Genomic DNA, 55,465 nt, shown 5'->3' on the forward strand with positions numbered 1-55,465 from the left:
TCCTTCCCGAGCCGTACCGACTCGATGTCCGTGGAGATGATGGTGGGATCCACCCGGTAGTCCACCTCGTCGTCGGAATTGGGGGCATGGTGGTCCAGTCTCACCACGCCCAGCCCGTGGCGGGCCATCAGTTCCATCGCGTCGGCGTCAAAGAGTTTCTGCTCCGCGAGGTAGTCGGCACTGGGCACCTCGATGTGCTGTTCCACGGACACCATGGCGCGCTTGGTTTCATCAAAAAACATGTGCGCGGCGTAGTCCTCGGCCACCATGCGCCGGATATCGTCCCCGTACGCTGCGGGCACGGCGAGTTCCCGGTCCACGTGGATGGGGCCGGGCCCGGCTGCGGTGTAGCTGAACCACACGGCCCCCTTTTCGCAGATGGCATGGATGATGGTTCCGGCCGGAATTCCGGCGGCGATCATGGGTTCCATCACCTGTTCCCGGATGAAGGCGTCCGAGCGCCCCGTGTTGAAAACGACAGGAATCCCCGCAGCTGCGAGCGCCACGAGGTCATCGATGATCTCCCGCTTCACGTCCCGCGTCACGGGGCTTGCCACCGGCCCGTCCACGTCCAGCAGGAGTGCCAGCGGCGGCATGGCAGGCGCGTGGATTCCGGGCGCGGAAACGGTAGGGGACTCGGATGTTGTCATGCCCCTATTCTGTCAGCTGAACCTGCCACGCCTCCCACAGGGGCCTGTACCGGCAACCGGCGGTAGGTGCAGGCGGTTCATGGTCACTGTTTGGCCACAACATGCGGAGGGAACCGCCGGGTACTTTCGCTGGGCGTGCAGGATGCCTAGTGTGGCAAGGTGATATTCAAAGCTGTGGGCGAGGGCCGCCCTTACCCCGACCATGGTTACACCACGCCCAAGGAATGGGCTTCGCTTCCGCCGCGCCCGGTCCGCCTGGACGAACTGGTGACCACCAAGCGCACTCTCGACCTGGAAGCGCTGCTTGCTGAGGATTCCACTTTTTTTGGTGACCTTTTCCCGCACGTGGTGCAGTACCAGGGAACCCTCTACCTGGAGGACGGGCTGCACCGCGCCGTCCGTACCGCCCTGCACCAGCGCACCGCAATCCACGCCCGTGTCCTGGTGATAGATGGCTAGGAAAAAGCAGCAGGACGTCAGCGTCCTCCATGGCCACCACGTTGTCAGCGGCCCGGAACTCCGTGCCACTTTTGCGGCAGCCCAGGCAGACGGGACAGCCCGCGTGCGCCGGCGCGCGCTGCACGGTGTTGTCCTGGTCCTCCTGGCGGGCCTTATCGCGGCGGCCATCATCACGGCGTTGGCGATCATCAATGGCCAGCTGAGAATCCCCGCCGCCGCGCCTGCCGAGGAAGCCGTGTCCACCTGCCCGGCCGCAACGTTCGACTACACCCCGAACGAGCAGATCAACCTGAACGTCTACAACTCCACCAGCAGGCCGGGGCTGGCGCGTTCAGTGGCGGACGAGTTCCTGGCCCGGAAGTTCGTGGTGGGCGCCGTGTCCAACGTTGACGCCGGCTACCGCGGAGCTGCCGCCGTGATCTCGGGAGCCGCCGGGCAATCGGCCGCGTTCAGTGTCCAGCGGAACCTTCCGGGTTCGGACTACTTCCAGGACGGCCGGACGGACGGGAGCGTGGACGTGATCCTTGCCCAGGACTACAAGGCGCTCACGCCGCCTGACCTCGTTGACCAGACGCCGGGAACCCTCAGCTGTCCGCGGGAAAGCCGCCGCGTTGCCGACGACGACAAGTGGCCGGTCCTCCCGTCGGCGGCTCCCGCTTCCTGAATCTCCGCAGGCCAGTCAGCCGGCCACAGCCGGAAGGTGGCTTACCCGGACGGGACGGCCGTCGTCGTCGAATCTGGCGCCGGCACCCAGCTGGATGAAGCGCACTGTCCTGGCCACCCGCGCCTCCAGCTCGGCGGGCTCATCGCTGCCCCTGGCCGCGCTGGAGGACAGCGTGCCCAGAATGAGCTGTGCCTGCTGGTTGATGTCCGCCGCCGGGAGGTAGCCCTGCTCCATTCCGTCCCGCAGGATGCCCTGCAGCAGGATGCTCAGCTCGCCGACGTGGTCCGCGAGTTTGGCAAAGGACGACGGCGACAGGACGGCTCCCATGGCGGGTCCCGGCGGCAGGTGGCGGCGGCTGAGGTCAACCACCTGGGCTCGGACGTACAGCGCGAGCCGGTCCACCGGATTGTCCAGCTGGCCCAATGAATCCCGCAGTTCGGAGAGGAACTTCTCGGTCTCATCCAGGGCGTAGGAGATCAGCAGCTCCTCGATGTCCGCGTAGTAGTTGTACACGGCGGTCCGGCCAACGCCCGCGTGCCGTGCCACATCTGTCATGGTCAGGCCGGGCAGGCCATGGGAGAAGAGGAGTTCGCCGAAAGCCGTAAGAATGCGGCGCTGGGTGTCCGCTCGCTGCTCGGCGTTGCTGGCCGCTGAAATCCTGGGCATACAGACACTTTACCGTGATGTGTCAGCAAACACCCTGCCCATTGTCTGGGCGGTTGCTTAGGCCGGGCAGCCGTCCGGTCCGCAGGCCGCGCCGTCCGCAGAATTGACCAGCACCAGCTGGTTGGCCTCCTGCCATGCCTGGTCCAGGGCGGCCGAGAACGTCTCCACAGGCTGGGCCCCGGAGAGTCCGAACTTCCGGTCGATCACAAAGAACGGGACTCCGCTGATGCCCAGGGACCGTCCCTCTTCAAAATCGAAGCGGACGTCATCTGCGTATTTATCGGTGGTGAACAGCTCATCCACCTCGGCCTGACCGATGCCAAGGTCCAGCCCCAGCGACGTCAGGTACTCCCGGCTGCCGATGTCCTTGCCATGCTCGAAGTGGTCACTGAGAAGCCGCTCCTTGGCAGCGTCCTGCTTTCCGTGCGCGGCAGCGAGGTGGATCAGGCGGTGTGCGGTAAAGCTGTTGGCCACCACCACAGAGTCGAAGCGGTAGTTCAGCCCCTCGCCCCTGGCTTCCTGGGCTACGTGGTCTAACATCTGTGAAACCTGCTGCGGCGGCATGCCCTTGCGGGTGCTTAGGTAGTCCAGCTCGGTTCCGTCATAGTGTTCAGGAAGGGTGGGGTCGAGCTGGTAGCTTCGCCAGGCCACCTCCACCGCATCCCGGTGCGGAAACGCGGCCAGGGCGGCCTCAAAGCGGCGCTTGCCTATGTAGCACCACGGGCACGCGACGTCGGACCAGATCTCAATCTTCATACCTCCGACAACCCGGCGCCGGGCGGCGGCATTCCGGTGGCGGCTGTTAGGTACCTCACGGTAGGTCTTGTGTTGCGGCCCCCGATAGGGCGATAGTCGGATCAAAGGTTAAGCAAACGCCCTCGGAGATCTTGTTCCGAATCGCCATGCGGATTAACGAACGGGTCCGCTGGAAATGCCAGGACAACTGGGGATCCCGGCCTGTCGTCCTCATGGAGGCCAGGAATGCGTATAGGACTTGTTGCTGGACCCTGGATTCCCATTCCACCTGTGACCTACGGGGGGATTGAACGGGTGGTGGACAGTTTGGCCCGGGGTTTGGTGGCAGCAGGCCATGAGGTGCTGCTCGCAGCACCTTCTGAGAGCACGTGCCCTGTGCCGATCGTGCCGGGAATGCGGGCGGCAGCCCCCCATGAGATGGGTTCCACGACATCGGAACTCAGCCACGTGGTACGGGCCTACGAAGGCCTGGGGGACGTTGACATCATCCACGACCACACGATGGCCGGGCCCCTGTACATGCATTCACCCCGGGAAACGCCGTTGGTTACCACCATCCATGGGCCGCTGAACGCGAACGCCGTGGATATCTACCGGGCCATCGCCCGGCGGGCAGCCATTATTGCGATTTCGCGGGACCAGGCTTCGCATGCTCCCGACGTGCCCGTCACCAGGGTGATCCATCACGGTATGGATGTCTCACCGGTGCCGGCGGGCAGCGGCACCGGCGGGTACCTGTGCTTCGTGGGCCGGTCCTGCCCGGACAAGGGGCTGCTGGAGGCCATCATGATTGCCCGGGAGGCTGGCCTGCCGCTGCGGATCGCAGTGAAGATGCGCGAACCCGACGAAGTCCGGTACTTCCACGAGGTCATCGAGCCCTTGCTTGGGCCCAACGAGGATTTCGTGGGGGAAGTGGACGACGCCACAAAGTACCGCTTGATGGGCGGAGCGCTGGCCTTCCTGAACCCCATCCAGTGGTCCGAGCCGTTCGGGCTGGTGATGATCGAGGCGCTGGCCACCGGAACTCCGGTCATCGGGACAAGGATTGGGTCCGCGCCGGAAATAATCGAGCACGGACGCACGGGCTTCCTCGGGGAGACGGAGGACCTGGCCGGTTTCGTCGGGGCCGCCGCCGGGCTGAGCAGGGAAGCCTGCCGCAAGGCTGTCGTGGACCGCTTCAGCGTCGAGCGCATGGTGGACCAGCACATCCGCCTTTTTATGGAACTGATCGAAAGCAGACGGGCCGGAGGGGTTCCGCATACTGCGCACGTGCACCAGAATCTTTAAGGGCTGGCGGTCCCTCCCGTCCCCGGCAGGATCCCTGAAGGAAGGAGCCCTTTCATGACCGCGTGGAACGAAGATACCGAGGCAGGCGCTGCCGAGTCCGGTTCGGTGACGGTACTGGAGGGATCCTCGTTCTGCATTTCATCGGGGACCGGTGACATCAGTTCCGACGGCGGCACGAACGGCGCGTTCTTCCAGGACACCCGCATCATTTCCCACTGGGTGCTGCGGGTTAATGGCGCGCTGCGCGAGCCGCTCTCGGCCCAGCGGCCCAAACCCTTCGAAGCCACGTTTGTTGGCAGGGCGAAGTGGCCGGACGGACGGTTCGACAGCCCCCTGGTGGTCCGGCAGGTCCGCCACATAGGGCCGGGCCTGCAGGACGACATCACGCTGGAGAACTACTCGGCGGAACCGGTGGAATGCGAGATTGAACTCCTTGTCGCAGCCGACCAGGCCGACCTGTTCGACGTCAAGGGCGGGCGGATTCCCGCTACCCACGAGACCACCCGGTCTGTACGGGACGGCCAGCTCATCATCGAAAACGTCCGTGACGGGCAGCAGCGCGGGACGGCGGTCCGCGCCCGCGGGGCTGAGGTCGGCCTGGATGGGCTGCGCTTCTGGGCAACCATCCCGGCCCGCGGCAAATGGGCCACGAGCGTCATCGTGGTACCCCTGACCAACGGCCAGGCACCCGCCGAAGCTTTCACCGAAACCGGGATTCCGCATCACCGGGAAGGCGTCCGCCGGCACCGCCACTGGGAACAGAACGTTCCGCTGATCACCGTTGCGGACGCCAACCTGCAGGCCACCTTGAACCGGAGCCAAAGCGACCTGGGATCGCTGAGGATCTTTGATCCCCATCATCCCGAACGGGCGGCCGTGGCGGCGGGTGCGCCCTGGTTCATGGCCCTGTTTGGACGGGACTCCATACTGTCCTCCTACATGAGCCTCATGGTTGACCCGAAACTGGCCGCCGGCACCCTGCAGACCCTGGCAGGCCTCCAGGGGACAAAAGTGGACCCTGACTCGGAGGAAGAGCCCGGCCGCATCCCGCACGAGGTGCGGCTGGGCGTGACCGCGGGCCTGGCGGTGGGCGGAACAGCCTACTACGGGACCGCGGACGCAACCCCGCTGTTCGCCGCCCTCGTGGGGGAGCTCAGCCGGTGGGGCCTGTCCAAGGACGTTGTCCAGCCGCTGCTGCCGCACGTGGACCGCGCACTGGAGTGGATCGACCAGTACGGGGACCGCGACGGCGACGGTTTCGTGGAGTACCTTCGGCCCAATACCCATGGCCTGGTCAATCAGGGATGGAAGGATTCCTGGGACGGCATCAACTTCGCGGACGGAACAATGGCCGAGGCGCCGATTGCCCTGTGCGAGGTGCAGGCCTACGTCTACTCGGCCTTCGTGGGCAGGTCCCTGCTGGCCCACTGGGACGGCGACCGGGAGCTGGAGAGCCACTGGGCCAAGCGCGCCGAGGACCTGAAAGCGGTGTTCAACGAGAAGTTCTGGCTCCCGGAGAAGGGCTACTTCGCCGTGGCGCTGGACAAGGACAAGCGGCCGGTGGACGCCTGTACCTCGAACATGGGGCACTGCCTGTGGATGGGCATCGTGGACGAGGACAAGGCACCGTCCGTCGTGGAGCACCTCATGTCACCGCAGATGTTCACCGGCTGGGGAATCCGCACCCTGGGCTCCGACATGGGTGCCTACAATCCCGTCAGTTACCACAACGGTTCCGTGTGGCCCCATGATTCTGCCCTGGTTGCCACCGGGCTGATGCGCTACGGGTTTGTGGAGGAGGCCCGGCTGCTGGCCACCGGCATCCTGGAAGCCGCCGAACACTTCGACGGCCGGCTGCCGGAGCTCTTCTGCGGCTTTGACCGGGGCGAGTTTGAGGGGCCGGTGCCCTACCCCACGGCATGCTCGCCCCAGGCCTGGGCTGCGGCGGCGCCCATACAGCTGATCCGCGCCCTGCTCCGGTTCGACCCCGTGTACACCCGCGGAGTAGTCCACCTGGCGCCCATCCTGCCCGAGGATATGGGCGACTTCCAGGCCGCGAACGTACTGCTGGACACCTCCCGGATCACCATCCGGGCCCACGGCACCGGCGGCAGCATCGACGGACTGCCGCCGGGCCTCAAAATGCTCGCCGAACCCCGGCCGCACCTGGCCTACCCGCCCCAGGCTTATCCGGCCTGAGGCATCCCGCAGGGGAGGACCGGGCAGGGAGGACCAGGCAGGGAGGACCAGGCAGGGAGGACCAGTCAGGGAAGGGCCCGCTCCAGCACGAAATCGTGCTCTACCGTGCTGCCCAGGCTGAAGGACTTGGTTCCCACCTTGCGGAAGCCGGATTTCTCGTAGAACCGGATGGCCCGGGCATTCTGGCTGTTGACTCCCAGCCAGATACCGCGGCCGCCGGCCTCCGCCGCCGCGCGGAGGCTCGCCTGCATCAGCTCCGCAGCGGCCCCCAGACCATGGTGTTCCGGGTGCACGTAGCACTTGCTCAGCTCTACCGACGGCAGGATTCCGAGCGCGGAAACGACGTCGGGGTCATCAGCCGGCCGGTTCACCAGCAGGCTGTAGCCACGCAGCCCGCCGCCACCGTCGATCACAAGGATGGTGGTGTCCGGGTCGGCAAGGTATTCGCGGAAGTGCCGTTCGCTGAGCTTGTTCGCAAGGTGCGCCGCGATGTCAACGGGTGAGGCCGACGGCGGGCACGCCAAGGGAAAGGTGACGGCCGCCAGCTCAGCCAGCGCACCGGCGTCGTCCGCTGCTGCCTTGCGGATGGAAGAGGTCATGCAGGGATTTTACGTCCCCACCTTCCGAGTTTTTGTCCAGATATGCAGGCTTTAAGGCGTTCCAACCCTGCATATCTGGACAAAAACTCCTGGAGGTTACTGCTGGAAGGCGGCGTCGAAGGAAGTGTTCGACGGCGGGAAGTCGAACTTCTTGAGGGCGGCGAGGGCTTCCGGGGCGCCGTGCAGGCGGTCCATGCCGGCGTCTTCCCACTCCACCGAGATGGGGCCGTCGTAGCCGATCGCGGACAGCGCCCGGAAGGACGCCTCCCACGGGACGTCGCCACGGCCGGCGGACACGAAGTCCCAGCCGCGGCGCGGATCACCCCAGGGCAGGTGCGAGCCCATGACGGTGTTCCGGCCGGTCTGGCGGATCTTGGTGTCTTTGCAGTCCACGTGGTAGATCCGGTCCTTGAAGTCCCAGATGAAGGAGACGGGATCAATGCCCTGCCACATCATGTGGGACGGGTCCCAGTTCAGGCCGAACGCTTCGCGATGGCCGATCGCTTCGAGGGTGCGGACGGTGGTCCAGTAGTCGTACGCAATCTCACTTGGGTGGACCTCGTGGGCGAAGCGGACGCCGCATTCGTCGAAGACGTCCAGGATGGGGTTCCAGCGGTCGGCGAAGTCCTGGTAGCCGGCGTCGATGACCTTTTCCGGTACGGGCGGGAACATGGCCACGTACTGCCAGATGGAGGAGCCGGTGAAGCCGACCACTGTGTCCACGCCGAGTGCCTTGGCGAGCCGGGCGGTGTGTTTCATTTCCTCCGCGGCGCGGGTCCGGACGCCTTCGGGATCGCCGTCGCCCCAGACCTTTGGCCCGACGATGGCCTGGTGCCGGAAGTCGATGGGGTCATCGCAGACGGCCTGGCCCTTGAGGTGGTTGGAGATGGCCCAGACCTTGAGGTTGTACTTCTCCAGCAGGGCAAGCTTGGACTCGACGTAGCCGGGCTCGTCCCAGCGCCAGGCGTCCAGGTGGTCGCCGGAGACGGCGATCTCCAGGCCGTCGTAGCCCCAGCCGGAGGCGAGCCTGGCAACTTCCTCGAGCGGCAGGTCGGCCCACTGGCCGGTGAACAGGGTAAACGGGCGGGGCATGTCAGGCTCCTTGGGATTCGGCGGCCGGGTTGGCGGGGGCAAGCTGGATGAGGCTGCTCCTGGAAGCGGCGGACCGTTCCACGGCGTCCAGGATGCGCTGGACCTCCAGCCCGTCTTCGAACGACGGCGACGGCGCGGTTCCTGAACTGACCGCCAGCAGGAAGTCGCGGACCTCGTGCGTGAACGTGTGCTCCCAGCCGATGATGTGGCCCTGCGGCCACCACGCATCAAGGTAGGGGTGTTCGGGCTCGCTGACCAGGATCCGCCGGAACCCTTGCTCCCGGGCGGGGGCCGTGGCGTCCAGGAACTGGAGTTCGTTGAGGTTTTCGAGGTCGAAGCGGAGGGCTCCCTTGTCGCCGAAAACCTCGAGCTGCAGGGAGTTCTTCCGTCCGGTGGCCACCCGGGAGGCCTCCACGGAGGCGATGGCCCCGGAGGCGAGGGACAGCGTTGCCCAGGCGGCGTCGTCGACCGTTACATCCTCCAGCCCGCTTGCGGGACCACTTTCCGCCGGGCGCCGGTTGACGAAGGTGTGGGTCCGGCCCGAGACCTCCGTGACCTTGTCCCCGAGCAGGAACAGGACCTGGTCGATGGCGTGCGAGGCGATGTCGCCGAGGGCCCCGGAACCGGCGGTTTCCTTCTTCAGCCGCCAGGTCATGGGCGCCTGGTCATCCGCGAGCCAGTCCTGCAGGTAGGCGGCGCGGACGTGCCTGACCGTCCCGATCCTGCCCTCGGAAATGAGCTCCCTGGCCAGGGCGAGGGCCGGGACCCGGCGGTAGTTGAACCCCACCATCGACTGCACGCCCCGGGGCCTCGCGGCGCTGGCGGCAGCGGTCATGGCTTCAGCCTCGGCCAATGTGTTGGCCAACGGCTTTTCCAGCAGCACATGCTTGCCGGCAGCCAGGGCGGCGATGGCGATTTCCGCGTGCATCCAGCCGGGTGCGCAGACGTCGATGATGTGGATGTCGTCCCGGTCCAGGACGCTCCGCCAGTCCGTGGCGGTCTCTGCCCACCCGTACTTCGCGGCTGCCTCCGCAACTGCTGCGGAGTCCCGGCCCACCAGGACCTTCTGCTCGAACGCGGGGACATCGAAGTAGCTGGCCACGTTCCGCCACGCGTTGGAGTGCGCCTTGCCCATGAAGGCGTAGCCGATCATGGCCACGCCCAGCGATTTGGCGGTGCCTGCGTCCGGGCTCATGAAGTGCCCCCAAGCGTCAGGGTTTCCGGTGCCCAGTCTTCGGGGAGGGGTGCCGACGCCGGCGCGGAGCTTGCCACGTCCACGAACGTTCCTGAATCCATGGACTCCGAGATGGAGACCATCGCATCCAGCACGTGGTAGGCCAAGTCACCGGTGGCACGGTGCGGGACACCGGCGCGGAGCGAGCGCGCCATGTCCAGGACGCCCATGCCGCGGCCGTTCGCGGGCCCCGTGGCAGGGATGGTGGTCCAGTCCTCGTCGCCTGCCCGCCAGAGCTTGACGTCGCCGTCGAAGTTGTTGGGGTCCGGCAGGGAAAGGGTGGCCTCGGTCCCGGTGATCTCCACGAAGCCCATCCGGGTACGGGGGGACTCAAAGGAGAAGACGCTGTGGGAGGAGGCGCCGGATTCGAACTGGGCCATCGCCGAGACATGGGTGGGGACTTCCACCGTGAATTCCTCCCCGGCCTTGGGGCCGGAACCGATGACGCGGACGTCCTTGGCCTTGGACCCGACGGCGGCCACCTTGCGGATGGAGCCGAACGACTGGACCAGGGTTGTGAGGTAGTAGGGGCCCATGTCGAACAGCGGACCCGCCCCGTACTGGAACAGGAACGCGGGGTTGGGGTGCCAGGACTCCGGTCCGGGCGTCTGGAAGGTGGTCATGGCCGCCAGCGGGGTGCCGATGTCGCCGCGCTGGATCAGGCGCAGGGCGGTCTGCAGGCCGGCGCCGAGGAAGGTATCGGGGGCGCAGCCCAGACGGATGCCTGCGGAGTCGGCGACTTTGAGGAGCCCCAGGCCTGATTCGCGGTCAAGGGAGAACGGCTTTTCGGTCCAGACGTGCTTGCCGGCGTTGACCGCTGCGGTGGCCACCTCGACGTGGGCTGCCGGGATGGTCAGGTTGACGATGATTTCGACGTCGGGGTGGTGCAGTGCCTTGTCCACCCCGCCCCACTCGGCGATTCCGTATTCCTTGGCGCGGGCCTCGGCGGCGTCCTCGAAGAGGTCCGCGATCACGTGGACCTTGAGGTCGGGGAAGGTGGTGAGGTTGTCCAGGTACTGCTTGCTGATGTTGCCCGCGCCGATGACGCCGACGCCAACCGGGCCTTTAGCCATGGAAGGGGTGCTCATGCCTGGGCTCCTTCGGTGTTTGCGGCGGCATTGAGGAAAGCGAGGCTCTCGGCGATGCCCTCGAAGATGTCTCCGGCGTAGTCGTCAAACTCCACCACGCCCACCTCCAAGGAGGTGGCGGCGGCGATGACGTCCAAGACCGGGACGCGGCCCTTGCCCGCAGGCAACTGTGCCTTGGTGTCGGTGGTGAGGGGCCCGTCCTTAATGTGGATCAGCTTCACCCGGTCACCGAGCCTGGTGAGGATGTCCACGGGATCCTGCCCGCCGACAGACACCCAGTAGGTGTCCACTTCGAGGACCAGCTCCGGATCGAGCAGGCCGGCGAAATACTCCAGGGCAGTCCGGCCCTCGATGGTGGACTCCAGCTCCCATTGGTGGTTGTGGTAGCCGACGCGGATGCCGTATTCGGCGCCCTTCCTGGCGGCCTCATTCAACGCCGCGGCCGTCGCCTGGATGTCCTCCGCTGTTTGCCAGCGGTCGGCGGCGATGAACGGATCGATCACGGTGGTGATGCCCAGGTCCCTGGCCGCCGCAAAGATCTCGTCCTGGTCCTGGCTGAGCAGGGGTGCGTGGCCCGAGGGGGCGGTTAGCCCGTTCTCCTTGAGGGCTGCACCAAGTTCCTTTGCCGTGGCCACGAAATTGTAGGGCTCCACCTGGGTGAAGCCGATCTCGGCCACCCTGCGGATGGTGCCTTCCAGGTCCTCCTGGATAGCGTCACGCAGGGTGTAGAGCTGAATTGAATAGGACAAGTTGTCTCCCGGTTGCTTGGCCACGATGGCAAGTGCTGTGATGCAGGTCTACCTGCAAAGCTAGGAGTACTTTTGCCGAACGTCAAGCAAAAGTTGCTGCCGTGACATAAATAAGTAGATCTGCTATCCATGTCCTATGAACAAGACCACCGCCCGGCAGGCCCCCGCGGACTCCCTGGCGTTGCCGGGACGCGCCGGCGACATCTTCCAGCTGCTGCGGGACGGCAAGGCCCGCACCCGTGCCGAGCTGGCCGGAACCACGGGCCTGGCCAGGTCAACCGTGGCGGCGCGAATTGACGCTTTGATCGCCTCGGGACTGGTCGGTCCGGCGGGCGAGGCAACCTCCAGCGGCGGCAGGCCGCCGTCGCGCTTTGCCTTCAACCCGGCCGCACGGGTGGTGCTGGCGGTGGACATCGGAGCCACGCACGTGGCGCTGGCAGTCACGGACCTGGGCGGATCCGTGCTTGCTGAACGGCGGATGGACCAGCAGGTGGCGGACGGGCCGGAGAAGGTGCTGGGATTGGTGGTCCGCGAGGCAGCGAAACTGCTGGCGTCGGCATCCCGGGGAGTGCCCGACCTTGCAGGTGTGGGGATCGGGCTTCCGGGACCCGTGGAGCATGACACGGGGCGCCCGGTAACACCGCCCATCATGCCCGGCTGGGACGGGTTCGATGTGGTCCGGTTTGTCCAGCGCTCGCTGCCGGTCCCCGTGCTGGTGGACAACGACGTCAACATCATGGCGCTGGGTGAACGAACCGCCCATTGGCCGGACCACGACAACTTCATCTTCGTGAAAGTGGCCACCGGCATCGGCGCGGGCATCATCAGCAGCGGCGAGCTGCAACGTGGCGCCAACGGCACAGCCGGCGACCTGGGCCATGTCCGCGTCCCCCGCGGGGACGACGTCCTGTGCCGCTGCGGAAACCACGGCTGCCTCGAAGCCCTCGCCTCGGGACCCGCCATTGCCGCAGCCCTGCGAAATGAGGGGCTGGAGGCGGCGAAGGGGGCGGACGTGGTCAGCCTGGTGGCCCACGGCAGCCAGCAGGCAATCCAGGCCTTGCGCCAGGCGGGCCGGGACGTGGGCGATGTGCTGGCCACCGTGGTGAACCTCCTGAACCCGTCGGTCATCGTGATCGGAGGAAGCATCGGAGACTCGGGTGAGCACCTCGTGGCCGGCGTCCGGGAGGTTGTCTACCGGCGCTCGCTGCCCCTGGCCACCTCGCAGCTCCGGATTGGGCTGTCCCATGCGGGGGACAAGGCCGCCATCCTCGGCGCCAGCCAGCTGGTGACCCGGCATGTCCTTTCCCCGGCGGTTATCGAGGCAACCCTTGCCGGCAACGCCATGGCGGGCTGAGAGGCGGCTACGGCGTGATGGTCCGGATGGGGGCGCCGGCCAGCCAGGCGGTGACGTCCTCGAATGCCCCGCCGTAGAACTGGCGGTAGCTTTCCCGCGTGACGTAGCCAAGGTGCGGGGAGAGTACCGTATTGGGCGCGGTAAGGAGCGGGTGGCCCGCCTGCAGCGGTTCCTGGTCGAACACGTCCAGCGCCGCCCCGCGGATCCAGCCCTCGCTGAGGGCCTTCAGCAGGGCGTCCTGGTTGACCAGCGGGCCCCGGGCGGTGTTGACCAGGACGCCTTCGGGTCCCAGCAGCCGCAGCTCCTGCTCACCCACGATGTTTTCCGAGCGTGCCGAGAGCCGCAGGTGGAGTGTGGCGACGTCGGACTGGCGGAAAAGTTCGTCCTTGGACACCAGCCGCGCGCCAGCCTCCTTGGCTGCTTCAGCCGTGAGGTTCTGGCTCCACGCGAGCACGTCCATCCCGAAGGCCCGCCCGTAGGCCGCGATCCGCCGCCCAATCTTGCCAAGCCCCACCACTCCCAGGGTTTTTCCTGCCAGTTCGAAGCCCACCGAGGTCTGCCAGGTGCCGGCGCGCAGGAATTTCTCCTCGGCCGTCAGGTTCCTGGCAATGGCCAGCAGGAGCGCCCACGTCAGCTCGGGGGCCGCCGTGGGTGAACCCGGGGTGCCGCACACGGTGATGCCCTGTTCGACGGCGGCAGCAACATCGATGGAGGCGTTCGCCATGCCGGTGGTCACCAGGAGCTGGAGGCCGGGAAGTTTTTCCAGGACCTCGCGCGGAAAGGCCGTCCGCTCGCGCATGGCAACCACCATGGTGGCATCCGCCAGCGCGGCCACCAGGGCTTCGGGCGAGGCAAAAGGTTCACGGTAGGTAACAACACGCACCCCCTCCGCTTCGAGGGCTGCCCAGTCGGCAAAACCATGGGCTACATCCTGGTAGTCGTCAAGGATGGCGAGGCGGTGCTGCATGGCGTTTTCCTTCGTCCCGGATCTCTCTGGCGTGAAGTTCATCGTAAGGCAGCGGGTACCGCGGGGCCGCCTGAAACGGCGGAACCGCCGCGCGTGATAGCAATGGGAGTGATGAAACCACCCCCAGACCGGTCCTTCGCCCCGTGAGCGGCCGGATCCTCGCCCGGATTCCCGCCAGCTGGATCCTGCTGGCCTGCATCGGACTGCTTGCCCTTAATCTTCGGGGTCCGTTTGTAGCCGTGGCCCCGGTGGTGGACCTGATGCAGGCCGAGCTCAACTTCACGCCGGTGCTGCTGGGGCTGCTGACCAGCATCCCGGTTCTCTGCTTCTCCCTTGCCGCGCCCCTGGCATCCCTGGCAGCCAGGAAGTTCGGCGCCGAGTTCGCAGTGACGCTGACCATCCTTGGAGTGCTGGCCGGCGTCCTGGTACGTTCCGCGGGAGGGCCCGTCCTGGTGGTGGCCGGCACTATTGTGATCGGCCTGGGCATCACGGTGGGAAACATCGCGGTGCCCCTGATTATCCGCCGGGATTTTGCGCCGGCCCGGCAGGGAACCGCGATGGGCATCTACACGGCTGCCCTCAATATCGGTTCGTTCCTGACGTCGGTGGTAACGGCGCCGCTGGCCAGCGTGGCGGGGTGGAGGTTCGCGCTGGGATCCGTGGCGGTCCTGGCAGTGGCGGCGGTGGTGGTCTGGATCCTGGCGGTGGGCCCGCGGAGCGCGTTCCTGGTCTCGCCCGAAAGCACGGCGGACAGCAGCCTGGCGCCGGTCCGCGGTTCGCGCTGGATTACGGCGGGGCTGACGGCCGGGTTCGCCGGGCAGGCGTTTTCCTATTACGGGGTAACGGCGTGGCTGCCCAGCTACCTCAACGACGAGCTGGGAATGTCCGCGTCCGAGGCCGGCGCGGCTTCCTCCATCTTCCAGATCCTCGCCATCGTGGGCGGCCTCGGGGTGCCGTTTGCCGCCAAATACATGAGCATGGCGTCCCTGGCGGTCACCGTGGGCGTGCTGTGGATTACCGTGCCCGCCGGGTTGCTGCTGGCTCCCGGGGCCTGGTGGCTGTGGTCCATTGCCGGCGGCATCGCCCAGGGCGGCGGCATTACCGTCATCTTCATCGCCATCATCCGGCTGGCAAGGGACCAGGCATCGGCAGGACGCATGTCCGCCGTGGTGCAGGGCGCGGGCTACGCAATCGGAGCTGCCGCCCCACCGCTGGTGGGCTTCATCCACGACGTCTCGGGCTCCTGGACCCCCGCACTGCTGGTGATCCTGGCGTCCGTGCTGACGTTCTTTGCCAGCACTGCCCTTTCCGTGCGGCAGGTGCCCAAGGGGCGCTGAGCCAGGCGCCGCCGTCGTACGCCCCTTCCCCCGGACACAACGAAATGGCACTTGGCGGCAGTAGTTTTCTAAAACACTGCCAGCAAATGCCATCTCGCGGGGATGGTGCTCCGCCGCCGGGCCGGCCCTCCGGATTTCGGAGGTGCCTGTTGCGAAGGGCGTGCCGGCCCGGCGAACGGAATTCTGGTTATGCGGCGGCGAGTTCCTCGACCGTGGCCTTCTCGCGGGCTTCGGTCAGGTACCGCGCATAGGCGGGGAGGGTGAGGAAGGAGGGGAAGTCCCGGGCCATCGTGACCTCCTCGAAGATATCGCGGGCGTCTTCGAAGCGGTCGCCGTCGAAGCGTTCCAGCCGCGCGAATTCCTCGTCCAGGAGTTCCTCGATCCAGTGGTGGGTGACGATTTCGCCGCGGTCCGTGATGGCGCTGGCAAACATCCACTGCCACAGTTGCGAGCGGGAGATCTCGGCGGTGGCTGCGTCCTCCATGAGGTTGTGGATGGCCACCGCGCCATTGCCGCGCAGCCAGGATTCGATGTAGCGGATTCCGACTTCGATGTTGTTCCGGATGCCCTGTTCGGTGATGGTGCCTTCGGTGGCGGCCACGTTGATCAGGGCGCGGTCATCCGGGATCACGTCGTCCCGGGTGCGGTCCAGCTGGTTGGGCTTGCTGCCCAGGATGGAGTCGAACACCTCGCGGCACACCGGCACCAGGTCGGGGTGTGCCACCCAGGAACCGTCGAAGCCGTCGTTGGCCTCGCGGGTCTTGTCCGCGCGGACCTTCTCCTGGGCGTTGGTGTTCGCCGCCTCGTCCTTGCGGTTGGGGACAGCTGCCGCCATGCCGCCGATCGCCATGGCGCCCCGCTTGTGGCAGGCGCGGACCAGCTGCTCGGTGTAGGCGCGCATGAATGGCTGGGTCATGGTTACCTGGCTGCGGTCCGGCAGGACGAAACGCGGGCCGCGGGTGCGGAAGTTCTTGATCAGCGAGAAGATGTAGTCCCAGCGGCCGGCGTTCAGGCCCGCGGCGTGGTCCCGCAGTTCGTAGAGGATTTCCTCCATTTCGAAGGCTGCGGTGATGGTTTCGATCAGCACGGTGGCGCGGATGGTGCCCTGCGGGATGCCGAGCAGGTCCTGGGCCAGGATGAAGATGTCGTTCCACAGGCGGGCTTCGAGGTGGTTCTCGATCTTGGGCAGGTAGAAGTACGGGCCCGTGCCCTGGGCCAGGAGGCGGCGGGCGTTGTGGAAGAAGAACAGGCCGAAGTCCACGATGCCGCCGGCGATGGGTTCGCCATCGATCAGCATGTGCTTCTCCGGCAGGTGCCAGCCGCGGGGGCGGACCACGATGGTGGGCAGGTCACCCGCCGGACGGAGCTTGTATTCCTTGCCCTCTGGGGAGGTGAAGTCGATGCGCCGTTCCAGGGCGTCGGTCAGGTTCAGCTGCCCCTTGATGACGTTGCGCCAGGTGGGGGTGGAGGAGTCCTCCATGTCCGCGAGCCACACCTTGGCACCGGAGTTCAGGGCGTTGATGGTCATCTTCTTGTCCACCGGCCCGGTGATTTCCACCCGCCGGTCTTCCAGGCCGGGGGCCGGGGGAGCGACGCGCCAGGAGGGATCGTTGCGGATGTGTTCCGTTTCGCGGAGGAACCGGGGATCCTGTCCGGCAGCGATCTCAGCCCGCCGCGTCCGGCGTGCCTGCAGCAGCTCCTGCCGCCGCGCCGCCGTCGTCCGGTGCAGCTTTGCTATGAAAGCCAGGGCATCCGGGGTGAGTACCTCATCCTGCCGGCAAATCGGCTGCGCAGTCATGGTGATGCCATTGATGGTGAAGCTGTCAGTGAAGCTGTTCATTTCTGTCTCCTTAAAGACGAAAAGGGAAGTTCGACGGCGGCACTTGCCTGAGTGGGTGGGGCCGGGAAGGGACATCCTCCGCGTGCTATTCCCCATCCCCGTCGTAGGACCTCGCATAGCTCGGTCGACGGCGGGGACAGGGCCCCTTTTACGCACGCTTCCGGATGTCCCTTCCCGGCCCGGTGGCGGTCACACTGAGGTGAGTGCCGCCGTCGTGCCCTTCGGTGAGTCAAGCGAACAATTCACCTTGGGCGGGAAGGTTTTAGTGGAACTGGCCCTCTTCGGTCGATCCGACCAGTGCGAGGGTGGATGCGTTCGGGTTGAGCGCAGTGGCGATGTCGTCGAAGTAGCCGGTGCCGACTTCGCGCTGGTGCTTGGTTGCGGTGTAGCCGCGGGACTCGGAGGCGAATTCCTTTTCCTGGAGCTCGACGTAGGCGCTCATGCCTTCCCGGGCGTAGCCGTGGGCGAGATCGAACATCGAGTAGTTCAGGGCGTGGAAGCCGGCAAGGGTGATGAACTGGAACGTGAAGCCCATGGCGCCAAGTTCACGCTGGAACTTTGCGATGGTGGCGTCGTCCAAGTGCTTGCGCCAGTTGAACGACGGCGAGCAGTTGTAGGAGAGCATCTGGTCCGGGAACTCGGCCTTGACGGCTTCGGCGAACTTGCGGGCCAGCTCGAGGTCCGGGGTGCCCGTTTCCATCCAGATGAGGTCCGAGTAGGGGGCGTAGGCCTTGGCGCGGGCAATGCAGGGTTCGATGCCGTTGCGGACCTTGTAGAAGCCTTCGGCGGTGCGCTCGCCGGTGATGAATTCCTGGTCCCGCTCGTCGACGTCGGAGGTGATCAGCGTGGCTGCCTCGGCGTCGGTGCGGGCGATGACCACGGACGGGGTACCGGCGACGTCGGCCGCGAGGCGTGCCGCGTTCAGTGTGCGGACGTGCTGCTGGGTGGGGATGAGCACCTTGCCGCCAAGGTGGCCGCACTTCTTCTCGGATGCGAGCTGGTCCTCCCAGTGAACGCCTGAGGCGCCGGCCTGGATCATGGACTTCATGAGCTCGTAGGCGTTCAGCGGACCGCCGAAGCCTGCCTCGGCGTCGGCAACAATCGGGACCATCCAGTCCTCAACGGTCTGGACGCCTTCGGAGAACTCGATCTGGTCGGCGCGGAGCAGGGCGTTGTTGATGCGGCGGACCACCGTGGGAACGGAGTTGGCCGGGTAGAGGGACTGGTCCGGGTAGGTGTGGCCGGAGTTGTTGGCATCCGCGGCGACCTGCCAGCCGGAAAGGTAGATGGCGCGGAGTCCGGCTTTGACCTGCTGCACGGCCTGGTTGCCGGTCAGGGCGCCAAGGGCATTGGTGTAGCCGCCAGTCTTGTGCTCTTCGGTCAGCTGCTTCCACAGCTTCTCGGAGCCGCGGCGGGCCAGGGTGTGCTCTTCGGAGACGCGGCCGCGGAGGCGGACGACGTCGGAAGCCTTGTAGTCCCGGGTCACACCTTCCCAGCGGGGGTTGGCGGCCCACTCGAGCTCCAGGGCGGCGGCCTGCTCTGCGGGCGTCTGCTGGGTGGGCTCAAATGCTGCAGTCATCGTTGATCTCCTTGATTGAGCTCCGGAATCGGTAGGCGGGAACTGCGCCTTTGCAGTTCCCGCCGGCTTCCCGGTGCGGTGTTTCTTTCCGTGATCACTACTTTTCAGCACTTTCAACCACCTTTCTAGAGAAAATCTCTGGAAAGAATTGCACTTCTTCACGTATTCTTCAGAAATGACGCCTGGAAGCTGGAACAGAGAAGTCTCGCCGCAAGCACCCTCCGCCGCGTCCGCTGGCCTGGACGTCATCAGCTTGGGCCGGCGGGTCAGGCATCTGCGCAAGCAGGCTGGACTGACCCTCGATGACCTCAGCGCCGCCGTCGGTACGGCGCCCAGCCAGCTGAGCCTGATCGAGAACGGAAAGCGGGAACCCAAGCTGGGGCTGCTCCAGCACCTGGCCTCCGCGCTCAACGTCAGCATCGACCAGCTTCTTGGTGCGGAGCCGCCCAGCCGCCGCGCCGCCCTTGAAATTGAGTTGGAACGCTACCAGCGCAGCCCGCTGTACGAGACGTTGAACCTGCCGAAAATCCGCATCAGTTCGCGGCTTCCGCTGGATGTGCTGGAGGCCCAGGTGGGCCTGCTGCATGAGCTGGAACGCAAGATGAACGAGCAGGTGGCCACCCCTGAGGAAGCCCGCCGGGCGAATGGCGAGCTGCGGGCCATGATGCGCGAGCGCGGCAACTATTTTCCGGAATACGAGGCCGAGGCGCAGAAGGTCCTCAAGGCCGTGGGCTACACCACCGGTCCGCTCAGCCAGCACGTCATCGCGGACATTGCCGAGAACCTTGGATTTACGCTCCACCATGTGGGTGACCTGCCGCATTCAACGCGGTCAGTGACGGACTTGAAGAACCGCAGAATTTATCTGACGCAGAGCCAGCGCCAGGACCATGACCCCCGATCGGTGCTGCTGCAGGCGCTGGGCCACTACGTCCTGGGGCATGAAACCCCGAAGAATTACGGCGACTTCCTGGCCCAGCGCGTTGCAACGAACTATTTCGCGGCCGCGCTCCTGCTCCCCGAGCAGGCCACCATGGAATTCCTGCACAAGGCCAAGGCGGCCAAGGAGATCGCGGTGGAAGACATCCGCGATGCTTTTGCCGTGTCCTACGAAACGGCCGCCCACCGGTTTACAAACCTCGCCACCCAGCACCTGGGCATCACCACGCACTTCCAGAAGACCCACCAGAGCGGGATCATCTACAAGGCCTACGAGAACGACGGCGTGGCGTTCCCCCAGGACCACACCGGCGCCATCGAGGGCCAGCCGTCATGCAAGGCGTGGACGTCCCGGGCAGTGTTCGACGTCCCGGACAAATTCAGTGCCTACAGCCAGTACACCGACACGCCCTCGGGGACTTACTGGTGCACCGCCCGCACCGAACGCTCCGCCACCGGGGAGTTTTCGCTGAGCATAGGGGTCCCGTACCAGCACGTGAAATGGTTCCGGGGGCGGGAGACGACGGCAAGGGCCAAGTCCACCTGCCCGGATCCAAACTGCTGCAAACGACCGCCGGCCGAACTTGCGTCGCACTGGGCCGGCAATGCGTGGCCTTCCGCGCGTGCCCATTCGCACCTGCTGGCCGCAATGCCGCCCGGGGCCTTCCCCGGTGTGGACGAGACCGAGGTGTACAGCTTCCTTCAGGCGCACTCGGGAAGCTAGCCAGCGGGGGCAGCCGTGACGACGTTAGCCGTCTCCGCGCCGCCGGGTGCCGAGCGCATGTCCAGGCAGATGATGTCCGTCAGGATGCCGTTTACTGCCCGGTACGATTCCGGATTGCCGGACCACCGGCCGGAATCGTGGAGAAAGCGCAGGAACGTCGTCAGCGAATAGGTGGCCACGATGCCTTCATAGACGGTATGGATGATGAGGGACGCCAATCTTGCTGCGACCTCGGCCGGGTCGAGGGCAGTGATGGAACGCTTTTCACCAAACTCAGGGTAGAAGCGGAAGAAGAGCTTCAGGCTCGCCAGCACCTCTTCCACGTCTGTGCTGAAGGGGCGCTGGACGTACCAGCAGATGAAGGCCGGGGCCAGGGTTTCCAACTCCCGGACGTTGCCCGATGAAGGGGTGGCCACTTGCGGTGCGGAGGCTTTGAAAGGGTCTCCTGGTTGGTTCCGTACATGGTTCGTTCGTCCCGCCCGTCGGCGCTGGTTCCTGCCCACAGTGATCCTCGCTTCCTTCCGGCTCTCCTGGTCCTCCAAACAGTAGGGAGGAAACTCTCAGCCCTGCGACAGCCTGAAGCGCGTATGTGGATAAGAAGCCGAAACCTGACCTAATGCCTGCCCGCTTGTGTTGGGCTTTCCCGCAACGCGCGCTCACTTTCCAGACGAAAGTGATGGGGCGTTGGCGGATACGCGGCGGGAAGTGATGGGGCTTGGGTCAGCCCTGCAGCGCCCGGTACGCGTCCGCTGCCGCCGGGTGCAGGGGGACTCCGACGGTATTGATGAGGCTTTCTGCGCCGAGGAACTGCACGCCCAAGCTGGACTGGGGGATCAGCTCGGCGGCGGAGTGCACCAGCAGCTGCACCCGTCCGCTCCACGGTGGCGTTGTCCAGGTCCCTGCGGCACAGGAGCAGGTTGGGCGCACCCACCGTCCACACGGCCGGCACCCCCGGGTAGCTTCCCTCGGGGATAAGGACGCGGTCGTAGATGCCGCCGTACCGCCGCCGCAGTTCCGGCAGCAGGCCGGACAGGTCCAGGAAGGCCAGCGCGACGTCCTGTTGGGCTGCGGCGATGGCTGCGGTGGGGAATCAGCCGGACCAGAACGGGGCATCCACCTTTTCCGTTTTGAGGGCGGCAATCCCATCGTTCAGGCCAGGGTTTTCGACGACGGCCGTTCCACCCGGAGGCGCAGCGCCACATGCTGAGGTAGCCCGCGCTAAGTGATAGAGCGTCCAGGCGGTGCGGCGTCCCGCGCGCGGGAGACCAAATCGAGCGCAAAGCGTGATCCTGCCGGCATGGTCCTCCGCCGTCGTCGCTGTTTCACTGGGAGGAGGCGGATTCCCGCCCGCGGCATGCCGGGGAGGCAATAGAGATGTTTCGTTTTCAGCGGATGATCGCGTGGGGTGCCTTGATGGGACTGGCAGGGTGTGCGGCGCCAGGCCCGTCCCCGGCCCCGGAGCTCCTCACGGCCGACGGCGTCGAGCGGGTCTATGTGGACCGGGAGGAGTACGCCGCTGAACTGCGCTCCTTCCGGGCTTCCGCGCTTTTCCTCGGCGAAGCATTGCTGGCCGACGGCGGCGACGGCGCAAACGGGAACGTGGTGTCCTCGCCCGGGAGCCTCCTAATTGCCCTCGCCATGCTCCGTGCAGGTGCCACCGGTAAAACCGCTGCCGAGATGGACAGCATCCTGCAATTTCCTCCCGAGACGCGCGATGAGGCCATGAACGCGGTCCTCCGCTCGCTCGAAAGGTTCGACGGTGACCCCGGTGCGGTGGATGAGGAGAACCCGCCGCAGAAGCCGGTCATGCACTCGGCCAACGGCCTGTTTGTAGATACAGACGTGCCTACCGGACAGCCCTTCCTGAATACCCTGGCCCGGCATTATGGGACCGGCGTTTATCCCGTGGATTTCAGTGATGAGGGTGCAACGAAGCCCGCCATTGATGCCTGGGTGAACAGGAGCACCGGCGGCAGGATCAAGGAAGCCCCGGCGGAGTACGACCCCAACAACACTTTCAGCCTGCTCAACTCGTTGTACTTCGCCTCTGCCTGGAGCGCACCGTTCGATCCGAACGCCACCTCTGACCTGCCCTTCACAACAGCGGTGGGCGAGGAAATCAACGTGCCCGCCATGCACAACGAACTGAGGATGAAATATGCGGAAGGCGCCGGCTGGCAGGGTGTGGATCTTCCCTATGCCGACGGTTTCGTCATGCGGCTGGTCCTGCCCGAAGAGGAGTCCGCTCCCGCTGGCAGTCCCGTCTCTGCGGCCTTCGACGTGACGAAACTTACCGAATTCGCGGACACGTTTGATACCGCCCGGCCCGCGTCAGTCCAAATCCAGCTGCCGCGCTGGGACCACAAGTCCAGTTTTGACCTCCGCAAGGTCTTCGAGGCGCTGGGACTAGAGAACATGCTCGGCACCACGGATGACTTCAACAACATCCAGCCGCAGATGATGATCACACAGGCCGCCCAGGCGGCCAACATCACTGTGGCCGAAAAGGGCACCATCGCCGCCGCGGTGACCCAGATCAACGGCGAGGCCACCAGCGCTCCGCCGGAGCCCGAGCGGACCATCGCGTTCGACAGGCCGTTCCACTACCAGATCGTCCACGTTGAAACTGGGCTGCCGCTGTTCATGGGAACTGTAACCGACCCCAGGTGAATGAACGTCCCGCGCTAGGCCGGTTTTGTCCCCGGCCGTCAGACGCTCCATCAGCTAATGCACGAAATGACGGAACCCTCTTGCATTCTGTGCAGGAGGGTTCCGGAAAAACGCACATTAGCTGAGAGAGCGTCCGGGGCTGGTGGCGGGTTAGCGGGCGCCGCCCTGCCACAGCGCATCAAACGGAGCGCCGGACGCGACGCGGTTGCGGATCCCCGCGATGACAAAGTCCTTGGCTGTGCGTGCTGCGTCGAGCGGCGATGCCCCCTTGGCGAGTTCGGCAGTCACTGCGGCAGCCAGCGAGCAACCGGCGCCGGAGACAGCCACCTCGCCCACCTTGGGCGCGCTCAGGACTTCCAGGGTTTCGCCGTCGTAGAACACGTCGACGGCGTCCGGGCCCTCAAGCCGCACCCCGCCCTTGGCGAGCACGGCCGCGCCGCTGATTTCGTGGATGCGGACGGCGGCGGCCTTAAGCGACTCGACATCGGTGATTTCCAGACCGGAGAGCGACTCGGCTTCGAAGTGGTTGGGCGTGACAAAGGTGGCCAGCGGCAGGATCTGGGCCTTGAGGGCCTGGTCCGTATCCAGCGCATGCCCGGGCTCCTGGCCCTTGCAAATCAGCACCGGATCCAGGACCACATTGCTAAAAATGTTGGCTTCCAGCGCATCAGCTACCGTGCTGATCGTGGCGGGGCTGCCCAGCATCCCGATCTTGACGGTGTCCAATACCGGCCGGCCGGGTACGGACTTCCCGTCCGGGGCCGGACCGTAGGCCGCCGTGGTCGCCTCCAGCTGGTCCGCGATGACCTGCTGGTCTACCGGGACAAAGCGGTGGTTCCACTGGTCGTTCGGGTTGAACGAGACGATGCAGGTCAGGTTGGCGATGCCAAACACGCCGAGCTCCTGGAACGTTTTCAAGTCGGCCTGGGCGCCGGCGCCGCCAGTGGCCTCGGACCCTGCAATGGTCAGGACAACTGCCGGAGCAGCAGCGGACTGTGGTGCGTCAACGGAAACGGAAGTCATGGCACCATCCTGCCATCCGGCGTCGTCCGCCCGCTTTGTGGGGCTGTACAGCATCCGGATGTGCTGCTGGTCAGGGTTCCAAGACCGCCGCAGCTGGCGGCGGCCCAGCGTCGTGGCCGTGCTCCGCTTCATCGGGCACCTTGACGATTAGGACCACGGCCGAGCGGCCCAGTGCGGCGCAAAATCCGGCCCATAGCACTAAGCCCCACATCGAATACCACCGGGTGCCAATGAGGAAGAGAAGCGTCACCATGCCGGTGACGATGCCGGCCCCACCTATAGCGAGGATGTGAATCCATTGGTTGCGGACAGTCCGCAGAAGCATCCCCGCCAGAAGGGCCAGCGGCATGCCGAGTAGCAGGGCCGCTCCAATTGAGAATACGTACCCCGGGGGACCGAACGGCAGGCCAAAGACAAAGACAGTAAGGGCGGCGCCGAGGAGGAAGGCGGCGGGGCCGAAAGTCACCCTGTGCGGCCGGCTCACCTGGCTTTGGCGATCTGCTGCAGCGCGCGGCCCAGTTCTGGCTGGCTGTAGACGAAGCCCGCGTCCAGCAGCTTCTCCGGCTGGACCCAGCGGCTCTTCAGGACCAGTTCCGTCTCTGTCCGGATCAGTACGGCACCGAGCCGCAGCAGCCAGGCAGGAGTGGGGATGCCGAACCGGGCCCCGTAGGCCCGGCGGACCATGCACATCAGTTCGCGGTTTGTCACTACATCCGGCGAAGCCACGTTCACGGGCCCGGTAATGTCCTTCCGGGCATGCAGGAAACGGACACACCGGTACAGATCCTCCACATGGATCCAGCTGAATTTCTGCGTGCCTGGTCCCATCCGGCCGCCCAAGCCCAGCCGGGCCAGGTTGGCGAACGGCCGCAGCGCGCCGCCGCCGCGGCCCAGGACGATGGCGATCCGCAGCGGAATCTTGCGTGTCCCCGGCGTCACGGCGGCGTCGAGTTCCGCTTCCCAGGCGCGGGCAACGTCCACGGAGAATCCCGTTCCGGGTTCGCCGTCACGTTCCGACTGCGGGCGGTCGACGGCGTTGCGGTAGATGGTGCCGGTGCTCGCGTTGAGCCAGGTGGACGGCGGCTGCCGGCAGAGTGCGATGGCACGGCCAAGTGCCGCCGTGGTGGAAACGCGGGACTCCAGTATGGCGGCCTTGTTCCGGTCGTTGTAGCGGCAGGAGACTGAGCGTCCGGCGAGGTTGACGAGAAGTTCCGCGCCGTCCAGCACGCGGGCAAGGCGGACGTCGTCGTCAGCCCACGCGGCCGACGGTGCGCCCTTGGAACCTCTGCGGCCAATAGTGCGCACGGTCCAGCCGTCCTTCTCGAACCGCGCCCGAAAATACCTGCCGATGAAACCTGAGGCTCCCGCCAGTACCACCGTTCTGGTGCCGCTCATTTTTCCCCCAAATGTGTTTGTTGCGGTTTAGCCGCGGATGCTGCGGCTCAGGCTCAGGAAATCGTCGAGGATCCTGCCCACGCCCGGTATCCGTGCCAGTGAGAGTCCCCGAGTGATCAGCGGAACGGCACCATCCACCAGCCGCCTGGTCCGCTGCTGCCCTTCGGAGGTGTCGTAGACCCAGAAGAGGGTGACGGCCATATAGCAAAGCCACAGCAGCTCCGGAAGATCGGACCTGAGCTTTTTAGGTGCCTGAGGCTTCGCTGCCTCAACTGCCGTGCGGAAGATGGCCAGCGACGCCTCGCGGGCCGCCGTTGAACCGGCTGCGAAAGGATTTACCGGGGACGTCGGGCGGATGGCCGTAGCTATGAAGTCGCCACCAAACCGGTGGTAGGGGGCCATGGCGTCCAGGCCTGTATGGAGGGTGGCCTTGAGCCGGCCGGTGAGGTCGCCAGCATCCTTGAGCGCTTCGGCAGCCCTGGCGGCATGCTCCGCCTGTACCTGCAGATACAGCTCCTGCACCAGGTCATCCTTTGATGCGAAGTAGTAGTAGGCATTGCCCACCGAGATGCCGGCCTCGGCTGCGATGGCCCGCATGGTGGTTTTGGCGAAGCCGATCTCCCGGAACATCCGCAGGGCGACGTCGGCCACCAGCTGGCGCGTCTGCTCGCTCTTTACGGTCATGGGCTTCCCTCAATTTGAACGTGTTCAAGAAAAGTACCACATATTTGAACACGTTCAGATTGAGGCTCATCGCACTGCCTCGCAGCGGCCGCTCCAGCAGTGGGAGAATTAGGGGACAGTGCTAATACAGCCGGTGTTCCCGCCCCTCGGGTACCGAGCGAACCACTACGAACGGACCTCCGCAATGACCCCAGCTTCAGGCCACCACGCCCTGCCCCAGACCCCTCCAGTTCCGGACCGCCCCCGGTTCGCCTCAATCGGCTCCCCGTACTTCGGCATCATGCTGGCGGTCATGGCCGTTGTGCTGATCCTGTCCAACATCGGGGCGTCCAAGGGGGTGGCGATCGGGCCGATCATCACGGACGGCGGCTTCTTCCTCTTCCCGCTGGCGTACATCCTGGGAGACGTCATCAGCGAGGTCTACGGCTTCAAGGTGGCACGCAAAGCCATCCTCACCACCTTTGCGCTGTCCGTCTTCGCATCGCTCTGCTACTGGGCGATCATCGCCCTTCCCGGCTTCGATGACGAGTTCGGAACGTCCAAGCAGGCCGCCCTGGAGGGCGCGCTCGGCCCGGTTCCGCAGATTGTGCTGGCATCGCTGCTGGCCTTCCTGGCCGGGCAGACCATCAACTCCTGGATCATGGTGCGGATGAAGGCCCGCTCCGGCGAGAAGTCCCTGTGGGCCCGCATCATGGGTTCCTCGGTGGCCGGCGAGTTTGTGGACACACTGATCTTCTGCAGCATCGCCGCCTCGGTCATCGGGATAACGGATGCCGCGACCTTTGTGAACTACGTGGTGGTGGGCTTCGTGTACAAGACCCTGGTGGAGTTCATCCTGGTCCCGGTGACGTCGCTGGTGATCCGGTGGGTGAAGAAGCGGGAACCCAGCTACGGGGTCCCGGCGGCAGCGGTGACGAACGCCGCCTAACCGCTGCCCTTGAGGGTCCCGTCCAGCAGGGCCCGCAGTTCCCGGAAGTGCCGTTCCGTCGCCTCCTCGTGGAAGGCCGACGTGTCAGCCATGGAGTAGCCATGGGACGCGCCGCTGTAGACCTCGTTGCTATGCGCGAGGCCCGCCGCGTCGAGAGCCGCCCCCAGCCGGGCGACGGCGTCGGGCCGCATGCTTTGGTCATGGTCGGCGTGGCCGAACACGAACCGCGCCTTCGCCCGGCCCAGCCCCAGGTGCGGGCTGTCCGGCTCGTCTGTTGCCAGCCCTCCGCCGTGGAATCCGCCACAGGCTGCCACCACTTCCGGGTGTGCCGTGGCGGTGCGCACCGCGAGCCTGGCGCCCATGCAATAGCCAAAGGCTCCGACCGGACCCGGCGCAACGCCGTCGAGCGTTCCCAAGGCCGCCACCCAGGCATCGATGTCCGGCAGCGCCTTGTCCGTGGTGAGGCGCCCCACCCGGGGAAAGGCCACCTTGCCGGCCGCCTGCCTGCCCTCCGGCGTGGCCATGTCCCCGCGCGGCGCCAGTTCCGCCGCTGTCCCTTCGCGGTAGAAGACGTTGGGTGCCAGGACCACATAGCCCCAGTCGGCAACGCGCTGGGCCATGTCCCCGATGCGCGGCCGCAGGCCGAAGGCGTCCATGTACAGGATGACGCCGGGGAACGGACCGGTGCCCGTGGACGGGCGCGCCACCAGGGCGTCGGCGGTGCCTTCAGCGGCAGGGATCTGGATCAGCATCGGCTCAGGATACCGGAGCCGAGTACGACGGCGGTCCTCCGGCGGCGTGCCGCCGCTTGCCAGCGCGTGCGGCCGCTTGCCGCGCCAGGCAGGCTACGAGTAGTACTGCCCCAGCGTCTCCGCCTTGAAGTCGAAGAAGGTCCCGTCCTCGATGGCCAGGCGGGCGTCGTCCACCATCTTCACCACGAACCGTTCGTTGTGGATGGAGATCAGCGTGGCGGAAAGCATCTCCTTTGCCTTGAAAAGGTGGTGGATGTAGGCCCGCGAGTAGTTGGTGCAGGCGTAGCAGTCGCAGCCGTCCTGGAGCGGGCCGAAATCGCGCTTGTACTTGGCCCCGGAGAGGTTGAAGCGTCCCTGCGGCGTGTAGAAGGCAGAGTTTCGGGCCACCCGCGTGGGGGAGACGCAGTCAAAAGTGTCCGCACCGTTCTCGATGGCCGTGAAGATGTCGTCCGGCTCGGAGATGCCCAGCAGGTGGCGCGGCTTGTCCTCGGGCAGTTCCTCGTTGCACCAGCGGACAATTGTGCCGAGGTTCTCCTTTTCAAGTGCCCCGCCGATGCCGAACCCGTCGAACGGCATGGCGCCCAGGTCCCGGCAGGCCTTCCGGCGCAGGTCCTCGTACTGCGCGCCCTGGATCACGCCGAACAGGGCCTGGTACGGCTTGCCCGTCCGGGACGACGTCAGCCGGAAGTGCTCCTCGAGGCAGCGGAGCGCCCACAGGCGGGTGCGCTCCAGCGACTCCTCCTGGTACCTGCGGGAGTTCTGCAGGGTGGTCAGCTCATCGAAGGCGAACATGATGTCCGCACCGATCTGGTGCTGCACCTGCATGGAAATTTCGGGGGAGAACCGGTGCCGGTCGCCGTTGAGGTGGCTCTTGAACCACACGCCGTCGTCGTCTATGTGGGCGAGGCGTTCCTTTCCGGGGGCGACGGCGTCATCCGGGCCGGGCGCGCCCGCGGCAGTAACGGTGTTCATGTCAATGACCTTCTTGAAACCCGAGCCCAGGCTCATCACCTGGAATCCGCCGGAGTCCGTGAAGGTGGGCCCGGACCAGTTCATGAAGGCACCAAGGCCGCCTGCCTCGTCCAGGATGTCCGCGCCCGGCTGCAGGTACAGGTGGTAGGCGTTGGCCAGCACAGCCTGCGCGCCGAGGTCCGCTACGGCCTCGGGCAGCACCGCCTTGACGGTGGCTTTGGTTCCGACGGCGATGAACGCCGGGGTCTGGATTTCACCGTGCGGCGTGGAGATGGTGCCGGTCCGTCCCAGGAACTGGCCGCCGTTGGAGGCAACCTGGGCAGCGGATGGCGGGCAGCTCTCACCGAGGCGGGTGCCCACCCGGAAGGAGAATTCCGCCTGCCGGCCCGGCAGGGCGCTGGCCGGAGTGCTGGAGGCCGCGTCAGTCAGGGCAGTTTCAGCCGGGGCGGCGGCGGCAGGGGAGGGGGCTGGGGCGGGGTTGGCTGGCACCGTACAAGTGTGCCAGCATTCTGCCCCGTCCCGGCAACCGCACCGGCTACCGCCTGGCAGGCGACGCTACCGCCCGGCAACCGGGCCGTCAGCCCCGTCAGCTGACCGGTTCGGACGCGGGGTAGTTCTCAGCCCGCCAGGCATCCCAGGAGGAGCGCGCCGATTCGAGCCTTGCGGCGCCCAGGTCGTAGGTGGAAACGATGACCAGGGACCCTTCACCTTCCTCGCGCACGTCCTTGATCGCCGGATGGTCGGCCACCACAAGGAGTCCCTCTCCATGCTCGGCATAGTCGTGGACAGTGAGCCCCACCTGGTGGCTGGTCTTGTACCAGACCGTCCCGCTGATCTCCTCGCCGGTTCCCAGCTTCACCTTGTAGTTTTCCCCCGGCGCCGGGAGATCGGAAAGTCCAAGCTTTTCGATCGCGGAGCCCTGCCCCTCCGTGAGGTGCAGGAACAGGGTGTGGCGCTTGCCGTGCGGATGGCGTTCCAAGGCAAAGCGGAGCTGCTGCAGGAACGTGAGCCAGCCCTGGGTGATGTCCTCGTCCCAGGCAGCCCACTCGGAATCGTGGTCCAGCGCTCCCCGGGTCACGCTGACCTGCGTTCCGTTGGGCACGGGCTTCAACTCAAAGACGTCCCCGCCATGGACGGTAAGGCTGGTGTGGTCGGGCGACTCCTGGACATCGCCGGAGAAGTAGATCTCCTTGATCTCGGAGTCCAGGTCCTCTGCCTGCCAGCCATGCCATTGGGCTACCTTGGACGGTTCACGCAGCATGGTCCAGACCTGCGGCGCGTCGGCGTTGATCACTACGCTGAGATTGTTCGTCATAGCCCCGAATGTACAACTCCGGCCCGGCGCCGGGTAGGGGCCAAATTACCTAACCAGGCGCCGGCGCCCCGTGAGGCCCGGCGTCAGGCGCGGACGGCCTCAAGCTCATTGCTGATGCGCCGCTCCAGCTCGACCATGCCAATGGTTTCGGAGCCGCCGTGGGCACGCAAAAACAGCAGGGACTCCAGCCGCAGCAGCCGCCATTCGCGCTCGGCGTCATGGTTGGAGTTGTCGATGGAGCGGAAGATTTCCTTGTCATACAGGTTGGGCTCATTGAGCGAGCGCTGCCGTACCTTGGCAGCCATCCTGGCCTTGAACGGGTCCGTTTCCTGGTTTTCCGGGGTCCGGATCAGCTTCTCATACACCTCGGCACGCTCCGGCTGGCCGTTCTGGCGGCAGATGTAGCTGGAGAGCGCCAGGGATGCCTCCACGGATGCCCATCGGCCGGGGTTTCCGTCGAAGGGGAGGACGTTGAGGAGGTCCGCCACCGCCAGCGAGCCCTCGGCATCCTTGAGGGTGATGAACAGTTCGTGGGCAAGATCGCTCAGGTCCTTCAGGCAGCTGCCGGACTTGAAGTTGACGCCCTTCGCCAGCCGGTCGGACAGCAGCAGGACGCCCATTGCGTCAGGGTGGGCTTCCGCCGCAGCCTCCACCACGGATTCCGGGGTTCCCTGCGGGGCGGGAATCAGTGCCAGGTCCTCTTCGCTGGGTCCGTTGAAGGCAGGCGGAACCGGCGGGAGGGGAGGCACGACGACGGCGGGAGCGGGGGCAGCGCCAGCAGGCTCTTCGCGGAGCTGCCTGGGCTGCTCCTGCCCTGAGCCCTGCCCAGCCTCCTGCGCTGCGTCCCTCACTGAGTCCTGCCCAGGGCGTGGTGCCCGCGGAAGCTGGGTGACGGCGTCGGGGTTTGCGTCCACCACGGTCACCGTGGTGCCCACGGCGATGCGCAGGGTTCCGCCGCCGGTAAGGCTGGCGAGCACCAGCGCGGGCGCTCCGAAGTCGTCCCGCTCAAGCTCAACCTGATGGACTTCCGCCGTCCGCCCGCCGTCGGGCAGGACGATGTGGGTGCCGGTGGTCAGAGATCCAGCCTGCTGTTCAAGATGGTGCCTGGCGGCTGGTGTTTCGGTCATGGGAGTCCTTAGGTTCTCTTGCGGTCCGCCCTACAGTCTACAAAGGCGGGCGCCTAAAATCGGGGACCCCCAGGTTCCGCGGTATGTGTCAGAAGCCAACGCCGGCGAAGGCCAGCGCCTGGCGGATGAGGCTGCCGCGGCCGCCCACGAACTCCATCTGGACGCCGGGGCTGAGGACTTCCTCGGGGGTCATCCAGGTCAGCTCCAGGGCATCCTGGCGGGGCTCGCATTCGCCCGTTACCGGGATGACGTAGGCCAGGGCCACGGCGTGTTGCCGCTCGTCCGTGAAGCCGGTCTGGGACGGCGCCGGGAAGTATTCCGCAACGGTGAAGGGGACCGGGCTGATGGGCAGCTGCGGGAACGCCAGCGGTCCCAGGTCCTTTTCCATATGCCGCAGCAGGGCAGCGCGGATGGTTTCACGGTAGATGACGCGGCCCGAGACCAGCGAGCGGACCATGGTTCCGTCCTCGTCAGCCTGGAGGAGGGTTCCTACTTCGTTGACGAAGCCCAGCGGGTCCAGCCTGACCGGCACAGCCTCCACGTACACCATGGGCAGCCGCCCGCGTGCCTCAAAGAGGTCTTCTTCGGAGAGCCAGCCGGGATTCGGGTCAGGGGTGCGCACGTTCATGGTTAAGTTCTACCCCATGGGACGCTGCGTGACGGGTGGGACTCAGCTGCCGGCGGAATGCGTCGGTTCTTGCGGTCTCTCTGTCATGGGTGGCGCTGCGAGATCCAGAGCGTCGCCGGCACGTGTGCAGCTGCCCCGGCCCCGGCATCGGGGTTGGCAACATGGAGGGTGCGCGCGAAGGCTTCCTCCGTGATGCCGGCCTGGATACCTGCCGAGGCGAGCCGTTCCCGCAAAGGCTCCAGCCCGCCGTCGTACTCAAAACCCAGGCCGGAACGCGGCGTTCCCGAGGCCGGGCGGACCATCAGGACACCGCCGTTCTTGGCGGTGAAGTCAGCGGTGTCGTCCTGGTCCGGAACCGGGCGCGGCCGGGCGCCCACCTGATGCAGGGTGCGGGAGGCGGACGCAGGATCCTCCGTGAACCAGACCCCGACGACGGCCAGGGCAGGATCGGCGTCGGCGCGCGGGGCGGCGTGGGCGGCTTTGTCCGCAAGGAAGCTGAAACCGTCGGGGGCCGTGATCCGGCAGGATTCGCCGTGGTCTGCGGTGACCAGTCCGGCCGGCGCAGCCCCGTCCGCTTCAGCGGCCAGGTTGGTCCGCCGGGCGAACTCCGCCAGGTCTCCCACCTCCACCGCCAGGGCTGTGCTGCCGTCCTGGGCACCATCGGGAACCGCGTGGAGGGCCAGTCGTCCCGAGCCTGCGTCGAAAACCTGCCACCCGGCGTCGTCCTCGGTCCGGACCATGCCCAGGGCGGTGAGGAGCCGGTCCCAGGAATCCATCCTGGACGTGAAGTGGAGGGGGCGCACACGGAGCATCGGTTTTTCCTTAATCCTCGGTAGCCAGGACCTTTAGGCCCATGATGCCACGCCACCGGCCCTTGTGGAGAGGGGCTGCAGCGATGCCCGGGTGCGGGGGCAGAATAGGGTCATGGCCGTTGAACTTGAGGAGCTGCTGCTGCCGGACGCGGCGGCGTGGCGCAGCTGGCTGGAGGCCAACCACGGCACCAGCCCGGGGGTGTGGCTGGTGCTGCACAAGAAGGGCGGAAACGCCACGGAACTGGATTACGCCGCGGCGCTGGATGAGGCCCTGTGCTTCGGCTGGATCGATGGCCAGGCCCGCCGCCGTGATGAGCAGACGTCCTTCCAGCGGATGACGCCCCGCCGGCCCAGGAGCCCGTGGTCCGCGAGGAACGTGGGCCATGTGGCGCGTCTGGACGCGGCAGGCCGGATGACCGACGCCGGATGGGCGGCCGTGAACAAGGCGAAAGCCGACGGCCGCTGGGACAATGCGTACGGCGGCCAGGCGGTGGCCGAAGTTCCAGAGGATCTGGCGGCTGCCGTCGCCGCGGTTCCCGCCGCCCAGGCGATGTTCGATGTCCTCACGGGGACAAACCGGTTCGCGATGATCTACCGGGTCAACTCCGCCGTGCGGCCCGCTACGCGCGAGAAGAGGATTGCCGAATTCGTGGCGATGCTGGCGCGCGGGGAATCGCTGTATCCGCAGAAGAAGCGCCCGGACGGCCTGGGCTGACCGCAGGGGAAGGGGATCCGGGAATCTGTGCCCGGTTGGGTTCCTGCCGGCATACCTGTAAAATTGACGGTTCACTTGCGCTGGTGCCGTTCCCCTGCTGGGGAGCGGCACTTGTGCGTTCAGCGACGGATCGAAAACCATGCCCCGAAAAATCCTCGGCCCCGTACCCCCTGCCCTTACACGCCGGCCCCTGATCTGGGTGGGTGCCGCCCTGGCCGCTGCCCTGGTCCTGGTGGCTTCCCTGGTGCTCGCCGGCAATGCCCGGACAGGCCCGGCGGCCGTTGCCGGCCGCGTTTTGGACAGTGTTGCGTCCGCGCAGGACACGGCCAGGGACGCCACCGGCAGCTACGCGACGCTCTGGTTGGAAGGCGGCGACACCACGCTGGTGGAACGCAGCGGCACGCTCGATGCTGAGGGCGCGGAGGATGTGCGCAGTATTGAATGCGGCGGGGGCTGGCTGGCGGGAGCGCGCGTGGACGGCAAGGTCTTCCTGCGAAGCAGTGCGGCCGCGGACACGGTTGAGGATGCTGCAGCGGTGCGTCTTCCGGACTGCGTCAGCGCTGAGGCGCGCGATGCCCTGCTCGCTGACCTCGGCGTGGACAGGACCTGGCCGGAGCCGGCTGCGGACCGCTTTGAGGCGCCCGCGGGGGAGTACCGCCCGGCCTACCACCTCACCCCGGACCAGCGCTGGATGAACGATCCCCAAAAGCCCTTCTTCCTGGACGGCCGGTGGCACTACTACTACCTGTACAACGCCGACTATCCGGAAGGGAACGGCACCGAGTGGTTCCACGCCACCAGCACCGACCTGGCCAACTGGAAAAACGAGGGCGTGGCCATTGAGAAGTTCCGCAACGGGCTCGGCGACATCGAGACCGGCACAGCGGTGGTGGATGCGGAGGGCACCGCCGGATTCGGTGAAGGAGCCGTAATCGCGGTGCTCACCCAGCAGCACGACGGAGTCCAGCGGCAATCACTGTTCTACTCCACGGACAACGGCTACAGCTTCCAGAACTACGATCAGAATCCGGTGATGGACAACCCGGGCGAAGAGCACTGGCGTGACCCCCGCATCGTCCGGGACGACGCCAACAACCAGTGGCTGATGCTGCTGGCCGAAGGCCACAAGATCGGCTTCTACACCTCCCCGGACCTCAAGGACTGGACCTACGTTTCCGCTTTTGAGCGCGACGGGCTGGGAATTCTTGAGTGCCCGGACTTCTTCCAGCTGGACGTCGATGGGGACCCGTCCAAACGGACCTGGGTGCTGGCCGCCAGTGCCAACGGTTCCGGGGAAGGCCGCACCACGGGGCTGGCGTACTGGACGGGAAGCTGGGACGGGAAGGGCTTTGTGCCGGATGCCGGAGGCCACCAGTGGCTCGACGGCGGAACGGACTTCTACGCCGCCGTCACCTGGGATGACCCGCGCCTGACGGACGGGCAGCGGAAGGCTTCGCGGCACGCCATCGGCTGGATGAACAACTGGGCGTACGCCCGGGAACTGCCCACCGGGGAGTGGTTCGGGGCGGCTTCCGTGGTGCGTGACATCCGTCTGGTGTCCGACGGCGGGCGTCCGGTTTTGGTCTCGGCGCCCACCCCTGCGCTGGAGTCCTTGGAGGGCAATCCGGAACAGATTCCCGCGGGCACCGTCCAGGAAGGTGCGGGGCAAGAGCTGCCCGTTCCGGACAGCGGCGCGTACAAGGTGGACCTGGAACTTGAAAAACCCGCATCCGGCAGCGGTGAAGCGCGCGTCCTCCTTGAGAGCGGCGGCAAGGCCTACGCCACTGTGGGCTACGACTTCACATCCGGGCAGGCCTTCGTGGTCCGGGACGGTGACGCTGTGGCGCAGGCTGGGGGAGGGTCGGCTGAGGGATACCGGAAGGTGGGCTCGGTCAAGGGCAACACCGGAGGGGACACGGTTCGGCTGACCGCTTATCTTGACCGGTCTTCCGTGGAAGTGTTCGTGGACGGCGGCCGCGGGACGCTGACGTCGCTGGTCTTCGCGCCGGCGGGGGCCAAGGAGGTCCGGCTTGCGGCGTCCGGCGGTGCCGTCAGCGTCAGGAGCGGCACCATCACGCCGCTTGCTGCCATCCGCTGACCTGAAAGGTCCCGTACTGCCGTGTTGTTCAGGAATCGAGCTTGTTCAGGAATTGAACCTGTTCAGGAATCCAGCCTGTTCAGGAATCGAGCGGGAAGGCCACGCCTTCGCCCACCACGCGCAGGCACAGCTCCATGCCCGGCCGGGCGATGGACGCGTTCCAGTGCCGGATGGCGATAATCTCGCCGCCGCCGGGGTAGCGGTGGTCGCGGCTGGCGGCGAGCTGCGGCGGAACCGAGAGCTTCAGCCGGACGGTGGTTTCCGGGCCGAAGTAGTCCGTGTCCACCACCACCCCGCGGATGGCGGCGTCCTCGGCAATCCGGATCTGCTCCGGCCTCAGCATCAGCTGCACCCGGCCCTGCGCCGGCGGCCTGCGGACGGGGATTGCCCCCAGGGAGCAGGTGGCCAAGGACCCCTCAAGCCAGGCGTCCAGGATGACGGCGTCGCCCAGGAATTCCGCCGTGGCACGGTCCGCGGGGCGGGTGTACACCACGAACGGGTTGCCGATCTGGGCGAGTTTGCCGCCGCGCATAACGGCCACCTGGTCCGCGAAGGACAGTGCCTCGGCCTGGTCGTGGGTGACCAGGATGGTGGTGACCCCTGCCTCGTTCAGGACCTTGGCCACTGCACGGCGGGTAGCCACCCTGAGCCCCGCGTCGAGTGCGGAGAAAGGTTCATCAAGGAGCATCAGTTCCGGCTCGCGCGCCAGGGCCCGCGCCAAGGCAACCCGCTGCTGCTGGCCGCCGGACAGCTGGTGCGGGCGGCGCTTGGCCATGGCCGAGTCCAGGGACACCATCTCGAGCAGCTCGCTGATCCGTCCCGCCACTGCCCGCCGGCCGCCCGGCAGGCGGTCCTGGTCCAGTCCGAACGCGATGTTCTGCCCCACGCTCAGGTGCGGGAACAATGCGCCGTCCTGTGCCACGTACCCAATGTGCCGTTTGTGCGCCGGCACCCACACGCCGTCGCCCGCCACCTTGGTGCCGTTCAGTGCGATGCTGCCCGTCTCGGGATGCTCAAAACCGGCAATCAGCCGCAGCAGGGTGGTCTTGCCCGATCCGGAGGGTCCCACGATGGCTGTGGTTCCGCCCCTGGCCACGGAAAGGTTCACGCCCTTCAGGACGGCCTGGTTGCCGAAGTTCTTGGTGACATCGGTGATTTCCAGGTGGCTGTTGGTGGTGGGTGCCACGGACGGGGCTACCCGCGGCTCCGGCAACCTGGATGGGGCTTGTTCTGTCACTGTCCGGCTACTTTCTTGGACTGCTGGAAGAGGAGGTACGTCATGGGGGCGGAGAGCAGGATCATCAGCAGCGCATAGGGGGCGGCGCCGGCGTAGTCGATTTCGCTGCTCTTGCTCCAGAACTCGGTGGCAAGGGTGCGCGTCCCGTTGGGGGACAGCAGCAAGGTGGCGGTGAGTTCGTTGGCGATGGCCAGGAACACCAGCGCCGCACCGCCTGCGGCTGCCGGCGCCGTCAGCCGCAGTGTCACCCGGATAAAGGACACCAGCGGCGGCTTGCCCAGCGCCTGCGCCGCTTCGTCCAGTTCCTTGGGTGCCTGTGCCAGGCCGGCCCGGAGGTTGACCAGGGCGCGGGGCAGGAACAGCAGCACGTAGGCCGCCACCAGCACCCCGGCGGTCTGGTAGATGCCCGGAACCACCCGGATGCTCACCGTGACGAAAGCCAGGCCCACCACTATGCCGGGCAGCGAGCTGGTGATGTAGTTGGAGAGCTCCAGCGACTTGCTGAACCAGCCGGGATGGCGGACAGCGAGGTAGGCCATGGGGAACGCCACCACGGTGGTGGCAAGGGCGCCCGCCAGGCCGTAGCCGAGCGTTGTGAGCAGGGCCGGGAGGAATTCGTCCCCGGCCCAGGCGGCCGTTCCGCCCGAAGCCACCCAGCGCAGCACAAAGAACAGGGGCAGGCCGAACGCCAGCGCCGTGAGCGCGAGCAGGAACAGCTGCGCCGGAACCTGGTACACGTGCAGGGGCAGGCGCAGCGCCCTGGCCTGGGCTCCGGGGCCGATGCGTGCGTACCGCGCGGTCCCGCGGCTCCGGACTTCAGCCAGCAGCAGGAGCAGGCAGAAAAACACCAGCACGCTGGCCAGCATGTTCCCGGCCGCACCGTTGAAGGTCGACTGGTACTGGACCATGATCGCCGTGGTGAAGGTATCGAAGCGGATCATCGCGAACGCCCCGTACTCGGCCAGCAGGTGCAGGGCCACGAGGAGCGCGCCGCCGGTCATGGCGATGCGGAGCTGGGGGAGGACCACCCGGAAGAAGGTACGCCAGGCGCCGAGGCCCAGCGCGGCCGCGGATTGCTCAATGGCCGGGTCCAGCCGGCTGAGGGCGGCAGCGGCCGGAATGTAGACCAGCGGGAAGTAGGAGAGCGTGGCGATCAGCACGCCGGAGCCCAGGCCGCCAAGGGACGGAATGGCGGAAACCCAGGCGTAGCTGTTGACAAATGCCGGGATGGCCAGCGGTGCAGCCAGCAGTACCGCCCAGACCCGTGCACCCCGCAGCGTTGTGCGTTCCACGAGCCAGGCACCTGCAACCCCCAGGATCAGGCACAGCGGGACGGTGCAAACCATCAGCAGGACGGTGTTCAGCAGCAGTTCGGCCACGCGCGGCCGGAAGACAAGTTCGACGGCGGTGTCCCAGCCGGTTGCCACGGTCATGTAGGCCACGTAGCCCAGCGGGACCAGCGAAAACAGGGCAATCAGCACCGCCAGTGCGGACACCGCAGAAACGCCGAAAGGCGGGCGGGGGCTGCTGCCCCGGCCCGCCGTCGTCGTGCTCCCCCGTGGGGGAGCCGATAGATCAGGTGTCACGAAATCAGAGGAGTCCTGCCGAGGTCATCAGTTCGGTGACCTTCTCCGAGTTCAGCTTGGCAGGATCCACGGTGGGCGCCTGCAGCTCTGCGATGGGAACGAGCTTCTCGTTCGCGGGAACGTCGGAGGCGATGGCGTACTCGAAGGAGGTGCCGTCCTTCAGGATTTCCTGGCCCTTCTTGCCGGTGACGTACTTCAGGAACTCCTGGGCAGCTTCCTGGTTCTTGGAGGTCTTCAGCACGCCGCCGCCGGAAACGGACACGAACGCACCCGGATCCTGGTTCTTGAAGTAGTACGGGGTGACGTTGTTGGAGTTCTCGCCGGTCTTGGCCTGGTCACCGTAGTAGTAGTAGTGGTAGATCAGTGCGGCATCAACTTCGCCGGCGTTGACTGCCTTCATGGCGGTGCTGTTGCCCTTGTAGGCCTTGAAGTTCTCCTTCATGCCCTTCAGCCATTCCTCCGTGGCGGCCTCGCCCTTGAGCTCCAGGAGCGCGGAGACGATCGCCTGGAAGTCAGCGCCGGACGGGGACGCAGCCCACTTGCCCTTCCACTCCGGGTTTGCCAGGTCCAGCATGGACTTGGGCAGCTGGTCTTCTGTCAGCTTGTTCTTGTCGTACACCAGGACGGTGGAGCGGGCAGCGATGCCGGCCCACTTGCCGGTGGACGGGCGGAACTCTTCGGGCACCTGTGCGATGGTGGCTTCGTCCACGTCCGCAAACAGGCCGGCGTTCTCCACCTGGGTCATGGCCGGGGAGTTCTCCGTCAGGAACACGTCAGCCGGGGACGCTTCGCCTTCCTGGATGATCTGGTTGGAAAGCTCGGTGTCCGAGCCCTGCCGCATGGTCACCTTGATGCCGGTCTCGGCAGTGAAGCCGTCAATCCATTCCTTGGTCAGGCTCTCGTGCTGGGCGTTGTACACGGTGATTTCGCCGTTGCCCGCACCGGCGGAGGCGTCGGAGGAGCCTGTGGCTGCGGGGGTGGTGCTGCCGCCGCAGGCGGTCAGTCCAAGTGCTGCGGTGGCGGCGAGTGCGATGCCGGCCAGGGCGCTGTTGCGGATCTTCATGGAGGGACTGCTTTCTGGGGAAACGTCGGGCGGACGGGGTCCTGGTGGGCCTGGGGGAAGGATGCCCACGCTTGGAACTGTAGGGTAGGCAAACCTAAGCAACAAACCAGAAACCGCTTTAAGTGACGAGAGTCACAAGAATTACAGAACTATTGCGTGCCCTAATTACCGGCGTTGCCGGGCAGGGTGGCCGCAGCCTCCAGGGCCATCCACGCCTGCAGCTGGGTGGAAAGTTCGACGACGGCCCCGGGCGGGTACGTCTCGCCCGCCGATATCGCGGCGTGCTGCGAGAAGACGATGGCGCCGTGGTGCCTGCCCGCAGCTTCGCCCGCCTGCACCGTGCGCTTCCCGGACCAGAAAGCCTCCGCCGTGCCTGCCACCAGTCCGGCGGCAGTGGCGCGTGTCTCCGCGGGGAGCCTGCCGTCGGCGGCGGCGAGGGCAAGGTAGCGGCAGAGGATTCCGGTGAACAGGCCGCCGTCGCCCGAACCTTCGCAGCGCAGCACCCGGCCCCTGACGCTGGCCGCGGCGGGGGTGGATGGTGCGCTGCCTGTATCTGCGGGAGAGAACTCCCCTGGCTCTGTGGGGAATGGAACTGTGAGCAGCCGGTCCACGGCATCCACCACCACGGCTGCCCTGGCCAGGTCCGCTTCCCCTCCCATTTCCAGGAGGGCGCCCAGCACCGGGCCCTGGTTGTAGGTGTAGACCGCCCGTTCCACCAGCACTTCCCCGGCCGGGCCAAGCCGGGCGCCGTCAAGGTACAGGCCCTGGGCCGGGTCGAAAAGGGTGGCATCCAGCCAGTCCAGCAGGGCCTTGGCCTTCTCCGGCTGGCCGGTCCGGGCAAAGTGGAGCGCTATGGGCGCCGAGGCCGGGGTGTTCTTGAAATCCCGTTTCTTGCTCCAGAAGGCACCGCCGTTCAGGTCATCCGTGCAGGCGGCCTCGAACTGCAGGGTGAGGGACCTGCGGACGCGGGCGTTGCGCCGGCGGCCGCGCCTGCGCGCATCCCCGGCGAGGGTGTCGAGCCGGTGGGTGGCCAGCGCGAGCCAGGCCATATCGTCGTAATAGTTATTGACGAACGTAAAGGCGTTGCGCAGTCGGATTCCGGCGACCAGGCGGGATGCCAGCCGTCCGGCGCTCGGGTGCCCGGGGCCGTTGAACCTGGCAGCCGGCGTGGCGCCGTTGTCCAGTTCCCGCCGTCCGGCATCAACCAGGCAGTCGATATAGTGCGCCTGCCACCAGTAGTGCCATGGGCCGGCCAGGGCTCCATTGGGGTCCTTGCGCCAGGCGGGGGAGGGCCACTGCACGGCGCCCAGATGGGTGCCCGGCAGGAAAAACAGCCTACGGCCGAAGAGGGCGGTCACCGACCGTGCGGCCTGGTTGGCCCGGTCATCCCGGCGCACAGGGTCCTGAAGGGCGGGGGCAGGGTCCGGGCGGGTCATGGATTCCACCCTAACGCGTGCCTCCAGGCCGGTCCGGAACGGCTGTTGGTGCAGGCCTTCCGTATTTCAGTTAACATTCACTAACTAATACCGGGCGGCCTCAAGCTGCTGCGGGACCGCATCAAGGAGGATGTATGGACGTCAAAGGCGCTGTTGCACTGGTGACCGGGGGAGCCTCCGGCTTGGGGGCGGCAACTGCCCGGCGGCTGTTCCACGATGGCGCTTCGGTGGTGTTGGTCGATCTCCCGTCCTCCGGCGGGGCGGCGCTGGCAGAAGAGCTCAATGCGTCCAGCGGCGCACCGGGGCGGTCCGCCGTCTTTTCCCCCGCAGACGTGACGAATGAAGCCGAAGTGCAGGCCGCCGTCGGCACCGCCGCCAGTCTGGGACCGCTGCGGATTGTGGTGAACTGCGCCGGGATCGCCACCCCCGGAAAGGTCCTGGGCCGGGACGGCGTGCTTCCCCTTGAGGCATTCAGCCGCGTCATCCAGGTGAACCTGGTCGGCACCTTCAACGTCCTGCGGCTGGCGGCGGTCGCAATGGTTGAGACGGAGCCGGCCGTCACGGAACTGGGCGGCCCGGAACGCGGCGTGATCGTCAATACCGCCTCCGTTGCCGCCTTTGAGGGGCAGATCGGCCAGCCCGCCTATGCTGCCTCCAAAGGCGCCGTGGCGGCCATGACCCTGCCAATCGCACGCGAACTGGCGCGCTCGCTGGTGCGGGTGGTCACCATCGCCCCCGGCATCTTCGAAACGCCCATGATGGCAGGACTGCCGCAGGACGCCCAGGATTCCCTGGGCGCACAGGTGCCCCATCCCTCGCGCCTGGGCAAACCGGGCGAGTACGCCGCCCTGGTGGCACACATCGTGGACAATGCCATGCTGAACGGGGAGACCATCCGCCTGGACGGGGCCATCCGGATGGGACCGAAATGACGGGGCCGGACATAATGCCGGCCAGCATGCCGGACCTGCCCTCCGCGGACTTCTTCGACTTTGAATCCCTGCTGGACCGGAAGGAACGGGACAAGCTGGCCGAGCTGCGGGAATTCCTGGCGGCGGAGATCGCCCCTTACGCGGGAGACTGGTGGAACAAGGCCGAATTCCCGGCGCACATCCTGCCCAAGCTGGCTGCCCTGGAGCTGAGCACTCCCGCTGAGCGCGGCTACAGCCACCTGTTCGCCGGCCTGGTCATCGCCGAGATGACGCGCGTGGACACCTCGATCGCCACGTTTTTCATGGTCCACCACGATCTGTTCGTTCAGTCCCTCTACGACTTCGGCAGTGAGGACCAGAAGCGGCGGCTGCTGGCCGACGCCTCCAGCCTGCGCATCACCGGTGCGTTCGCACTCACCGAACCGAATCACGGTTCGGACGTCGCCGGCGGGATGGAGACTCGGGCGCGGCGGATCTCGTCGGCCACTGGCGAGCCGGACGACGGCGGCGATGCCTGGGTGCTGAACGGGGCAAAGCGGTGGATCGGCAACGGGACGTTCTGCGACTACATGCTGGTGTGGGCCCGCGACGAGGCTGACGGGTCCGTGCGCGGGTTCATCGTGGACGCCACCCTGCCGGGAATCAGCCGGACCCGGATCGAAAACAAGATCGCACTGCGGACGGTGCAGAACGCCGACATTTCCCTGGCGGACGTGCGCGTGGCCGAAGCTGACCGGTTCGCGGACATCAGCAGCTTCGCGGACACCAGGGAGCTGCTGCGGGGTTCGCGGATCATGGTGGCATGGCAGGCCGTGGGCCAGCAGCTTGCCGCCTTCGACGTCGCCCGGCAGTACGCCGTGGAGCGGCGGCAGTTCGGCCGGCCGCTGGCCCAGTTCCAGCTCATCCAGCAGCAGCTGGTGACCATGCTGGGCAACGCCGTGGCCGGCATGGGAATGATGGCCGGACTGGCCCGGCTGCAGGATGAAGGCGCCGCGGACATGCCGCAGGTGGCACTCGCGAAGTCGTACGTGAGCGCACGGATGCGTGAGACGGTGGCCCTGGGCCGGTCCATCCTGGGCGGCAACGGCATTGTCACCGACTACCGGATGGCCAAGATCTTCTCCGACGCCGAAGCCATCTACACGTACGAAGGGTCTTTCGAGATCAACACCCTGATTGCGGGCCGGGCTGTCACGGGTATCTCAGCCATCACCTGACTCAGCCAATCAGCTCAATCAGATGCGGGCAGCTTTTCCCCCGCCTCCACCCTCACGTCCAGTGAGTTGTTCTTCACGGGCATGGGGCACGTGCCGTAGGGGGTGAAGGCGCTGGGATAGTTGATGGCCCGGTTGAAATCCAGGACCACGGAATGGTCGGGCCGGGGGCGGGGCACGGCCAGCTTCCGCCAGTCATCCGTGGTGTCCCCGTTGGTCTCGTCATGGAACGTTACGGTCAGTGCTCCGAGCTTCTCCTCTTCCGCCTGCAGCCGGAACTCGTGGCCGCTGCCGGGGACCCGGAACACCACCTCACCAACGGTCCGGTGGACGCCGTCCACCAGGGGGTTGGCGGTGGCGATGGGAACGTCCACGGGTTCTGGGTACGGCTCGAACCGGCCCGTCACTTCCCACTCCGGTTTGTATCTGTAGGTGGGGACGCCGGTGAATTCCGTGAGCACCGGCGAGGCCGAGTCCCGGGTCCGGATGGCGTAGCGCCCGGCGCGCATGGCCAGTTCCATCACCACCTGGTCCCCGACGGGGCCGCCGAACTGCACCCACATCAGGGACTCCTCGTCGGCGAGGGCCGCCGTGATTGTCCCGGCTACAGCTTCGCCTGTCTCCACCAGGGACAGCCCGTCGGCGGGCACTGCGGTGAGTGACGCCGTCGTGCCATCCGTTGACCAGAGGCCGGGCGCCAGTTCGACGGCGGCGGGAGAGTCCTCCAGCCACTGGAACGAGGTGAGGGTGAGCCAGCCGTGGCGGGCGGCGAGGGCCTGGTTGCGGTTGTCGCGGAAGCGCTGCCAGCGCTCCACCTTGGCGGCCGGGACGGTAGTCATGGTTCCTCTCGAACGTTCGCTTGCCCCGGCTACAACCGCTCCACGCCCGAGTTCATTCCGCGCTTGCCTTGTCCGGGCCGGGGAGTACCCTCGGAACCAGCAGGACAGGTTGCTTCGCGGACCCCGCACCTGCTTTCCACACTACTTTCAAGCTGTCTGCTTTCCAGAGGGGGAAGCCATGAAGATTGCGGTGCTTGGCACAGGCATGGTGGGGCGGAGCCTCGCGGGCGCGTTCAGCGCGCTGGGGCATGTCGCCGAAATCGGAACCAGGGATCCGGGCGCCACCTCCGCCAGGACCGGGCCGGACATGATGGGTGCGCCGCCGTTCAGCGAATGGCACGCGGCAAACCGCCACATCCCGCTGAAGACCTTCGCCGAGGCAGCGGGGGCCGCTGAACTGGTGGTTAATGCCACGAACGGTGCGGGAGCGCTGGAGGCACTGGGCTCAGCCGGGGCGGCAAGGCTTGCCGGCAAAGTGCTGATGGACGTTTCCAACCCCTTGGATTTCTCTCAGGGAATGCCGCCGGTGCTCAACCCCGTGAACACGGACAGCCTCGCCGAGAGGATCCAGCGGGCCTTCCCCGGAGCCCTGGTTGTAAAAACCCTCAACACGATGAACGCCGGGCTGATGGTGGACCCGCGGCGCCTCGCGGACGGCGACCATTCCGTCTTCCTGTCAGGGGATGCCCCGGACGCAAAGACGGTGGTCAAGGGTTTACTGGAGGAGTTGGGCCACCGCGATGTGATCGACCTGGGCGAAATCACCACGGCCCGCGGAGCCGAGATGCTGCTGCCGCTGTGGCTGCGCTTCTACTCCGTCCTGGGCACGCCCGATTTCAATATCAAGGTGGTCCGCGCGGTTGAATAGGTGCCGTGGACATACTTGCTGGAGTAAGCACCGAGTGGCTGAGGGCCCTGACATGGATCACGGGCGCGGCCGCCGGGCTGGCTGTCCTCCTGTGGTGGCGGCGGCTGGACCTGGCGGCGCTGGCCGCCGTCGAGGCCTTCCTGGCCGCGAGCCTGGGGGCGGGAATCTACGTCCTGAACCACCTGGGTGACGGACGATGGGGAGGTGACCAGCAGGCAAAGCTGAGCCCGCCGCCGCTCTCTGATGCCCCCATGGTGGGGAAGTTCCTGGAACCGCTGGAGGGCATGCTGGGCGGCGTGACCGATGGAATCAACGAGTTTGCGGACTTCCGCTCTGCCCTGCCGGTGGCACTGGACTTCTTTGTCTCCGCAGGCTGGGCACTGGCCTTGTCCGTGCCCGTGGCGTTGGTTGCCCTGGCGGCCGGTGCCAGGGCTGCCCGGCAACGCAAGGCAGAATTCGCCGCATACCAGGCGGACGTTGAACAGCTCCGGAACGAGCTGGAACACCTCAAGCGCCACGTAGGTTACCCGGCGCGCGACATTATCTGAGACGGATTCCCCCACGGCGCCGCACTGCGGGTAGCATCTTTAGCTAGTTACGTGGCTCACAGTATCCAGCGCAGTGTACGAGCCAAGTCCGAACCCTCGAAAGATAGTTTCCATGGCTCACACTGCAACGAATTCCGAAACCGATCTTGCCTCCGAACTGAGGGCAGACGTCCGCCGCGTGTCCACCCTGCTGGGTGAATCGCTCGTCCGCCAGCACGGTCCTGAACTCCTTGACCTGGTGGAACAGGTCCGCCTCCTCACCAAGGAATCCAAGGAGGCCGCACGCGGCGGCGCCGATGCCACCGGCCCGTGGAGCGCGCACGACGTCGTCGCCCAGGTCCGCGAACTCCTGGGCTCCCTGCCCATCGAGCAGGCCACCGACCTGGTCCGTGCCTTTGCCTTCTACTTCCACCTCGCCAACGCGGCGGAACAAGTGCACCGGGTGCGCGGCCTGCGGACCCGCGCCGAAAAAGACGGCTGGCTGGCCAAGACCGTAGCGGACATCGCGGAGCAGGCGGGCTCCGGTGTGCTGCAGGAAGTGGTCAACGGGCTGGACGTCCGTCCCATCTTCACCGCGCACCCCACCGAAGCCTCGCGCCGTTCGGTCTTGGACAAGATCCGCAAGCTCTCCGACGTGCTGGCCCAGCCCAGCGCCGAGGGCACCACCGCCCGGCGCCGCCAGGACCGGCAGCTGGCCGAAATCATCGACCAGATGTGGCAGACCGACGAACTCCGCCAGGTCCGGCCCACCCCCGTTGACGAGGCCCGCAACGCGATCTACTACCTGAGCAGCATCCTCACCGATGCGATGCCGGAGATGCTCACCGAGCTCTCGGAACTGCTCGGTGAGCACGGGGTGAGCCTTGCCTCGCAGGAAGCGCCCATCCGCTTCGGCTCCTGGATCGGCGGTGACCGGGACGGCAACCCCAACGTGACCGCGGCAGTCACCCGCGAGATCCTGCAGATCCAGAACCAGCATGCCGTCCGCATCAGCATCGGGATGATCGATGAGCTGATCTCCATCCTTTCCAACTCCACCGCGCTCGCCGGCGCGGACCAGGAGCTGCTGGACTCCATCGACGCGGACCTGAAGAAGCTCCCCGGCCTGGACAAGCGCGTCCTGGAGCTCAACGCCCAGGAGCCGTACCGGCTGAAGCTCACCTGCGTCAAAGCCAAACTGATCAACACGGGCAAGCGCGTGGCGGCGAACTCCAACCACGAGCACGGCCGCGACTACAGCGGAACCGGCGAACTCCTTGCGGACCTCGAACTCGTGGAACTCTCGCTCCGGAACCACTCGGCGTCGCTGGCTGCCGACGGGGCGCTGGCCCGGGTCCGGCGCGCCATAGCCTCGTTCGGACTCCACCTGGCCACCCTGGATATCCGCGAACACGCGGACCACCACCATGACGCCGTCGGCCAGTTGATGGACCGGCTGGGCGGGCCGGGCGTGCGGTACGCGGAACTCAGCCGCGGGCAGCGGCTTGAGGTGCTCGGTTCCGAGCTCGCTTCCCGCCGGCCGCTGTCCGGGCACCCCATCAAGCTCGACGGCGCCGCCGACGGCACGTACGACGTCTTCCGTGAGATCCGCCGCGCCCTCCGTGCGTACGGCCCGGACGTCATCGAGACCTACATCATCTCCATGACCCGCGGCGCCGACGACGTGCTTGCCGCCGCGGTCCTGGCCCGTGAGGCCGGCCTGGTGAACCTCTTCGGCGAGAAGCCCTACGCCAAGATCGGGTTCGCGCCGCTGCTGGAGACCGTGGAGGAGCTGCGGGCCTCGGCCGAAATCGTGGACCAGTTGCTGTCCGATCCGTCCTACCGCGAGCTTGTGCGCCTCCGCGGCGACGTGCAGGAAGTCATGCTGGGCTACTCGGATTCGAACAAGGAATCCGGCGTGATGACCAGCCAGTGGGAGATCCATAAAACCCAGCGGAAGCTGCGCGATATCGCCGCCAAGCACGGGGTGCGCGTACGCCTGTTCCACGGCCGTGGCGGCTCCGTGGGCCGCGGCGGCGGGCCCACCTACGACGCTATCCTGGCCCAGCCCAACGGCGTCCTGGAAGGTGAAATCAAGTTCACCGAGCAGGGCGAGGTCATCTCGGACAAGTACTCGCTGCCCGAACTTGCCCGCGAAAACCTGGAACTGTCCCTGGCTGCCGTGCTGCAGGGTTCGGCCCTGCACCGCGATCCGCGCACCTCGGCCGACCAGCGGGAACGGTACGGGCACGTCATGGAGACGATCTCCGACGCCGCTTTCGAGAGGTACCGGAAGCTCATCGATGATCCGGACCTGCCTGCCTACTTCATGGCCTCCACCCCGGTGGAGCAGCTGGGCTCGCTGAACATCGGCTCCCGCCCGTCAAAGCGCCCGGACTCCGGCGCAGGGCTCGGTGGACTGCGCGCCATCCCGTGGGTGTTCGGCTGGACGCAGTCACGCCAGATTGTGCCCGGCTGGTTCGGCGTCGGCTCCGGCCTCAAGGCTGCCCGCGAGGCAGGCAACGCCGCGCAGCTGGTGGAGATGTGGGAGAACTGGCACTTCTTCCGGTCGGTGCTGTCCAACGTGGAAATGACCCTGGCCAAGACTGACCTGGACATCGCCGGGTACTACGTCTCCACCCTGGTCCCGGAAGACCTGCACCACATCTTCCGTGCCATCCGCGAGGAATACGAGCTGACCGTAGCCGAGGTTCAGAAGCTGACCGGCGAGAACCTGCTCCTGGACGCCCAGCCCACGCTCAAGCGCTCGCTGGAAATCCGGGACCAGTACCTGGACCCCATCAGCTACCTCCAGGTGGAGCTGCTCCGCCGGGTCCGGGCCGAAGCTGCCGAAGCCGCTGAAAAAGCTGACGGCATCACCGGCGCCGAGATCGACGAACGCCTGCAGCGGGCCATGCTCATCACCGTCAACGGTGTGGCGGCGGGCCTCCGCAACACCGGCTAGCCCTGACGCTCTCTCACTCAACGCCGGTTTTTCCGGGACCCTCTCTCCCTCGTGAGAGAGGGTTTGCGGTCTTCCAGCATTAATTGAGAGAGCGTTTGGATAAGGTTGAGGGCATGCCTTCCTTCCAGACCCGACTGAAAATTACCGGGCTGCGGCCGGGCAACCCGCCCGAAGCCGTCATGGATACGGCGGTGGAAGCCCTGGGGACCCGCCACCACGTGGAGGCCCATCAGCTGCAGCTCGCCGGGGGAGTGCCGCAGCTGAACCTGCGCTTCCTCGTTGACGCCACCGAATACAGCGGGGAGAACCGGCAGGCGCGGGATTCTGCAGCCATGATGCGCGACGCCGTCGAACGTGTTGCGCTGACCGGAGCACTGGCCGTGCTGCGCCGCAGCCGCGGCCGGTGGACTCCGGTCTAGCCAGCGGGGCGTGATCCGGCGCTTCAGGCCTCCGGAGCCAGCGGGCCGGGTTCTTCCACGGGGGACGGATTGCCACGCCGGCGCGTGGCAATAACGCCGACGACGGCCCCCACCACCAGGCCGAGCAGCACCCCGATGAGGGAGCTTGCCCAGAAGGGCAGTCCGGTGGCCGAGCCCGTGAAGTAGCCCAGGCCCACCAGCCAGCACGCCCACAGCACCGCCCCGATCCCGGCGCACAGGCTGAAACCGCGGACGGCTACATTGGCGATGCCCGCCGCGGCGGAGGTAGCAAGGCGGCCGCCCGGGATGAACCTGGCGCCGATGATGGTCCCGTAGGTGGAGGACCGGCCGGCCCTGGCAATGGCGTCGTGGATCCCGCGGTGGACCTTGCGGCCCCAGGCCCAGCGGTCCAGTACGTGGCTCAACCGCCGCCGGAAGAGCTGGAAAACCACCATGTCGCCGACCCAGGACGCAACGGCGGCAAGGAATGCCACCAGGAACACGTTGGTCCGGCCGTCCGCAGACAGCGCCCCGCCGGTGATCACCACCATTTCCGAGGGGACCAGGGGGAAGATGGCGTCGCCGAGGACCACGGGGATAATCCAAAAGTAGATCGCCGCCCCCCAGCTCTCAGCGCTGCCGAAGTCCATGGCCACAAGGTACCGCAGATATAGCCGGCCCCGCAGGAGCCCCGGACCACCCAGCCAGGGGGCAAGGGTCAGGGCTGGGCCCGGAGCGCCTCGCTGAGGTCCAGCCCGCTGCGGTACTCCACCGGCTTGCCACTCATGGGATCCACGAACCGGATGCCTCGGGCCAGGAGCTGGAGGGGCCGGGTGTAGTCGTCCGGAGCCTTGTCCAGCAGGTCCGGGTAGAAAGCGTCGTTGACGATGCCCAGGCCCAGCGACGCCATGTGCACCCTCAGCTGGTGCGTCTTGCCGGTGTGCGGCTCGAGCCGGTACCGGGCCAGCCGCCGGGGACTGCCCGGTGCCGCGGCAGAGGCGCCGGCGGCACCCGAAGGAGCGCCGGCGTCGAACGTTTCCAGCCGCTCGATCCGCGTTTCCGCGTTCGGTTCGCCGTCAATGACTTCAGCGAGCAGGTAGCTGCGCGACTTGGTCATCCTGTTGCGGACCACCATGGGAAAGTCGACGGCGGGATAACCGTCCGCGGGGCGGGCGGCGGACACGCACTCGTATTCCTTCTGCACCTGGCGCTTCTCGAAGAGCACCTGGTACCTGCCGCGGGTCCGGGCATTGGTGGAGAACAGCAGGACGCCGGCCGTCATGCGGTCCAGCCGGTGCATGGGAATCAGGTCCGGAAGCTCCAACTGGTTGCGCAGCCGGACCAGCGCCGACTCCTGGATGTAGGTGCCGCCGGGGGTGGTGGGCAGGAAGTGCGGCTTGTCCACCACCAGCAGGTGTTCGTCTTGGTGGAGGATGGTGATGTCCACCGGAATCCGGGTCTCCGGCGGGAGGCTGCGGTAGTACCAGATGAACGTGTGGTCCTGGAGCGGCGTGGTGCGGTTTAGCGGTACCCCTCCCTCGCCCACAATCTCACCGGCGTCGAACCTGTCCTCGATGCCCTGCGGGTCGATGTGCCCCCAGCGGTGCATCATGTAGTCCATCGCGGTGTCCCACGGACCCTCTCCGGGAAGGCGCAGGCGCGTGGCATTGACGCCGTCGCGCACGGGGAGGGGGGAATGCATCACCGGACCATTCTACCGGCGGGCCCTGCTGGCTCCGGCGGAGCCTCCTGGTGCCCGAATTCGCCGGAACCGTGCGGGGTCGCCGGAAGCTTCCGGCGATCGCGCACCGTTCCGGCGAGCCGAGAACAAACGATAAAAAAGTTCTTGACAATTTAAATTGTCGGTAACGATACTTGAAGCATGTTGGAGATAGCGGTCATCGAGGACCCCGCAGCGGCCGAGGCGTCCCTGGATCCGATTCGGACCCGAATCCTTCGCGAACTGGTGCAGCCGGCCTCGGCAACCCAGCTCGCCGTGAGGCTGGGCCTGCCGCGGCAGAAGGTCAACTACCACCTCAAGGCCCTGGAAAAGCACGGTCTGGTGGGGCTTGTGGAGGAGCGTCGCAAGGGCAACATGACCGAACGCATCCTCCAGGCCAGTGCGTCGTCCTACCTGATCTCACCCCAGGCGCTGGCTTCGGTGTCCCCGGATCCGGGACGCTTTTCGAGCCATTTTTCGGCATTCTGGCTGTTGGCACTTGCAGGCCGGATGGTGCAGGAGATGGGAAAGCTGATCGCAGGCGCAGCCGCTGCCCGCCAGAAGCTGGCCACCTTCGCGGTGGATGGCGAGGTCACGTTCCGCACTGCGGCTGACCGCGCAGCCTTCGCCGAAGAGCTCGGCGTGGCGGTCACCCGGCTGGTGGACAAATACCACGACGGCGACGCGCCCCGCGGACGCCGGCACCGGCTGGTGGTGGCGTTGCACCCCGTTCTCAAACCGGCCAAAGAACCTACAGAAACCCCTTCAGGCAAGGAGCAGGACAATGACTGACAACCGCAACTTCGAAATCGTCTGCGACACCGAACTGCCCGGCACGCCGGAGCGTGTGTGGGAAGCCGTCACCACGGGAACCCCGGCATGGATGTTTCCCACGGACCAGTGGCCGGACGTCAAGACCGTGAACGAATACCCCACCCATCTCGTGTCCCGGATGGACGGTCCCGACGGCTGGTTCAACCAGCTGGAGCATGTGCTGGAACCGCTCGAGGGCGGCCGCGCCCGCCTGCACTATGTCCACAGCGGCATCTTTGCGGACAACTGGGACGAGCAGTACGACGGCGCCAGCCGCCACACGGAGTTCTACCTCCACACCCTGGGCCAGTATCTGGAACACTTCGACGGCAAGCCGGTGGTGTTCACGGACATCCAGGCGCCCGCGGCGTCACAGGCGCCGGACGGATTTGCGCGTCTTCGCGCAGCGTTAGGGGTGGACTCCGCCGGGCAGGGCACCCACGTTGACGTGGAGCTCGACGGCGTGGGCCGGCTTTCGGGGTACGTGGACTTCTCCAACGAGCATTTCCTGGGCCTGCGCACTTCCAACGCCATGTACCGTTTCTTTGGCCGCAACGCCTGGGGCGCCCCCGTGGGGATGACGGTGCACGATTTCAGCGGCGCAGGGGACTCGGACGCCACGGCCAAGGCCTGGAGCGGCTTCTTGGACAAGGCCTACGCGTAGGACCCCGGGACATGGCGCCGGCCTGCAACGGCTCCGGCTGCTCACGCAATGGCCACGGCAGGTGCGCTCTTGAGGGTCCGGCGGAGCTGCGGGGCGGCATCGAGCCGGTCCTGTGCTGAACGCAGGGCCAGGACGGCGGCCTCAAGCTTGTCCGGCGGCAGGGTGAAGGGCACCCGGAGATAGCGCTCGAAGGCGCCGCCCACCCCGAAACGCGGGCCTGCCGCCAGCCGGATCCCGAAATCAGGGGCAATGACGGTCAGCGCAGTGCTGATGGGAGCGGGCAGCCGGCACCACGCGGACAGGCCGCCGGAAGGGTAGGCCGCCTCCCACTCCGGCAGGTGTCCGGCAAGGAGCTCCAGGAGCGCGGCGCGGCTGTCCCGGAGGGCGGCAAGCCGTGCCGGCAGCGGCTCGTCGAGGGCCCTGACCAGGTGGGCGGCGGCCAGCTGTTCCATGAGGGGTCCGCCGAGGTCAAGGGAGGTCCGGGCCGCCGCAAACCGTTGGACCAGTTCCTCTGAAGCCCTGATCCAGCCGGTGCGGAGCCCGCCCCAATGGGACTTGCTGAGCGAGCCGATGGTCACCACTGCCGTACTGAAGGCAGCGACCGGGGAGGTCCCGCTGCCGTCGAGATTAAGCTCTCGGAGGGTCTCATCCACCACCAAGACGGTTCCGGCAGCCGCAGCCGCCCGGACCAGTTGGCGGCGCTGAAGGTCCGGCATCAGTTGGCCGGTGGGATTGTGGAAGTCGGGCACCACGTAGGCCAGCCTGGGCCGCTGCTGCAGGGCAGCCTGCAGTGCGGCCATGTCCCACGCCGGCGCCGCCCCGGCGCCGTGGCTGCCGCCCCGGGCATCTGCAGAGAACGCCACCGGGACCGGCCGGCAGCCGGCAGCCCGGATGGCGTCCAGTGCGTTGGGGTAGCTGGGGTGTTCCACCAGCACCCGGTCCTGCCTGCCGGCCAGGGTGCGCAGGATGATGTTCAGGGCGTGCTGCGCCCCCGACGTCACAAGGATCTGGCTGGCCGTAGTGGGCGCTCCGGCCGCCGTGTAGCGCGCCGCGACGGCCTCGCGCAGCGGAAGCAGGCCTATGGCGTCATAGCCAAACCCGGGAAGCAAGGCCGGAAGCTCCGTGAGGGCAGCCGCGAATGCGCGGTGCACCACCTCCCCGCTGGCGGGAAGGGAGGCATAGGCGAGGTCGATCAGTCCCTCCGGCGCAGCCAGCCCGGGGGCGGTCAGCGCGGGATCGTTCCGTGCTGGGCCCGTAAAGAGCGTGGTCCCTGCCGGGGTGGTGCGGGGGATACGTGTCCGGCTCCTGCTGCCCTGGCTGCCGGTCAGGAAACCCTGCTCGCGGAGCAGCCCATAGGCGGCAGTAACCATGGTCCGGCTGACGCCCAGGGCTTCGGAGAGGGCGCGCTCGCTAGGCAGTGCCGTGTCCAGCGCGACGCGGCCGTCCAGAACCAGCAGGCGCACGACGTCGGCCAGCTCGCGGTAGCCGGGCGTTGCGCCCACGTTCCACTCGCCCAGGAGGCGCGAGAGGCCGGCGGCAGTCAGGGAGGACATCAGGCCAGTATCCCAGACTGGCTATATAATTTCATGCCAGTTTTCTGCGAGAGTCTTTTTTATGTTGACCCGCAGACTCCTCCAGCTTTTTGTCGGCCTTGCCATGTACGGCGTCTCCCTGGCCATGTTCATCCGTGCCGGGCTTGGCTTGGACCCGTGGGACGTCTTCCACCAGGGTGTGGCCGGCAGGACAGGGCTCAGCATTGGCGCGGTGGTCATCATTGTGAGTTTCCTGGTGCTGCTGCTCTGGATTCCGCTGCGGCAGTGGCCCGGGTTCGGCACTTTGTGCAACGCCGTCCTGGTCGGCGTGTTCGCGGACATCGGCCTCGCCCTCATTCCGGACGTGTCCCACCTGGGCGGGCAGATCGGCCTGCTCGGAGGCGCCGTGGTGCTGAACGGCATTGCTTCAGCCTGCTACATCGGTGCCCGGTTTGGTCCCGGCGCCCGTGACGGCCTGATGACGGGCCTGGCCCGGCGCACCGGCTGGTCCGTCAGGTGGTCCCGCACGCTAATCGAAGTTGTGGTCCTGGCCGTCGGCTGGTTCCTTGGCGGCTCGGTGGGCGTGGGCACTGTTCTCTACGCCCTCGCGATCGGGCCTGTGGTCCAGCTGCTGCTCCCCGTCTTTATGGTGCCGGCCCCTAAGGTGCCCGCGTCAGCCGCCGTGGACAAAGCCTCGGATGAGGCCAGCAGTGCCGCGACTCCTGCGCTTGCGCCCCTGGCCGGCAACAGCTGAAAATTACGCCGGGTGCGGGTCATCCGGGGCCAACAACGGCTGGCACTGGGGGCAGAAGTAGATATCCCGCTCCTCGTCACCGTTCAGCTTGCCCAGCACGCCGTGCCGGATGGGCGTTCCGCACTTCAGGCACGGCTGGTGTTCCCGGCGGTAGACCCAGTAGCCCGGCCGTCCCGCCATCCGGCCGACGGGCAGGCCGCGGGCGTTAAGGATGGTGACCCGGCGGCCGGGGCCCAGGTTGACCTCAAGGAGCTGCTTGGCGTCGGTCATCATGGTCCGCACGTCCTGGACCGCGGAGACGGGCGAAGCCGGGTGCACGCCGGACAGGAAACACGTTTCGCAGCGGTAGATATTGCCGATCCCGGCCAGGTTCCGCTGGTCCAGCAGCGCCACTCCCACAGGGACATCCGGAGCGGACCGGACCCGCCGCTCTGCCTCGTCCAGGTCCCAGTCCGGTCCCAGCAGGTCAGGACCCAGGAAGCCCACAATGGAGTCCTCGCTGGCCGTGGCCACGACTTCAACAAGGCCCAAGGAAAATCCGACGGCGTCCGCAGCCGCGGTGCGCAGCACGCACCGCGCGGTGTAGCCGGGCTTCCGCCACCGTCCGCCGGGCGGGTACACCTGCCAGGTTCCCTCCATTTTCAGGTGGGAATGGATGGTGAGCTTTTTGTCGTCCGGCCCCACCACGCGCATCAGCAGGTGCTTGCCGCGGGGCACCACCTCAGCCACGGTCCAGCCGGCAAGGTTGAGGGTCGCGAAGCGGGGCACGCGGAAATCGGAGGCAAGGAGTTTTTGTCCTGCCAGGGCCTGGTGCAGCTGGTTGGCTGCCCGCCAGACGGAATCACCCTCAGGCACGGATCCTCAGTCCTTTCGGGGTGGAGTAGGCGCCGGCCGAGCTCAGCGCGGAAGCAATGGGGGTGTCCAGGATGCCGTGGCCATTAACCTTCTCCATGATCAGTTTGTCCACGGCTCCCCGGGTCACCACGCCCACCAGGGCAGCGCCGGCGGCCGCCAGGACGGCTTCATCGTCGCTGAAGGCCAGCAGTGTTTTGCCGCCCCGTTCCACATAGAGGACCAGCGCCCCGTCCACCAGCACCACCAGGGCACCAGCCTTCCGCCCGGGACGGTGCCCCGTTCCGGCGTCGTCATGGAGTGCAGGCCAGGGGAGGGCCGCACCGTACGGGTTGGCAGGGTCCGTGGCGGCCAGCGCGAGGGCAACGGGTTCGGGCCTGGCGAGCTGCGTGTCCTCGGAATAGGAGCGCAGCCGGTCAACAGTGGCCGGGACGGCGAACTGGGCCGCGCCCAGGTGCTCGATGAAGTAGCCCCGCCGGCAGCGACCGGCCTCCTCCAGCCTGGCGAGGACCTTGTACATCAGGCCAAAGCCGCCCAGGATCTGTTCCGCCATCACCGAACCCCTGGTGACCACACCGTAGCGGTCCAGCAGGAGTTCAGCCGTGGCCCGGGCATGGATGGTGGGGTCCAGTTCCGGCTGCGGCAGGGCAGACCAGCGGCCTGCGGCCATCGGGGGAGTTGCCGCGCCGCCGGCGGACGCGCTGTAGCGGCCGCCCGCCAGGCCCGGCGAACCCAGCAGCCC

General features: G+C 66.7%; 53 protein-coding genes (2 of these 53 running past the window's edge). 20 read left to right on the forward strand and 33 right to left on the reverse strand.

Features of this window, described 5'->3' with window-relative positions; genetic code table 11:
• On the reverse strand, positions 1 to 650 hold the 5' portion of the coding sequence (locus tag ABRP28_RS18865) for a hypothetical protein (RefSeq protein WP_350000797.1). It extends 280 nt beyond the left edge of the window; only the first 650 of its 930 coding nucleotides appear in the window; the start codon lies at positions 648 to 650; its stop codon lies beyond the left edge, outside the window.
• A 159-nt stretch (positions 651 to 809) separates the two neighbouring features.
• Here ABRP28_RS18865 and ABRP28_RS18870 point away from each other — a divergent pair, with 159 nt between their 5' ends.
• A complete protein-coding gene (locus ABRP28_RS18870; RefSeq protein WP_102976783.1) occupies positions 810 to 1,109 on the forward strand; it encodes a type II toxin-antitoxin system VapB family antitoxin in 300 nt (99 codons plus the stop codon).
• Positions 1,102 to 1,773, forward strand: coding sequence for a LytR C-terminal domain-containing protein (locus ABRP28_RS18875; RefSeq protein WP_350000795.1), 672 nt, complete (start codon positions 1,102 to 1,104; stop codon positions 1,771 to 1,773). Before ABRP28_RS18870 ends, ABRP28_RS18875 begins: the two co-directional genes overlap by 8 nt.
• 15 nt (positions 1,774 to 1,788) lie before the next feature.
• Here ABRP28_RS18875 and ABRP28_RS18880 read toward each other — a convergent pair whose 3' ends face one another.
• Both ABRP28_RS18880 and ABRP28_RS18885 read right to left on the reverse strand, forming a co-directional pair.
• Positions 1,789 to 2,439, reverse strand: coding sequence for a TetR/AcrR family transcriptional regulator (locus ABRP28_RS18880; protein ID WP_350000793.1), 651 nt, complete (start codon positions 2,437 to 2,439; stop codon positions 1,789 to 1,791).
• A 57-nt stretch (positions 2,440 to 2,496) separates the two neighbouring features.
• Entirely contained in the window at positions 2,497 to 3,195 is a 699-nt protein-coding gene (locus ABRP28_RS18885; RefSeq protein WP_350000791.1) for a DsbA family oxidoreductase, read from the reverse strand.
• Positions 3,196 to 3,420: 225 nt separating this feature from the next.
• Between ABRP28_RS18885 and ABRP28_RS18890 the strand changes: the two genes are divergently transcribed.
• Both ABRP28_RS18890 and ABRP28_RS18895 read left to right on the forward strand, forming a co-directional pair.
• A complete protein-coding gene (locus tag ABRP28_RS18890; protein WP_350000789.1) occupies positions 3,421 to 4,482 on the forward strand; it encodes a glycosyltransferase family 4 protein in 1,062 nt (353 codons plus the stop codon).
• A 54-nt stretch (positions 4,483 to 4,536) separates the two neighbouring features.
• Positions 4,537 to 6,681 (forward strand): glycogen debranching N-terminal domain-containing protein, encoded by a 2,145-nt coding sequence (locus tag ABRP28_RS18895; RefSeq protein WP_350000787.1) that lies wholly within the window; start codon positions 4,537 to 4,539, stop codon positions 6,679 to 6,681.
• 65 nt (positions 6,682 to 6,746) lie between these two features.
• Here ABRP28_RS18895 and ABRP28_RS18900 read toward each other — a convergent pair whose 3' ends face one another.
• The 5 genes from ABRP28_RS18900 to ABRP28_RS18920 form a co-directional block, all read right to left on the reverse strand.
• Complete coding sequence (locus ABRP28_RS18900) at positions 6,747 to 7,280, reverse strand: GNAT family N-acetyltransferase (protein WP_350000785.1); 534 nt, start codon at positions 7,278 to 7,280, stop codon at positions 6,747 to 6,749.
• Positions 7,281 to 7,376: 96 nt separating this feature from the next.
• Positions 7,377 to 8,372, reverse strand: a complete 996-nt coding sequence (locus ABRP28_RS18905) for a sugar phosphate isomerase/epimerase family protein (RefSeq protein ID WP_350000784.1) — start codon at positions 8,370 to 8,372, stop codon at positions 7,377 to 7,379.
• Between the two features lies 1 nt (position 8,373).
• Entirely contained in the window at positions 8,374 to 9,567 is a 1,194-nt protein-coding gene (locus tag ABRP28_RS18910) for a Gfo/Idh/MocA family oxidoreductase (protein ID WP_350000783.1), read from the reverse strand.
• Complete coding sequence (locus tag ABRP28_RS18915; protein WP_350000782.1) at positions 9,564 to 10,694, reverse strand: Gfo/Idh/MocA family oxidoreductase; 1,131 nt, start codon at positions 10,692 to 10,694, stop codon at positions 9,564 to 9,566. The genes ABRP28_RS18910 and ABRP28_RS18915 overlap by 4 nt, the downstream gene beginning before the upstream one ends.
• On the reverse strand, positions 10,691 to 11,443 hold the full coding sequence (locus ABRP28_RS18920) for a sugar phosphate isomerase/epimerase (protein WP_350000780.1): 753 nt from the start codon (positions 11,441 to 11,443) through the stop codon (positions 10,691 to 10,693). The genes ABRP28_RS18915 and ABRP28_RS18920 overlap by 4 nt, the downstream gene beginning before the upstream one ends.
• A 136-nt stretch (positions 11,444 to 11,579) precedes the next feature.
• Here ABRP28_RS18920 and ABRP28_RS18925 point away from each other — a divergent pair, with 136 nt between their 5' ends.
• A complete protein-coding gene (locus ABRP28_RS18925; RefSeq protein WP_350000778.1) occupies positions 11,580 to 12,797 on the forward strand; it encodes an ROK family transcriptional regulator in 1,218 nt (405 codons plus the stop codon).
• A gap of 7 nt (positions 12,798 to 12,804) precedes the next feature.
• Here the strand turns inward: ABRP28_RS18925 and ABRP28_RS18930 are convergent, their stop codons facing one another.
• Positions 12,805 to 13,764 carry a D-2-hydroxyacid dehydrogenase family protein gene (locus tag ABRP28_RS18930; protein WP_350000777.1) on the reverse strand — a complete coding sequence of 320 codons (960 nt, stop codon included), beginning with the start codon at positions 13,762 to 13,764 and terminating at the stop codon, positions 12,805 to 12,807.
• 143 nt (positions 13,765 to 13,907) lie between these two features.
• Between ABRP28_RS18930 and ABRP28_RS18935 the strand changes: the two genes are divergently transcribed.
• Complete coding sequence (locus tag ABRP28_RS18935) at positions 13,908 to 15,101, forward strand: MFS transporter (RefSeq protein WP_350000776.1); 1,194 nt, start codon at positions 13,908 to 13,910, stop codon at positions 15,099 to 15,101.
• Positions 15,102 to 15,288: 187 nt separating this feature from the next.
• On the opposite strand, the gene aceB is transcribed toward ABRP28_RS18935, so the two are convergent.
• Entirely contained in the window at positions 15,289 to 16,941 is a 1,653-nt protein-coding gene (aceB, locus tag ABRP28_RS18940; protein ID WP_350000774.1) for a malate synthase A, read from the reverse strand.
• 262 nt (positions 16,942 to 17,203) lie between these two features.
• Positions 17,204 to 18,520 carry an isocitrate lyase gene (gene aceA / locus ABRP28_RS18945; RefSeq protein ID WP_350000772.1) on the reverse strand — a complete coding sequence of 439 codons (1,317 nt, stop codon included), beginning with the start codon at positions 18,518 to 18,520 and terminating at the stop codon, positions 17,204 to 17,206.
• Positions 18,521 to 18,668: 148 nt separating this feature from the next.
• Between aceA and ABRP28_RS18950 the strand changes: the two genes are divergently transcribed.
• Positions 18,669 to 20,183, forward strand: a complete 1,515-nt coding sequence (locus ABRP28_RS18950; protein ID WP_350000770.1) for a helix-turn-helix domain-containing protein — start codon at positions 18,669 to 18,671, stop codon at positions 20,181 to 20,183.
• On the opposite strand, the gene ABRP28_RS18955 is transcribed toward ABRP28_RS18950, so the two are convergent.
• Both ABRP28_RS18955 and ABRP28_RS18960 read right to left on the reverse strand, forming a co-directional pair.
• Positions 20,180 to 20,599, reverse strand: a complete 420-nt coding sequence (locus ABRP28_RS18955; protein WP_350000768.1) for a hypothetical protein — start codon at positions 20,597 to 20,599, stop codon at positions 20,180 to 20,182. The two genes, ABRP28_RS18950 and ABRP28_RS18955, sit on opposite strands and share 4 nt — an antisense overlap.
• Positions 20,600 to 20,903: 304 nt before the next feature.
• Positions 20,904 to 21,050 carry a hypothetical protein gene (locus tag ABRP28_RS18960; protein ID WP_374152892.1) on the reverse strand — a complete coding sequence of 49 codons (147 nt, stop codon included), beginning with the start codon at positions 21,048 to 21,050 and terminating at the stop codon, positions 20,904 to 20,906.
• A 507-nt stretch (positions 21,051 to 21,557) separates the two neighbouring features.
• Between ABRP28_RS18960 and ABRP28_RS18965 the strand changes: the two genes are divergently transcribed.
• Positions 21,558 to 22,853, forward strand: coding sequence for a serpin family protein (locus ABRP28_RS18965; protein ID WP_350000766.1), 1,296 nt, complete (start codon positions 21,558 to 21,560; stop codon positions 22,851 to 22,853).
• A gap of 150 nt (positions 22,854 to 23,003) precedes the next feature.
• Here ABRP28_RS18965 and ABRP28_RS18970 read toward each other — a convergent pair whose 3' ends face one another.
• The 4 genes from ABRP28_RS18970 to ABRP28_RS18985 form a co-directional block, all read right to left on the reverse strand.
• On the reverse strand, positions 23,004 to 23,876 hold the full coding sequence (locus ABRP28_RS18970; RefSeq protein WP_350001572.1) for a hydroxymethylpyrimidine/phosphomethylpyrimidine kinase: 873 nt from the start codon (positions 23,874 to 23,876) through the stop codon (positions 23,004 to 23,006).
• A gap of 70 nt (positions 23,877 to 23,946) precedes the next feature.
• On the reverse strand, positions 23,947 to 24,342 hold the full coding sequence (locus tag ABRP28_RS18975; protein ID WP_374152893.1) for a hypothetical protein: 396 nt from the start codon (positions 24,340 to 24,342) through the stop codon (positions 23,947 to 23,949).
• Between the two features lie 14 nt (positions 24,343 to 24,356).
• A complete protein-coding gene (locus ABRP28_RS18980) occupies positions 24,357 to 25,271 on the reverse strand; it encodes a TIGR01777 family oxidoreductase (RefSeq protein ID WP_350000762.1) in 915 nt (304 codons plus the stop codon).
• Between the two features lie 27 nt (positions 25,272 to 25,298).
• Positions 25,299 to 25,955 (reverse strand): TetR family transcriptional regulator, encoded by a 657-nt coding sequence (locus tag ABRP28_RS18985; RefSeq protein WP_350000760.1) that lies wholly within the window; start codon positions 25,953 to 25,955, stop codon positions 25,299 to 25,301.
• 184 nt (positions 25,956 to 26,139) lie between these two features.
• Here ABRP28_RS18985 and ABRP28_RS18990 point away from each other — a divergent pair, with 184 nt between their 5' ends.
• Positions 26,140 to 26,883: a queuosine precursor transporter gene (locus tag ABRP28_RS18990; protein WP_350000758.1), complete on the forward strand. Its 744-nt coding sequence runs from the start codon at positions 26,140 to 26,142 to the stop codon at positions 26,881 to 26,883.
• Here the strand turns inward: ABRP28_RS18990 and ABRP28_RS18995 are convergent.
• From ABRP28_RS18995 to ABRP28_RS19020, 6 genes are all read right to left on the reverse strand, one after another.
• Positions 26,880 to 27,635, reverse strand: a complete 756-nt coding sequence (locus ABRP28_RS18995; RefSeq protein ID WP_350000756.1) for a dienelactone hydrolase family protein — start codon at positions 27,633 to 27,635, stop codon at positions 26,880 to 26,882. The genes ABRP28_RS18990 and ABRP28_RS18995 overlap by 4 nt on opposite strands.
• A 93-nt stretch (positions 27,636 to 27,728) precedes the next feature.
• On the reverse strand, positions 27,729 to 29,036 hold the full coding sequence (gene tgt, locus ABRP28_RS19000) for a tRNA guanosine(34) transglycosylase Tgt (RefSeq protein WP_350001570.1): 1,308 nt from the start codon (positions 29,034 to 29,036) through the stop codon (positions 27,729 to 27,731).
• A gap of 157 nt (positions 29,037 to 29,193) precedes the next feature.
• Positions 29,194 to 29,922, reverse strand: coding sequence for an SRPBCC domain-containing protein (locus tag ABRP28_RS19005; RefSeq protein WP_350000754.1), 729 nt, complete (start codon positions 29,920 to 29,922; stop codon positions 29,194 to 29,196).
• 83 nt (positions 29,923 to 30,005) lie between these two features.
• Entirely contained in the window at positions 30,006 to 31,049 is a 1,044-nt protein-coding gene (locus tag ABRP28_RS19010) for a DUF6707 family protein (protein WP_350000752.1), read from the reverse strand.
• 88 nt (positions 31,050 to 31,137) lie between these two features.
• On the reverse strand, positions 31,138 to 31,677 hold the full coding sequence (locus ABRP28_RS19015) for an NUDIX hydrolase family protein (protein ID WP_066273708.1): 540 nt from the start codon (positions 31,675 to 31,677) through the stop codon (positions 31,138 to 31,140).
• Positions 31,678 to 31,760: 83 nt separating this feature from the next.
• On the reverse strand, positions 31,761 to 32,489 hold the full coding sequence (locus ABRP28_RS19020) for a VOC family protein (RefSeq protein ID WP_350000750.1): 729 nt from the start codon (positions 32,487 to 32,489) through the stop codon (positions 31,761 to 31,763).
• 112 nt (positions 32,490 to 32,601) lie between these two features.
• Between ABRP28_RS19020 and ABRP28_RS19025 the strand changes: the two genes are divergently transcribed.
• Complete coding sequence (locus ABRP28_RS19025) at positions 32,602 to 33,204, forward strand: YdeI/OmpD-associated family protein (protein ID WP_350000748.1); 603 nt, start codon at positions 32,602 to 32,604, stop codon at positions 33,202 to 33,204.
• 139 nt (positions 33,205 to 33,343) lie between these two features.
• Positions 33,344 to 35,302, forward strand: coding sequence for a glycoside hydrolase family 32 protein (locus ABRP28_RS19030; RefSeq protein WP_350000746.1), 1,959 nt, complete (start codon positions 33,344 to 33,346; stop codon positions 35,300 to 35,302).
• Between the two features lie 79 nt (positions 35,303 to 35,381).
• On the opposite strand, the gene ABRP28_RS19035 is transcribed toward ABRP28_RS19030, so the two are convergent.
• The 4 genes from ABRP28_RS19035 to ABRP28_RS19050 form a co-directional block, all read right to left on the reverse strand.
• A complete protein-coding gene (locus tag ABRP28_RS19035; protein ID WP_350000744.1) occupies positions 35,382 to 36,539 on the reverse strand; it encodes an ABC transporter ATP-binding protein in 1,158 nt (385 codons plus the stop codon).
• On the reverse strand, positions 36,536 to 38,125 hold the full coding sequence (locus ABRP28_RS19040) for an iron ABC transporter permease (RefSeq protein WP_350000742.1): 1,590 nt from the start codon (positions 38,123 to 38,125) through the stop codon (positions 36,536 to 36,538). Before ABRP28_RS19040 ends, ABRP28_RS19035 begins: the two co-directional genes overlap by 4 nt.
• 4 nt (positions 38,126 to 38,129) lie before the next feature.
• Positions 38,130 to 39,188 carry an iron ABC transporter substrate-binding protein gene (locus tag ABRP28_RS19045; RefSeq protein WP_350000740.1) on the reverse strand — a complete coding sequence of 353 codons (1,059 nt, stop codon included), beginning with the start codon at positions 39,186 to 39,188 and terminating at the stop codon, positions 38,130 to 38,132.
• 161 nt (positions 39,189 to 39,349) lie between these two features.
• Entirely contained in the window at positions 39,350 to 40,624 is a 1,275-nt protein-coding gene (locus ABRP28_RS19050; RefSeq protein WP_350000739.1) for a glycoside hydrolase family 76 protein, read from the reverse strand.
• A gap of 134 nt (positions 40,625 to 40,758) precedes the next feature.
• On the opposite strand from ABRP28_RS19050, the gene ABRP28_RS19055 reads away from it, so the two are divergent.
• Positions 40,759 to 41,556, forward strand: a complete 798-nt coding sequence (locus ABRP28_RS19055; protein WP_350000738.1) for an SDR family NAD(P)-dependent oxidoreductase — start codon at positions 40,759 to 40,761, stop codon at positions 41,554 to 41,556.
• The gene (locus tag ABRP28_RS19060) at positions 41,553 to 42,773 is read left to right on the forward strand and encodes an acyl-CoA dehydrogenase family protein (protein WP_374152894.1); all 1,221 of its coding nucleotides are present in this window, start codon (positions 41,553 to 41,555) and stop codon (positions 42,771 to 42,773) included. Before ABRP28_RS19055 ends, ABRP28_RS19060 begins: the two co-directional genes overlap by 4 nt.
• A 14-nt stretch (positions 42,774 to 42,787) precedes the next feature.
• On the opposite strand, the gene ABRP28_RS19065 is transcribed toward ABRP28_RS19060, so the two are convergent.
• A complete protein-coding gene (locus ABRP28_RS19065) occupies positions 42,788 to 43,609 on the reverse strand; it encodes a DUF1684 domain-containing protein (protein WP_350000735.1) in 822 nt (273 codons plus the stop codon).
• Between the two features lie 178 nt (positions 43,610 to 43,787).
• Between ABRP28_RS19065 and ABRP28_RS19070 the strand changes: the two genes are divergently transcribed.
• From ABRP28_RS19070 to ABRP28_RS19085, 4 genes are all read left to right on the forward strand, one after another.
• Entirely contained in the window at positions 43,788 to 44,477 is a 690-nt protein-coding gene (locus ABRP28_RS19070) for an NAD(P)-binding domain-containing protein (RefSeq protein WP_350000734.1), read from the forward strand.
• A gap of 5 nt (positions 44,478 to 44,482) precedes the next feature.
• Positions 44,483 to 45,025 carry a hypothetical protein gene (locus ABRP28_RS19075; protein ID WP_350000732.1) on the forward strand — a complete coding sequence of 181 codons (543 nt, stop codon included), beginning with the start codon at positions 44,483 to 44,485 and terminating at the stop codon, positions 45,023 to 45,025.
• 112 nt (positions 45,026 to 45,137) lie between these two features.
• Positions 45,138 to 47,969 (forward strand): phosphoenolpyruvate carboxylase, encoded by a 2,832-nt coding sequence (ppc, locus tag ABRP28_RS19080; protein WP_350000731.1) that lies wholly within the window; start codon positions 45,138 to 45,140, stop codon positions 47,967 to 47,969.
• 113 nt (positions 47,970 to 48,082) lie between these two features.
• Positions 48,083 to 48,388: a hypothetical protein gene (locus ABRP28_RS19085; protein ID WP_350000729.1), complete on the forward strand. Its 306-nt coding sequence runs from the start codon at positions 48,083 to 48,085 to the stop codon at positions 48,386 to 48,388.
• A gap of 23 nt (positions 48,389 to 48,411) precedes the next feature.
• On the opposite strand, the gene ABRP28_RS19090 is transcribed toward ABRP28_RS19085, so the two are convergent.
• Together ABRP28_RS19090 and ABRP28_RS19095 are read right to left on the reverse strand one after the other, a co-directional pair.
• The gene (locus ABRP28_RS19090; RefSeq protein ID WP_350000727.1) at positions 48,412 to 49,038 is read right to left on the reverse strand and encodes a VTT domain-containing protein; all 627 of its coding nucleotides are present in this window, start codon (positions 49,036 to 49,038) and stop codon (positions 48,412 to 48,414) included.
• Positions 49,039 to 49,106: 68 nt separating this feature from the next.
• Positions 49,107 to 50,090 carry an RluA family pseudouridine synthase gene (locus ABRP28_RS19095; protein WP_350001569.1) on the reverse strand — a complete coding sequence of 328 codons (984 nt, stop codon included), beginning with the start codon at positions 50,088 to 50,090 and terminating at the stop codon, positions 49,107 to 49,109.
• A gap of 180 nt (positions 50,091 to 50,270) precedes the next feature.
• On the opposite strand from ABRP28_RS19095, the gene ABRP28_RS19100 reads away from it, so the two are divergent.
• Together ABRP28_RS19100 and ABRP28_RS19105 are read left to right on the forward strand one after the other, a co-directional pair.
• Entirely contained in the window at positions 50,271 to 50,900 is a 630-nt protein-coding gene (locus ABRP28_RS19100) for a helix-turn-helix domain-containing protein (RefSeq protein WP_350000725.1), read from the forward strand.
• On the forward strand, positions 50,893 to 51,585 hold the full coding sequence (locus tag ABRP28_RS19105) for an SRPBCC domain-containing protein (protein WP_350000721.1): 693 nt from the start codon (positions 50,893 to 50,895) through the stop codon (positions 51,583 to 51,585). Before ABRP28_RS19100 ends, ABRP28_RS19105 begins: the two co-directional genes overlap by 8 nt.
• A gap of 41 nt (positions 51,586 to 51,626) precedes the next feature.
• Here the strand turns inward: ABRP28_RS19105 and ABRP28_RS19110 are convergent, their stop codons facing one another.
• Positions 51,627 to 53,141, reverse strand: a complete 1,515-nt coding sequence (locus tag ABRP28_RS19110; RefSeq protein ID WP_374152990.1) for a PLP-dependent aminotransferase family protein — start codon at positions 53,139 to 53,141, stop codon at positions 51,627 to 51,629.
• Between the two features lie 58 nt (positions 53,142 to 53,199).
• On the opposite strand from ABRP28_RS19110, the gene ABRP28_RS19115 reads away from it, so the two are divergent.
• Positions 53,200 to 53,871 carry a hypothetical protein gene (locus ABRP28_RS19115; protein ID WP_350000719.1) on the forward strand — a complete coding sequence of 224 codons (672 nt, stop codon included), beginning with the start codon at positions 53,200 to 53,202 and terminating at the stop codon, positions 53,869 to 53,871.
• 3 nt (positions 53,872 to 53,874) lie between these two features.
• On the opposite strand, the gene ABRP28_RS19120 is transcribed toward ABRP28_RS19115, so the two are convergent.
• On the reverse strand, positions 53,875 to 54,726 hold the full coding sequence (locus tag ABRP28_RS19120; RefSeq protein WP_350000717.1) for a DNA-formamidopyrimidine glycosylase family protein: 852 nt from the start codon (positions 54,724 to 54,726) through the stop codon (positions 53,875 to 53,877).
• Positions 54,719 to 55,465: the 3' end of a DNA glycosylase AlkZ-like family protein gene (locus ABRP28_RS19125; RefSeq protein ID WP_350001566.1), read on the reverse strand. The gene runs 4,275 nt beyond the window's last position; only the last 747 of its 5,022 coding nucleotides appear in the window; its start codon lies beyond the right edge, outside the window; the stop codon is at positions 54,719 to 54,721. Before ABRP28_RS19125 ends, ABRP28_RS19120 begins: the two co-directional genes overlap by 8 nt.

The sequence above is a fragment of the Pseudarthrobacter sp. WHRI 8279 genome (genome assembly GCF_040224115.2).
GTDB lineage: Bacteria > Actinomycetota > Actinomycetes > Actinomycetales > Micrococcaceae > Arthrobacter.

What these genes read in the sequence shown, in the direction of transcription:
- ABRP28_RS18875 (WP_350000795.1), top strand. Translation starts at nt 1,102, where the DNA reads ATGGCTAGGAAAAAGCAGCAGGACGTCAGCGTCCTCCATGGCCACCAC.
- ABRP28_RS18880 (WP_350000793.1), bottom strand. Translation starts at nt 2,439, where the DNA reads ATGCCCAGGATTTCAGCGGCCAGCAACGCCGAGCAGCGAGCGGACACC.
- ABRP28_RS18885 (WP_350000791.1), bottom strand. Translation starts at nt 3,195, where the DNA reads ATGAAGATTGAGATCTGGTCCGACGTCGCGTGCCCGTGGTGCTACATA.
- ABRP28_RS18890 (WP_350000789.1), top strand. Translation starts at nt 3,421, where the DNA reads ATGCGTATAGGACTTGTTGCTGGACCCTGGATTCCCATTCCACCTGTG.
- ABRP28_RS18895 (WP_350000787.1), top strand. Translation starts at nt 4,537, where the DNA reads ATGACCGCGTGGAACGAAGATACCGAGGCAGGCGCTGCCGAGTCCGGT.
- ABRP28_RS18900 (WP_350000785.1), bottom strand. Translation starts at nt 7,280, where the DNA reads ATGACCTCTTCCATCCGCAAGGCAGCAGCGGACGACGCCGGTGCGCTG.
- ABRP28_RS18905 (WP_350000784.1), bottom strand. Translation starts at nt 8,372, where the DNA reads ATGCCCCGCCCGTTTACCCTGTTCACCGGCCAGTGGGCCGACCTGCCG.
- ABRP28_RS18910 (WP_350000783.1), bottom strand. Translation starts at nt 9,567, where the DNA reads ATGAGCCCGGACGCAGGCACCGCCAAATCGCTGGGCGTGGCCATGATC.
- ABRP28_RS18915 (WP_350000782.1), bottom strand. Translation starts at nt 10,694, where the DNA reads ATGAGCACCCCTTCCATGGCTAAAGGCCCGGTTGGCGTCGGCGTCATC.
- ABRP28_RS18925 (WP_350000778.1), top strand. Translation starts at nt 11,580, where the DNA reads ATGAACAAGACCACCGCCCGGCAGGCCCCCGCGGACTCCCTGGCGTTG.
- ABRP28_RS18930 (WP_350000777.1), bottom strand. Translation starts at nt 13,764, where the DNA reads ATGCAGCACCGCCTCGCCATCCTTGACGACTACCAGGATGTAGCCCAT.
- aceB (WP_350000774.1), bottom strand. Translation starts at nt 16,941, where the DNA reads ATGAACAGCTTCACTGACAGCTTCACCATCAATGGCATCACCATGACT.
- aceA (WP_350000772.1), bottom strand. Translation starts at nt 18,520, where the DNA reads ATGACTGCAGCATTTGAGCCCACCCAGCAGACGCCCGCAGAGCAGGCC.
- ABRP28_RS18965 (WP_350000766.1), top strand. Translation starts at nt 21,558, where the DNA reads ATGTTTCGTTTTCAGCGGATGATCGCGTGGGGTGCCTTGATGGGACTG.
- ABRP28_RS18970 (WP_350001572.1), bottom strand. Translation starts at nt 23,876, where the DNA reads ATGACTTCCGTTTCCGTTGACGCACCACAGTCCGCTGCTGCTCCGGCA.
- ABRP28_RS18980 (WP_350000762.1), bottom strand. Translation starts at nt 25,271, where the DNA reads ATGAGCGGCACCAGAACGGTGGTACTGGCGGGAGCCTCAGGTTTCATC.
- ABRP28_RS18985 (WP_350000760.1), bottom strand. Translation starts at nt 25,955, where the DNA reads ATGACCGTAAAGAGCGAGCAGACGCGCCAGCTGGTGGCCGACGTCGCC.
- ABRP28_RS18990 (WP_350000758.1), top strand. Translation starts at nt 26,140, where the DNA reads ATGACCCCAGCTTCAGGCCACCACGCCCTGCCCCAGACCCCTCCAGTT.
- ABRP28_RS18995 (WP_350000756.1), bottom strand. Translation starts at nt 27,635, where the DNA reads ATGCTGATCCAGATCCCTGCCGCTGAAGGCACCGCCGACGCCCTGGTG.
- ABRP28_RS19005 (WP_350000754.1), bottom strand. Translation starts at nt 29,922, where the DNA reads ATGACGAACAATCTCAGCGTAGTGATCAACGCCGACGCGCCGCAGGTC.
- ABRP28_RS19010 (WP_350000752.1), bottom strand. Translation starts at nt 31,049, where the DNA reads ATGACCGAAACACCAGCCGCCAGGCACCATCTTGAACAGCAGGCTGGA.
- ABRP28_RS19015 (WP_066273708.1), bottom strand. Translation starts at nt 31,677, where the DNA reads ATGAACGTGCGCACCCCTGACCCGAATCCCGGCTGGCTCTCCGAAGAA.
- ABRP28_RS19020 (WP_350000750.1), bottom strand. Translation starts at nt 32,489, where the DNA reads ATGCTCCGTGTGCGCCCCCTCCACTTCACGTCCAGGATGGATTCCTGG.
- ABRP28_RS19025 (WP_350000748.1), top strand. Translation starts at nt 32,602, where the DNA reads ATGGCCGTTGAACTTGAGGAGCTGCTGCTGCCGGACGCGGCGGCGTGG.
- ABRP28_RS19030 (WP_350000746.1), top strand. Translation starts at nt 33,344, where the DNA reads ATGCCCCGAAAAATCCTCGGCCCCGTACCCCCTGCCCTTACACGCCGG.
- ABRP28_RS19045 (WP_350000740.1), bottom strand. Translation starts at nt 39,188, where the DNA reads ATGAAGATCCGCAACAGCGCCCTGGCCGGCATCGCACTCGCCGCCACC.
- ABRP28_RS19050 (WP_350000739.1), bottom strand. Translation starts at nt 40,624, where the DNA reads ATGACCCGCCCGGACCCTGCCCCCGCCCTTCAGGACCCTGTGCGCCGG.
- ABRP28_RS19055 (WP_350000738.1), top strand. Translation starts at nt 40,759, where the DNA reads ATGGACGTCAAAGGCGCTGTTGCACTGGTGACCGGGGGAGCCTCCGGC.
- ABRP28_RS19060 (WP_374152894.1), top strand. Translation starts at nt 41,553, where the DNA reads ATGACGGGGCCGGACATAATGCCGGCCAGCATGCCGGACCTGCCCTCC.
- ABRP28_RS19065 (WP_350000735.1), bottom strand. Translation starts at nt 43,609, where the DNA reads ATGACTACCGTCCCGGCCGCCAAGGTGGAGCGCTGGCAGCGCTTCCGC.
- ABRP28_RS19070 (WP_350000734.1), top strand. Translation starts at nt 43,788, where the DNA reads ATGAAGATTGCGGTGCTTGGCACAGGCATGGTGGGGCGGAGCCTCGCG.
- ppc (WP_350000731.1), top strand. Translation starts at nt 45,138, where the DNA reads ATGGCTCACACTGCAACGAATTCCGAAACCGATCTTGCCTCCGAACTG.
- ABRP28_RS19085 (WP_350000729.1), top strand. Translation starts at nt 48,083, where the DNA reads ATGCCTTCCTTCCAGACCCGACTGAAAATTACCGGGCTGCGGCCGGGC.
- ABRP28_RS19090 (WP_350000727.1), bottom strand. Translation starts at nt 49,038, where the DNA reads ATGGACTTCGGCAGCGCTGAGAGCTGGGGGGCGGCGATCTACTTTTGG.
- ABRP28_RS19095 (WP_350001569.1), bottom strand. Translation starts at nt 50,090, where the DNA reads ATGCATTCCCCCCTCCCCGTGCGCGACGGCGTCAATGCCACGCGCCTG.
- ABRP28_RS19100 (WP_350000725.1), top strand. Translation starts at nt 50,271, where the DNA reads ATGTTGGAGATAGCGGTCATCGAGGACCCCGCAGCGGCCGAGGCGTCC.
- ABRP28_RS19105 (WP_350000721.1), top strand. Translation starts at nt 50,893, where the DNA reads ATGACTGACAACCGCAACTTCGAAATCGTCTGCGACACCGAACTGCCC.
- ABRP28_RS19115 (WP_350000719.1), top strand. Translation starts at nt 53,200, where the DNA reads ATGTTGACCCGCAGACTCCTCCAGCTTTTTGTCGGCCTTGCCATGTAC.